The following is a 57,671-nucleotide window of genomic DNA, read 5'->3' as shown; positions in this document are numbered from 1 at the left end:
GCGGACGTGCGCGACGCCCATCTTCCTCAGCACGCGCTTGGTCGTGTAGGGGCGTGGCGCCCGCGCGTAGAGATACTGCAGCCACCGCGGCAGATGCCGGTTGAGCGCCGCCGAGCACGGCACTTCGAGCACGGCGCTCGTGCCCGGCTTGGTTGCGCTGTCGTAGGAGAGAAAATATGGGCGCAGCGGCGCCTCGACGAAGTCGGGCCCCTGTTTGTGCGCCTCGTAGAAGAGCGGCGCCACGCTCGATTCGACCAGGTAGCCGAGACGTTCGAGCGCGGCTACGTGCGGGGCCGAGAACCCGAACCGACCCGACCGATATGACACCGGCCGGCGTCCGACGGCCTGCTCGATGGCCTCGGTCAACCGCAGCAGCTGCTGCTCGAACTGCGGCAGCGGCAGGCTGGCCGCGTAGGGATGGCGCCGCACGTCGTCTTCACTGCAGGGAGGTGTTTCCCAGGCGTGATGGTGCGCGCCGATCTCGCAATCGCCCAGCGCCTGCAGCGCGCGCAGCGTCTCCGCCGAGCGGGGATCGACCGCGACCGGGTAGGTGACGACGTAGGTGGGGCGCACCCCGTGACGCGCGAACAGCGCGTGCAGCCGCGGCAGCGCATAGATGTTCTCGAACCGCTGGGCCGCCCGCGCCGCGGCGTCCCACTGGTTGTCGCCTTCCGTGTCGATCCCCACGAGCAGCTGCATGTTCCTTCGCGTCTTCGTGTCCCTTCGCTGTCTTCGTGTTCCTTCGCGCCTTCGTGTTTCGCTTCCTTCCCTACCGGTCCTGATCCGAGTCGCCGAGCGTGACGTGCCAGCGATCCGTGCTGCCATAGAACGACTCGGGCACCTCGAGGCCGTTGATCTTCGCGACGAATTCCATGGTCGACTTCACCTGGAAGTAGCCGGCGCGCTTGAGCGCCTTGCGGTAGGCGGCGTGGAGCGCGAAGGCGCGGATCTTATCGGAATCCGCCTGGCGCGCCTCGCGATCGATCCAGTGCAGCAGCGTCGCAATGCCCTGCTCGTCTTCGGGATCGGCGAGCAGATCGACGAGCAGCGTGACGCGGCCGCGCGGTTCGTAGACGTGCCGGTAGATGGCGTAGCCCGCCGTCGCGTCCTCCCGCACCAGCGCCGCGATCATGTAACGGACGTGCGGCGCTCCCGTGTACTTCCAGTTCAAATAGGCCGCGTCGCGGCGGACCGCAAAATCGAAGTTCGGCGCGACGCGCTCCCAGAGCTGCGTGAAGCTCTCGTCGAACCGCTGCACGAGGCGCACTTCGGCCCGCAATGGCCGAGTCCTGGCGACGATCATCACGAACGGCCAGGTCAGCGCCGACACCAGACGGTTGATCGGCATGGGCCAGCGCGGGTTGCGGAAGGCGCGGCGCGACAGTGGCTTGACGAAGCATGGGATGGGCCCCAGGTCGGGCCAGTGCAGCTTCTGAAAGAGGCGGTAGGACGAGCCGGAGAGACCGAGGCCGAGCGACGCACCGACGTTCCGGTCCCAGGTCGTGAACAGCACTTCGCCCATGCCCTGCCGCTGGCGCTCAGGCGCGACCATTACGTCCATTCCCCACGAGCCGGTGACTTCGCGTCCGAGGATCGACAGCCGCACCGGCATCGTCGCGTACTGCCCGATGATGGCGGGCCCCTCGCGGGCCACCCAGATCTCCGGTTCGCCACGAGGGTTGTTCGGGTTGCGGCGGTACTGCCACTCCCAGCGCAGCCGGCTCGACTCGGCCGCGTCGCTGCCGAACACCCGGCGGTAGAGCGCCTCGACGCCGCGGCGATCCTCCGGACGATAGCGATCGACGTCCGGCTTAGGCATGGCCGTCCGCCCCGGCGGGCCGGCTCCCGGTCGTGCCACGCTGCGACGGCGTCGCGGGATTCGGGACGCGTGAAGGATCGCCGGCGCGCGCGAGCACGTACTCCATGTTGCTGATGAAGATGTCGCGCAAGATGCCGTCTTCGCGTACGGCCTGGGCGAGCAGCCGTGGCAGCCGGCGGATCGTCGCGGTGACGTGCAGCTCTTCGCGGACGATCGCCAAGCCGGCGGCGGAAATCTGCTGCCGGAGCCGCGACACGGTCACCTTTTCCAGCAGGTCGTCGTGCTTGATCTGGCCGAGCCGCGCCAGCTTGATGAACGAATTCTCGTTGGCGGGCTCGCGCAGCAGCCACGGCGCGTGCCGCGCCAGGCGCACGAACGCGCGAAAGGCCAGACGCCGGCCGACGATCAGGTGCAGCGGCACCGGCAGCTTCAGCCGCGGCAGGTGCGCGCCCGCAAACGACAGATACGGCGAAGTCGAGAGATACACGCGCCCACCCGGCGCCAGGACACGCGCGCATTCGCGCAGGTAGCGCGGCGCGTCGGCGACGTGCTCGATGACCGCGTGCGACAGCACCAGATCGAAGACGCCGGTCGCAAACGGCAGCGCCATGCCGTCGGCCAGCGCGAACCGCAGGTTGCCGCGCTCCCGCTCGCGCGCCAGGCGGACCCCGGCATCGCCGAAACGGTTGATCGGATCTATCCCGACGACCTGACGCGCCTCTTCGGCGAGGGACAGCGGCATGCCGCCGCCGCCGCAGCCCGCGTCGAGGACGCGGCCGGCGATCCTGACACCCGAGCGATCGAGAAAGGCGATCACTTTCGCGCTGCGGTAGTACTCGAACAGCGCGTAGTCGTACTCGGAACGGAATCGCTGGTCGGCGTGCGCCTTGATGGCGCGCTCGTCAATCGCGCGCACGCTTGTCGATCAGAACAGCCGTGTCGTGGCCCGAGCTCGATTCCGCGACGTCGAACTTCATGATGATCCGCCAGCCCGGCGAGGCGTCAAGGACGTCCACGATCTGAGAGCCTTCGTAGCCGAGCCAGGGGCTGGTGTAGGTCAAAATATATCGCACATCCGCGCGCTGCGTCCGATCGACGTAGTTGCCGAACCCATGGCCGATGAAGATCGGGCGGATGCGGTTCTCGAGCGCCAGGCCGTTGGCCAGTTTCCCCTGAATCGGCGTCTCCGGCGGGACGGAGGTCCTGAGCGCCAGCATCGCCGCATAGTTCTTGTAGGTTCGCCCATGCGCCCAGCCGGCGAACTGGAACAAGTCCCAGCCGAGCAGGAGGACGAACAGCGCCGCCGCTCCCCACCGGCGCATGAAGAGCGACGCGGCACCCTGTTTCCGCAGCACGAACATCGTCAGCGAACCAGCCAGCAGCGCGCCGACTGCCGAGATTCGGACGGTTTCTCGCAGTCGATGATCGTGCACGGCGCCGAGGAACAGCAGGCGCACCAGCGGAGCCGTGACGACGTAGCACGAGTAAAAGACGAGTGGCTGGGCCAGCCACCCGACCAGCGTCGACGGCCGGTGGAACTCGAAGGCGCGCGCCGCCAGGGCGATGCCGGTGAATGCCGCCAAGGCCGGCAGGAGGAACACGAAGCGGCGCTCGTTGCCGACGTCGTGCACCAGCATCTCGAGCGATCCCATCGCCACCCACAGCAGCAGCAGCCGTTCGGCATCGCGCGCGCCGCGCCACCGCGACGCGATCTGCCAGGCGCCCAGGAGCGCGAGCAGCAGTTCCGGCCACGATCGGCTGAAGGTGTCGTGCAGCACCGGAAACCACGTGACCCGTTGCAGCAGTGACGCCATGTCGTAGCTCGGCTTGCGGGTCACCGAGACCTGCCAGTTGTAGAACTGATAGTCGGCCCAGTGCGGGAGCACGAAGAGCGCGGCGGCGAGCCCGAACGACACGACGAGGCCGGCCAGCGCCCACGCCGCGGCGGCGCGATGGTTCGAGTCGGGCTCGCCGCGGTCGCCGTCTCTTGGCTGGCTCGCGACGAGCGCCAGGATCGACACGAGACCAAGGGACGCCACGTAGAACGCCGCGGCGGCCTTGGTGAAGAACGCGAGTGCGGCCATCACGGCGGCCGCGGCTCCCCAGATCGGCCGGCGTTCGGCGCGGGTCGAGCAGAACCACGAGCCTACGATGCACGCCGCCATCAGCCCTTCCATGATGGCGGCGCGGTCGTACATGACATACACGTAGTTCGTGGCCGCCAGGGCTCCTGCATAGAGGCCGGCGGCGTTTCCGGCGATCCGCCGCACGCCCAGCGCGAGCAGGACCACGGACAGGACGCCGAAGACCTCCGAGACGAGCCGTGCCTGCCGCAGGCCGACGCCAAACGCGTCGAACGACAGATATTCGAGGCCGGTGAACACGGGCGCGATGTAGACCGGATTCCACGCGTCCTGGACCCAGTGCCCGTAGAGCGCCTTGTTTCGGGCGTTGTGGGTCCACGCGCCCTCGTCGTGCCACACGACCCCGACCGTGGACCGCCAGGGAGGATCGGCCGTTGGAAACAGTCCGCGCAGGGCGGCGGCCAGGACGACGACCGCGGCGAGCCAGGTCCAGTAGGACCGATTGGTCATCGTCCGTCGCGCTCCCACGCCGAGAAGCCATCCATGAAGGGGTGCAGCTCATGGTAATGCGCGCGCAGCCAGCCGGCGAGCGACGGCTGTGACAGGAAGAATGGCGCCGAGTCCTGCACGTCCGGCGACCAGTCGTGCTGCTGCAGGATCACGTAGGCCGGCCGGCTTCGCTCGAGATCGGCGCGCAGGCCGGCGACGCCGTAGCGCGGATCGCTGCCGTCGAAATCGAGGATCACCGGGCGGCTCCAGAAGAAGCGCGAGGCGCTGCGGCGGCTCGCATAAGCGTAGGACCCTGGAGAGAATCCGAACACGTAGACCGCCTCGTCGGGCTGCGTATGCGCGGCAAGGAACCCGCCGATGTCGACGTTGTCGAGCGCCGAGTACTTGTCGGTGTCGCGCGCGCCGCCGAAGCGCGCCAGGTGCGTCCGGCGATCGATGCGGCCGAAGAGATAGCGCGTATCGTGCCAGACGCTGGCGGCGATCTTCTTCGGAAACGGATCGGAGCCGACCCGCCAGCAGCCGTAGGCGACGGCCAGGACGACGATCCAGCGGGCCGGGGCGGGCGCCGGCGTGAGCGCCGCCACCAGCCCGACGCCGGCGGCGAGCGCCAGAGCCGGCGCCGCCTGCACGAAGTACTGCGGCAGTTCGCGGCTGCCGTTGATGGCGATCGACACACAGGCGGCGCCGACCCAGACGAGCGGGATCCACAGCCGGCGCTGCCGCAGGCCCAGGACGGCCAGCGCCAGCGATCCGAGCCCGCCGGTGAACCACAAGGGATTGAGCCGCGCGTGCCGGATCGGGAACGTCACGAGATACCAGAGCACGCCAAGCCGCGACCCGTACGTCTCGCTCGAATAGCGCAGGTTGTAGACGATCGTCGCCTGATAGAGATCGCCGAGCGCGCCGCCCCGCCAGAACACCGACAGGGCGAGCAGCGGTATGACCACCGCACCGGCGCAGGCGGCGGCCGCTCCGGCGGCGGTGATGCCGCCGTTCAACGCGGCCGCGGCGAGCAGCGCGATCAGATAGATGGCGGCGTTGTATTTCAGCGTGAAGGCGGCGCCGACCGCGAGGCCCGCGGCGAACAGGCGCGCCAGCTTCCAGCGGCCGTCGGCGATCGCCGTGACAAAGGCGACGGCGATCGCCAGCGCGATAAACGTCTCCGCCTGTGCTCGGACGCGCACGCCGCCATAGCGATCCATGCTCGGGTCCGACAGCAGCAGGAACAGCAGCGCCGCGATCCAGCCAGCGGCCGGCCCCGCGAGCCGGCCGCCGATCAGGCCGACCAGCCCCGCGACGAGGAGCGCAACCGCGAGTTCGGCCGACGCGACCGCGACGTCGCTCCGCGAGATGGCGCGCAGCCCGGCGTACACGTAGTGGATGCCCGGCGGCTTCTGATCCCACGCGTCGCGGTAGGCCAGCTCGCCGTGCAGGATGCGGTCGCCGACATAGGCGTACAGCCCCTGATCCGGACCCATGGGCTGGGTCAGCGACGGCACGCGGATCAGGACGAGGCATGCGGCGATCGCCAGCAACAGGCGTCTGGGCATCAGGAGACTAGCAATATAATTCAAGGCTTCTTGCCGCACCGCATCGCTGCCGCCCCGACGCTCTCCCTCGTCGTCCCGACGTACAACGAGCGCGATCGCCTGCCCGACCTGGTGACGGCGATCTTCGACGCCTACCAGCGGGGCGGCGTCGAGGGGGATCTCGTCATCGTCGACGACAACTCTCCCGACGGGACGGGCCGGGTTGCCGACGATCTGGCGACGCGGTATCCGATCCGCGTGGTCCATCGGGCGGGCAAGCTTGGCCTCGGGACGGCCGTGGTCCAGGGCTTCGAGGTGAGCGAGGCGCAGATCGTCGGGGTGATCGACGCCGATCTGAGCCATCCCCCCGCGCTGGTCCCGCGGATGGTGCGGACGCAACTCGACACCGGGGCGGACTTCGTCATCGGCAGCCGGTACATTCCAGGCGGCGGCACCGGGGACTGGTCGTTTTCACGCGAGCTGATGTCGCGCTTCGCCTGCCGGCTGGCGCGCGGCCTGACGCCGGTTCGCGACGTGACGTCGGGGTTCTTCCTGGTGCGGCGCGAGCTGGCGCGCGGAGTCACGATTTCTGCCGGGGGATTCAAGATCTGTCTGGAATTGCTCATCCGCAGCGCGCCGGCGCTGGTCGTCGAAGTGCCCTACGTGTTCCAGACCCGCACCGCGGGCGAGAGCAAGATGAATCTCAAGGAAGCCGCCGGCTACCTGCGGCAGCTTCGCGACCTGCGCGCCTATCAACGTGCGCACGCGGTGCCCCGTCCGGAGCACCGCATACTGCCGCCCTCGGCACTCAGCGGAATTTGAACCAGTTCAAATCCGCAGCCGTCCCGCCCGACCCGTTCGCATCCACGATCACTTTCAGCACGTGCGTGCCGGCCGGCAGCGACACGCCGGTCTTGGTGACGGTCTGCCAGGTATCCCAGCTGCCGGTGTTGGGGAGGGCGATCGCACCAGTGACGTTCGTCCCGTCGAGCGTGAAGTGCACCGTGCCGCCCGTGCCGCTCGAGGCGACGCGCAGATCGAGCGAGTAGGTGCCCGCGGCGCCGATGGTGACGGTGTAGGCCAGCCACTCGCCGGCGCGGACGGATTTGACGTTGTAGCTGCCGCTGCTGTCGCTCGTGGCCTTGATGTCGACGTTGTCGGATCGATACGCGCCGGTGCTGTTGCCCGCGGTGGTGTCGTAGTACGAGACGCCCGAACCGCCCATGTCGTAGTTCTCGAACTGGATCGTTCCAGGCAGCGCCGCCGGCGTCCCGCCCCAGGGCTTGGTCGTCAGGCCGGCGGCTGTCACGTCGATCCAGTTGATGTCGGCCGCCGTGCCGGCGCTGCCGTTGGCGTCGATGACGAGCGTCAGCACGTGCTGACCGGCGGGGAGCGTGACGCCGGCAACGGTCGCGGTCTTCCACACATCCCAGCCACCGGTGTCGGGCAGGGCAATCGCGCCGGTGACCGCGGCGCCGTCGATGGCGACGTGCACGGTGCCGCCCGTGCCGCTCGACGCGACCCGGAAGCCGAGCGTGTAGCTGCCGGCGGCGGCGACGTTGACGGTATAGGCCAGCCACTCGCCGGCGCGGACGCTCTTGACGTTGTAGCCGCCGCTGCTGTCGCTCGTGGCCTTGATGTCGACGTTGTCCGTGCGGTAGGCGCCGCTGCTGTTGCCCGCGGTCGTGTCGTGATAGGCCACGCCGTCGCCGCCGTTATCGTAGTTCTCGGCCTCGATCCGTCCCGGGAGAGCGATCGGCGTGCCGGTGAACGGCGTCGGATCCGGCGCGGGCGGCGGCGGGGGGGCCGACGAGCTGCCGGCGAGCGCGGCGTCGAGCGCCGGGAACGCGACGCCGATGTCGGTGCCGTCGAGCGCGGTGCCGCGCGAGGCGCTCGCCGACGTCAGATGGTAGTCGCCGCCGGCGCGGTTGACGAAGTCGGCGGACCATTGGGTCAGCGATGGGAAGAGGTTGCCGCCCGGGTACAGCGCCGCGGTTGCGCCGCCGATGGCGTTGCCGCCCACGTAGGCGCCCGGCGCATACAGCGCGAGCGACTTGAGGCCCTCCTGCGAGTTGCCCCCGAAGATGCCGTAGGCATTGTCGCGGAAGAGATTGTTGGTGATCTCGAGGCCGGTGATCACCGCGCCGGCGGCGGTCGTTCCCGAATAGAAGCAGAACGTGTCATCGCCGTCGCTGTCGATCGTGTTGTGATCGAACACCACGCCGCGCGGGCCGTTGCCGATCACCGCGAACCAGCCGTTGGCCGGGTTGCCGCTGGTGGCGTAGGCGCTGCTGACGTCGTAGACCAGGTTGTTGGCGATCTGCACGTTGGCCGTCTGGCGCGACGGATTCAGGTCGTCGTAGCCGGCGATGTTGAAGACCGCCGCCACGTGGCGGATGACGTTGTTGCGGATCGTGACGTTCTGCACCACCGTCGTGGGAGCGGTGCCGTTCTGGTTGCGCGGCGTCAGCAGAATCGAATAGCCCTGCTGGCCCGCCGCCCAGTTGTTCTCGATGGTGTTGCCCTCGATCGTCACGGTGTCGGCGTTCTTCAATTCGATCAGGTTCTTGAGCGTGTACCCGGACGTCGCCCACGCGGCGGGCTTACTGACCAGGTTGCGGCGGATCGTGATGTTGGACGGCACCAGCCCCGGGATATCCGGATCGTCGCCGCCGAACAGCAGGTTCTCCGCTCCGGCCTCGAGATAGTTGTTCTCGATCAAGTACGGCCCGGGGCCATTCCAGCCGGCGATCGCCTGCGTGTCGACGTTGGTGCCCCTGATCCCCGAGATGTAGGAGTTGGAGATGAGGGTGTCACCGCTGTTGAGCGCGATGCCGCGGCGCTGATCCCAGGAGGCGCCGTGAATGTAGCAGCGATCGATGATCAGGTGCTGCGGGACTGAGGCGATCGTCGACTGGGTCGCATCGGCGTGTCCGAGCTCGATGAGATTGGCGCTGGCGGTCGATTCGCTCGGCAGAATCTCCAGGAACTGCAGCCGCCAGAAGGTGGCGCCGGCCGCGGTCTGAAATGCGGCGCCATTGTGGTCGGAGCGGACCTTCGGCAGAAGCGCCGCGTACGAAGGATCGATGCGCACGCCGGCGGCCGGCAGCGACGCATCAGCGGCCGCGGACCGGATGGTGATGAAGGCGCTGCCGCCCTTGACTGGCAGCACGAAGTTGCCGGTGAAGACCGCGCCCGCAGGGAGGAGGATCGTGTCGCCGGGGGCGGCGGCGTTGATCGCCGCCTGCAGGTTGCCGCCCGCCGCGACGGTGATCGTCGCGGCTCGCGAGGGGGCCGCCGACGTCAACACACACACCCAGAGCAAACAACCGAGGCGTTTGATTGACATGAGACCGGCCCCGACCGCAAGGAAGACGCCAGCGACCGGGCGCGGAAACGCGCCTGTTATTACTGATGGGCTGTCGCGTTCGATGACAGTGCCGCGGAATTTTTTACGCGGGCGGGAGCGGGCGTCCTGACGCCGAAGATCGTCCGGCTGGCGATCTGTCTGAAGATCTGCGGCTTGGTGGCGGCGAGCTTCAGCACGTCGCCGAACTTGCGCGCGATGTACTTCGGACGCATGAAGAACCGGCGCTTGGCCCGGTTGATCGCGTCCATGACCACCTTCTCGTCGAGGCCGTTGCCGCGCAGCAGATAGTACGAATACTCCATCCGCGACCAGTCTTCGGCGGCGAGCAGCCCGTCGCGAACCACCTTGTTGTAGAGCTCTGTTCCGGGGTAGGGGACGGCGGGATAGAAGTTGGCGAAGTCGGGATCGAGTTCGACCGAATACTGGATGGTCTGGTTGATCGTCTTGATGGTCTCGCCCGGATATCCGAAGATGAAGAAGGCGAACGAGCGGATGCCGGCGTCGCGCATGTTCCTGATCGCAAGCTGGATCTTCTCGCGATCGAGCCGCTTGACCATGTCCTTGCGGATGTCTTCCGACTCGGTCTCGATCCCCATCGCCAGCATCCAGCAGCCGGCCTTGCGCAGCCGGTGGACGAAGGCCGGGTCGGTCAGGTTGTCGGCGCGCGCATTGCTGAGCCACTGCACCGGCAGCTTGCGTGCGATCAGTTCGTCGCAGAACGCTGTGAACGTCTTCACGTTCAGTGTGACCGTGTCGCCCCACAGGTAGAAAAAGTCCAGCCCGAACTCGCGATAGCCGCGCTCGATTTCGTCGACGATCGCTTTGGCACTGCGCTCGCGGAACTTGTGTCCCTGATGGATCGGCGCGACGCAGAAGTCGCACGCGTACGGACAGCCGCGGCTGGTCTCGACGATCGCGTACGGCCGGTTGACGAGCGGCAGACTGTACGAGCCCAGCGGCACCAGGTCCCAGGCCGGATACGGCAGCGTCAGGAAACCCTCGTAGGAGCCCTGCGCCCGATGCGGCACGATTTCCCCGTGGCGCCGCCAGGTCAGGCTCGGGACGGCGCCGAGATCGGCGAGCGACTCGAGCTGCGCGAGCTGCAGCGCACCGTCCTCCGGTTCGCCGACGAACAGACCGTCGACCTCAGGGGCGCGCTGCATCGAGGCCAGCGGGACGGTGGAGGCGTGCGGACCGAACGAGAACAGCGGCGCGCCGTAGCGGGCCTTCAGTCTGGCCATCTCGTGCGTGTCGGCCTCGAGCGTCGGCGTCGTGCTCGGATAGAGGATCAGCGTCGGCTGGAACCCCTGGCGATCGAGATCCGCGATCAAATCGTCGACCGTGCGGCCGGTCGCCGTGAGATCGACGAGGCGCACGTCGAACGCCGCCTCGCGCAGCATCGCGGCGAGCAGGGCCAGCGTGTAGGGCGGCTTCGTCGTGCCCAGCACTTCCTCGCGCTCCTGGCAGCGGCCCTGGCGCGTGAACGCGACGCCGTTGACGAGCGGCGGGTTGACGAGCAGCGTGCGGTGTCCGAGGCGCGTCATCAGTTGTGGACCACCGTCAGCGGAATCGCGCGGCGTTTTCGCAGGTCGGCCGTCGCGACGACCGGCTCCGGGGCGAGCTCGACCTTGCAGCAGCGGCGGCACACCGGAAAGATCCCGTGCTCGAGGAGCGTGCGCCGCAGCGCGACGTACTTCTCGCCGTTCCACACCTCTTCGAGCGAGGACGTGGTCAGGTCGCCCACCTCGATGCGGATGAACGGGCAGAAGTAGACCTTGCCCGAGAACGACACGCGCGCGTGCAGGAACGGATACAGGCAGCGGCCGTCGAGCCGAGTGCCGGGCGTGTAGTAGCTGTCCAGCAGCGGCTCGTGCACCTTCGGCCGGAAATCGAAGAGCACGTTCTTCTCGCGGCACTTCGCGGCGAGCGCGCCGACCTTGGCGCGCACCTGCGCGACGTCGAGTCCGGGATCGGGCGTGACGTAGGTGGCAATCACCGACGCGTCAGGCGCGCCGAGGATCTTCACCGTCTCCGCGACTTCTTCCGGCGTGCTGTACATCAGGTGATTGAGCCCGATCGCATCCACCCCGAGCTCCTCGGCCACGTCCACCATGCGATCGAGCGCCTCGAGGCTCTCGTGGGTCACCGTCGTATTGATGCCGACGCGCAGCGGCGCTCCCTTGCGGCGCGCCGACTCCTGCAGGCGCTTGAGGCCGGCGGTCGTCCGCTCGAACGTCCCGGTGAGTCCGCGCGCGATGTCGTGCAGCTCGCGCGGGCCGTCGACCGACACGCTGATGTGCTTCAGAAAGCCGGCCGCCGCGAGATCGGCGAGCGCGTCGGCGCGCTCCTCGGTGATGATCGTGCCGTTGGTCGTGAGGTAGCCGCAGGCGTAGCCCTTGCTGCGGAAGAGATCCAGCACCTCCAGGATGTCCTTCCGCATGAAGATCTCGCCGCCGGTGAGATTGATCTGGAGGCCGTTCTGCTCAGGGAACGCGCGCGCCAGCGCCTCGATCGGCAGCTCTTCGCGCCACTCCCCCTCGAGGTTCAGCAGATCGCCGACGTAGCAGAACTCGCAGTGCAGGTTGCACCGCATCGTCGCTTCGTAGACGGCGCCCATCGGCAAACGGTCGGAGCGGCCGCTGCCCTCGTCGATGAAGCGCTGGACGCGATCGCGATACCGACGCTTTCTGTAGCGGGCCCACGCGTGGCGCGCGACGGGAAGCGCACGGGCGCGTGACGCGAGCCGATGGCGCAGTTTTTTAACCAGGGTCATTGAGCTGACGGCCGAAGCCGTTAGTGTACCACGAGTTAGGCGGATCTAGCCCGGCGGTTCGATGTCGGTGGCGACGATTTCCCCAGCCCGTTCGGTACTGTCCGGCGCCCGCTGCGCCGGCAACGGCGGACTGCCGCGGCGCAGGGCCCGCAGCCGCTCGAGCTCCTCCGCGTGGAAAAACCCGGTCACGAAGAGCAGTCCACCGAACACGACGACCACGACGGCGCCGCGCAGCAGCGCGTCGGGAACCGGCGCCAGCGACGACCGCGGATCGAGGGCCACGTCGAGTCGGGGCAGGAGGATCGCGATCAGATAGCCCGTGAACGCCGCGGCGCAGACACGGGCGAGGCGGCCCCACTCGTAGGAGATGGGGTAGTACCGCTGCGACAGACGGTATCCGAGGACCGCCTGGACGCCGTACGAGATCCCGTTCGCCCAGGCGGCCCCGACGATGCCGTAGCGCGGGATCAGGAGGAAGTTGAGCCCGACGTTGACCGCCGCGGCGCTGATCGTGGCGACGGGGTAGAAGCGCGTCTGCTTGGTGATGTTGAGGCCGATCGACGTCAGCAGGTAGACGCCCTGGAAAAAGACGCCGACTGCGGTCCAGGCGATGACGCTCGACACGGCGCTCCACCGCGGATCCGCGGGAGCGATCAGACGCCCGTGGGTCATCGCCCGCAGCGCGTCGGTGCCGGCAGCGGACAGTCCGGCGGTGAGCAGCGCCAGGATGGCGACGCCGTAGGTGGTGACGAGGCGGAAGACGCGCGGCGCGTCAGGCTCCTTCACGGACGCGTAGTAGAACGGCGCCCAAGCCGACTCGAACGCGCTGAGGAACAGCTTCTGGGTCAGTCCGACCGACACCGCCGTCGAATAGACGCCGATGTTCTCCATTGTGGTGAACAGGCGCAGGATCAGCTTGTCGCCGACCGCGCTGACCTGCTGGGCCGCCGCGTGCGGCACCCGCGGCAAGCCGAACGCCAGCGTCTCGGTCAGCAACTGGCGCGAGAAGATCGGCCGCAGCATCGGCACGAACCACCGCACCAGGACGGCCATGATGATCGAGGTGACGATCACGTCTGCGAGATAGAGGCCGGTGACGCCCATGCCGAGCCGGATCACGAGCGCCAGCCGGATGACGATGGTCAGGACCGAGCGGGCCAGCGTCAGCAGGCTGAACGTGACCGTCCTCTGTTCCACCCGCAGCACGTGGAACGGAATGAAGGTGAAGCCGATCGCGAACGTGTTGAAGAGCATCAGCCGCAGCGCCGCGGTGTAGACGCGATCGCCGATGAGCGCGTGCGCGATCCACGGCGCCGCCGCGAGCATCACGGCGACGATGGCCCCGTTGAGCACCAGCAGGAACAGGAAAATGGTGCTCGCCAGCCGCTGCCGCTCGCGGCCGTCGCGGCAGTCGTAGTAGAACCGCATGAACGACCCGTCGAGGCCGAAGCGGAACACGATCTTGGCGACCACCTCCATCACGCCGAGCAGCGCGATCGCGCCATAGTCGGCGGCGCTGAAGTAGACGACATAGACCGGCAGCAGGAGGACGTTGATCACGGACACGGCGACGTCGCCGAGCCCGTAGACCGTGATGTTCCTGGAGAGCTCCCGGATTTTCGCGAACAATGCTCGTGCCCCGCTCGAACCGGCTCGCGCTCAGCTCTTGCGGAAGGTGAGCAGGTTGAGGAAGCACCAGCCCGGCACCGGCAGCAGCCGGGTGAGGGCCCGGTGCAGCGGCGCCAGCCGGCGCGGATGCTTCCGGATGAAATGCGTGACGATCGGCACCGTCGGGAAGATGCCGCGGCGGTGGACGAGCGCGAAGCCGGCCCGCCTGGCAAGCCGCAGGTACTCGAAGACCGGGCGATCGCCGGGGTGCTTGAACTCGGATGCGGTGCGGATCAGGCGGCCGCGCAGCAGGAACTGGACGCGCGACTGCAGGTGCGCCAGGTTGGGCACCGACACCAGCAGTTCTCCGTCCGGCGCGAGCACGCGGTGCAGCTCGGCCAGCGCGCGCGGTTGGTCTTCGTAGGCAAGATGCTCGAGCACGTCGAGACAGAGCGCGCGATCGAACGAGCCGTCGGGGAACGGCAAGGCGGTGACCGAGCCGTGCGTGACACGCTCGGACGCGTAGTTCATGTCGACGCCACGCATCGCCAGGCGATCGGCGTACTCCTCGACGAGCACGCCTTCGCCGCAGCCCGCGTCGAGGACGCGCGAACCTCGCGGCAATGCGTCGAGATACTGCCGAAGCGCGGTCAGCTTGGCGAGGTAGGTGGGATAGAACTCCCAGTTCGGATCCAGCGTGCGGTGGTAATCGCCGCGAGCCGCGTATTCGCCGCGGCGAACCAGTTCCGCCACGCGGTTCCTAGAAGTCGGTGCCGCCCGGACCGCCGCCACCCGGACGGATGCCGGGCTGATAGGGATTCCCGGGCTGCGGCTGCGGCTGCGGCAGGGCGCCAGGACGCGGCGAGGTGAGCGGCGCGTTCATCGGCGCCGGCAGCTGCTGCTGCGCCGGCATCTGCTGGACGCCCTGTGGGAACGTGCCGGGCGCGGCCGGCATCGGCTGGATGCCGGGGGCGACCACCATCGGGCCGTTCGGCGTCATCGCCGGCGGCATCTGCACGCTGATCGGATCGTCGCCATCGTCGGGCTGCGGCGGCCGCTGGAACGTCGGCGGCGGCGCGGCGCTCGCGACGGCCGGCGGCACCCGCGTCGTCGACATGAAAATGGTGAGCCGATCGTAGAGCGCGGCGTTGGCCAGCGGTGCCGTGCGGGGCGCGGCGATATACCCCGTCGCCGACCTCAGGATGATGTCGAGCGCATCGCGCTCAGGCGTGTCGATCAGCTGCAGCGTCAGGTTCGAGCCGCTGAGCTTCTCTGCATTGACGATGGTGGTCTGGCCGACCCGCGCCCATTCCAGGAGCACCTGCCGGACCGGGACGTTGTCGGCGATGAGCGTCACGCGGCCGTTCTGCATGGCGAGCTTGAGCTCACCCGCCGAAGCCGGTATGGAGATGGCTGCCGCGACGGCCGCCAGAGACAGGCAGCGCTGGAATTTCAAAGGCATGGGTGAGGCTCGCGTTCGAGTATACGCCGGTTAGGACGTCGAATCGAGCCGGGCAGTCTCGACCCCGACTGTCTCGACCTCGTCTACACGAGCTTGCGGATCCAGAGCGGCGAATCCTTGCGCGGCAGGTCACAGGCCCGGCAGATGTCCGGGCCGCCGCTCTCCAGATGCTCGCGCCGTACAGCGCGGTAGGCGTCGGAATTCCAAATCTCGCGGATGGACTCCCGGTTGAGGTCGCCGAGTACCGTCCGCCCGTCGAAGTCCGCGCAGCAGAGCGACACCCGGCCGTCCCACAGCACCGTGAAGGTGAGCCACGGCCGGTAGCAGGGATAGGTGACGTCCGACTCGTGGTTGAGCGTGCCGGCCCAGTTGTGCAGCTCGGTGATGTGGATCTTGTCGGCGATTCCGCGCCAGTGCTGGATGAACGCCTGCTCGTCGGCTGAGTTGTGCTGCCGCACGAAGGAGAGAATCAGCTTGGGGTGGACGCGGCCGAGCTCGCTGCGGATGCGGACGAGCCGTTCGACGTTGGCGATGACCTTCTCATAGTTGAGGCCGATCCTGGTGGCGTCGAACACCTCCTTGCCGCCGGCGTCGACGCTGATGTTGATCGCGTCGAGCCCCGCTTCGATCACCGCGCGCGCGACCTTCTCCGTGATCAGCGAGCCGTTGCTGATCATGCCGACTTCCTTGATCCCCTTGTCCTTGGCGTAGCGGACCTTTTCGGCGAGGTGGCGATCGAGGAACGCCTCGCCGTAGTTGTGCATGCGCACGTGGGTGATGCCGAGCGCCGCGCACTCGTCGACGACTTTGCGGAACAGCTCGCGGCTCATCACCCCCTGCGCGCGGTGCATCTCGTCGCGCGGGCAGAACACGCACTTGGCGTTGCAGATGTTGGTGCTCTCGATCTGGACGATCTCGGGCAGTCCGGGCGAACGATCGCGCCCGGCGGCGAGCAGGAGGCGCCGCACCGGCTTCGCGTTGCGGCGAAGCAGGGTTTCTGCGGCGCGTCTGGCGGCGGCTCTGGCGCGCATCAGGCAGTACGGACCGAACCGATGACCCTGGTGAGGATTTCGTCGAGGCCGACCGTCGGCTCGTAGCCGATCAGCGCCCGGATTTTCGAGATGTCGGGCACTCGCCGCGGCATGTCCTCGAAGCCAGCCTCGTAGGCCTGCTCGTAGGGGATCGTCACGATCGGGGAGGCGCTGCCGGTCATCTCCTTGATCCGCAGCGCCAGCCCGCTGATCGAGATCTCCTCGCCGTTGCCGATGTTGAAGACCTCGCCGATGGCGCGCGGTTCGTTGATCAGCGCGGCGATCGCGGTGACGACGTCGCCGACATAGGTGAAGCTGCGCGACTGCGTGCCGTCGCCGAACACGGTGATCGGCTGACCGCTGAGTGCCTGCCGCACGAAGTTGGGTACGACCATGCCGTACTGCCCGGTCTGCCGCGGTCCGACGGTGTTGAACAGCCGGACGATGATCACCGGCAGCTTACGCTCCTTCCAGTAGGCCAGCGCCAGAAACTCGTCGATCATCTTGCTGCAGGCGTAGGCCCAGCGGTGCTTGACGGTTGGCCCGAGCACGAGATCGGCATCCTCCCTGAACGGCACCACAGCGCTCTTGCCGTAGACCTCGGACGTCGAGGCGATCAGCACCAGCTTCTTCTTCTTGTTGGCGTGCTTGAGCACCACCTCGGTGCCGTGGACGTTGGTCTCGATGGTCCGCACCGGCTGTTCGACGATCAGCTTGACCCCGACCGCGGCGGCCAGGTGGACGACGGTGTCGCAGGCGTCGAGCATCTCCGCCAGCAGCGGCTCGTTCGCGATGGTGTCGATGGTGTAGCGGAACCTCGGATGCGGCTTGAGGTGGGTGATGTTGTCGATCGAGCCGGTGGACAGATCGTCGAGGACCGACACCTCGTCGCCGCGCTCGAGCAGCGTCTCAGCGAGGTGCGATCCGACGAATCCGGCGCCGCCGGTGATGAGAACGCGCATGGACGTGTTCAGCTCCTTGATTGTTCCCCGCGCCGCAGCGCCAGGATTGCCGCGGCCGACCGAGCCGCCGCCTCGCCCCCGCGAGCGACGCGTCCGGCCCCGACACTGCTGCGAAACCTCTGATCATACAGGAGTGTGCGCAGCCCCTCGCGGATTTGCGGCTCGGTGCCGGCCCCGAGCATCAGCCCGTCGCGCACGAACGGCGTCAGGTTGTTGGGCAGCCCGATGACCAGCGACGGCACCCCCAGGGTGAGCGCGTCGATTGCGACCGTGGAGTTCTTGGTCACCAGGCCGGCCGCCGCGCCGAGCAGCGGCGGCAACGGCGTCGAGACCCGCAGGACGCGGACGTTGGCGGCCCCGGCGGTGACCCCCGCGTAGACCTCGGCCGTTTCGGCCGGATGCGGCTTGATCGCGAGCTGCACGGCAGGCATCGCGCACACCGCCGCGACGAGCGCCGGCAGCGCGCCGCGCGCCTCCCGCTCCTTGCCCGCGAACACGACCAGCATCTGCGCCTCCGACGCTCCGGCCTCCTGCCGCGCCCGCCCGACATCGTCCGGCGTCAGCGCGCGCACCGCCGCGATCAGCTCGTCGAGCCGGGCGCTGCCGGTCACGTCGAACGTGCCTGGCGGGAAGCGGCCGGCGTCGCGCAGGTGCGCCGCCGCATGCTCGTCGAAGAGCAGCGTCTTGGCCGGACGAGGAAACCCCGCGTCCTCCGCGTTGACACGATCGGGCTCCATCTCGTCCGGCTCGTGGCGATAGTTGAGCCAGTGGCGATAGATGAACCCGTGCTGCAGGCCGACGAGCGGCACGCCGGTGCGCCGTGCTTCGAGCGCCAGCGCGCGTCCCCAGCCGCCCGCCTCGGCATAGGTCACCGCGACGTCCGGCTGCAGCGACCGCAGCGCCGCCGCCGCTTCGTCCATGGCGCGCACCGACCACGGGAACTGCAGCAGCGCGATGCCGGCCAGCTGCTCGCGCACGATCGACCAACAGTCGACGCCGCGGATCACCGCGTGCGCGCGGAGGTCGGCGCTGTCCAGCAGGTGGCGCAGGATCTCGCGGCGCTGCCGGTACACTCCGCGTGACGCCTGCATCGCGGCGGCCGGCGCGTAGCGCTCGATGGCGACGCTGCCGTGTCCGTCGTAGCCGGTCAGCGGATCCCACCACCGCCGTGCCTGGAAATTGCTGCGCGGCCCAACGCCGACGTAGCGCACGGCGCCCGCCCCACCCCGGACCTCGAGTTCGCGCAGGACCGGCCCGATGTACGATTCCGCGCTGCCGTCGGCCCCGCCAGCCCGCCAGAACGCGCGATGCACGAACGCCGCGACCGGCGCGGTGTCGCGCGGCGGGCCCGCGACTCGCAGTCGCGACAGCCTCGCCGCCGCCGACAGCCGCATGGCACGCGCGTCGAGACGCAGCATCGTCGAACGGCCTTCGGCCTGGCGTGGACCCTCGCAGGCGATGCCGCGCGCCCCGGCCGCCTGCGCGATCACCCCCGCGTGCCGTCCCGGCAGGACGCGGATCGCGCCAGGCCGGTCGCGCGCGATCAGCGCGTCGATCGCGCGGATCACCCGCATCGCCAGCAGCATCGCCTGGGTCTTGTGGAGATACAGCTCGGCGAACCACCAGAGCGAATCGCCGCGAACGCTGAAACGGCTCCGGAAAGGCTCGCCGTCGACAGCCAGGTGCCGCACCGCCTTGATCCAGGCATACGCGTCGTCGTGCGCGCGTTCTTCCTCCTCGGCGTCGAGATACGCCAATAGGTCGACGTGGCGCCAGCCGCCGGCGGTCTGCACCTCGAGCGGCGTCATCGCGCGTGCCTCTCCAGGCACGCGTCGATGGCGCTCATCACCGCGTCAGTCGAGATGCCGGCGAGGCAGTCGGGCGTACCGCCGGTGCACCGGGCCGGCGGCCGCCGGATCCGGTTGCACGGACTGCAGGGCAGATCGACGCGCACAACATGATCCCGCAGGCCGCGCGGCGCGTACCGAATCGGGTCCGACGGTCCGAACACCGCGACGATCGGCGTACCGACCGCGTGCGCCAGATGCATGGGGCCGGTGTCGCCGGTGACGAACAGATCCAGCTGCTGCTGCACGGCGGCGACTGTCAGCAGGCTGGCGCCCGAGATCTCGATCACACGATCCGGCGGCAACGCGGCGCGCACCTGGTCGATCTGGGCGCGCTCGCCTGGCGTGCCGGTCAGGACGATGGCGGCGCCGCGTTCGTGCACGAGGCGCACGGCGAGCTCGCGGAACCGCGCTTCGGGCCACTGCTTGATGGCGCGGCCGCCGCCGACGTGCAGGCCGATGCGGGGGGCAGGCGCGAGGCCGTCGAGCAGCCGTGACGCCGCTTCGCGGGCGGCGTCTGGAATGGCCAGCGCAGCGCTCGGCAGTGGCGCGTCGTCCAGGCCGAGGGTTCGCCTCACCAGGCGCACGGCGTTGTCCGCCGTGTGCGCCGCGGGATCGTGATCGAGCGCCAGGTCGAGCCAGGCACCGCCGCCGCCGCTCGCAAAACCTGCGGTCCACTCGGCGCCGCTCGCTCCCAGGACGAAGTTGCTGCGGATGTCGGGCTCGAAGTTGATCGCCAGATCGTAGCGACGCGGTTTCCATGCCGCGGCGCGCGCGCGCAGGGAGAGCACACCGTCGCCGCGAGGTCCTGAGTCTGCGGGCCCGCGCGCCAGCCAGGCGGCGTCGAGCGTCTCGACCTGCGTCAGACCGGGGATGGCCTCGGCCACCTCACGGTTCCAGCTGCCGACGACGAGGTCGATCCGCGCCGCCGGCAGCGCGTCGCGGAGCACAGCGAGCGCCGGCAGCGTCATGAGGAGATCGCCGATCCGCTCGAGCCGGAAACACAGGACGCGCGAGGGCTGCGCCGGCGGCCTGCGGCCGATCCGCCGCGTCCAGGCGATCGGCGCCAGCACGGCGTCGGCCGCGGCGACGAGCGCCCGCTCGCGGGGATCGTAAATGCGAAGCGCGGGCATTGTTCTCCGAAGCTCGGCGCCTCATCGCGCCCGGCTCCGCTTCGTTATCTTACCGCTAGGCGATCGACCATCACGCCGAGCTCGCGATCGTCCGGCGTGCCGAGCGTCCGCCGCGGGTTCCATGTTGCCGTGCGCAACGTGATCCGCACCGGTTCGGACGTGGCGGCGGCCGCCGCGGCGACCTCGGCGGGAATCGGCACGTCGTATTCCCTGAAGCCCCCCGCGACCGTGACCGCGCCGAGCGTCCGGTCGCCGGCCAGGATCTGCACGACCGCCGGTGGGGCGGCCGGCGGACGTCCGCCGTCGCTCATCCAGAGCGCCAGCGTCCGATCCTCGGCGCGGAGGTGATCGAGGACGACGAACGACTGACGCTGCGACCACCGCATGGTCCGCCCGTCGGCGGTCTCCTTGGCGTGGAACCGGACCACGTTGAGGTCGTCGTCGACGCCGACGTCGAGCGATGCCGGCCCGTCGTCGCGATGCGGCGCACCGAATACGTAGAGGCTGTACTCGAATTCCTTGCGACGAACGCCGCGCGGATAGGCGTTCCACGCCGACTCGTACTCGGGCACTTGGAAGCGCTCGCTCGCGATCGGCGTGACCGACCACCGCGACGACAGCAGATCGGAGCCGCCTCCGCCGAGGAAGAGGACGCGGCGGTAGCGCGCGCCGGCGTCCTGCAGGAACGCGGCGAATGTCGCCTTGTCTGGGGCGGCGCTCGAGAGCAGCAGCACGTTGCGCGCGTAGACGTAGGCGAGCGGCAGTCCGAGCACGTGCACGTCCGAGCCGGCGTCGCGCGACTCGACCACCACCAGATCGTCGTCGCCGACGCGGCTGGCGAGCTGCTGCAGATGTCCAATCATGCCCTCGTACTCGACGTGCCTGCCGATCGGGGCGGCGGCGCGGACGTACTGGGACGCGAGGACTGCGACCAGGACGATCCCGATCAGCAGGCGGACGGCGCGCGTCAGGCCGCCGCTGCCGCGGACCCCGGTCAGTGTCGCGCCGGACGCCAGCAGCAGCGCGCCCGGGAGCAGGATCGGGATGAACCGCCGGGCCGCCCAGAAGTGTTCCGGCACGATGCGGATTTTGTAGAAGAAGAACAGCGCGAAGGCGGTCAACGTCAGCACGAACGCTGGATCGCGCCAGAAGAGCGGCCGCACGACCATGGCGTAGCCGATGAGCGCGGCGACGAGCGCCGGCACCGTCAGGTAGAACGCGGCGAACGTCCGCAACGCGTAGGCGTCGTAGTCGGTGAGCTTGCCGCCGGGATGTCGCAGGGCCAGCGCGTAGACCGCCAGCGCGAGGACCGCGATCGTGACGATCGGCGGCGCCGCGCGGAGGACTGCCGCTGAGAGCCGCGCCGATCGACGGCCGACGGCGAAGGTCGCCGCGAGGAGGGCGGCGGCGGCCGCCATCGCTGCGTACTGCCAGGACGGCAGATGCGCCAGGAAGTAACGCGGCAGGTCCATGTAGGTGCGCATCGGCCCGGTCAGATACCAGACGCACAACCCACCCGCGACCGAGAGGCTCGCGAAGAACGTCCAGCGCAGACGCAGCCCGGCGACGTGCCCCAGCGCGAGCGCCGCGACGATCGCCGCGACCGCGATCACCGCGTCGAATCGCAGGAAGAGCTGCAGTCCCAGCAGTGCCCCGGCGACCGGCGGAAAGAATGGATCGTCGTCGACCTGTCCACGGGCGCACGCCAGCAGCGTGGCGAAGAGCAGCGCCTGCATCACCATGTCGGCGTTGGGGTAGCGCGCGAACCAGATCTGTACGGTGTTCACGCTCAGCAGGCCGGCCGCCGCCAGCGCCGCTGGCCGGCCGAGGAGCCTGGCCCCGAGAAAATAGACCGCGAGCACGCCGAGCACCGCCCAGAACGTGCACGCGAGGCGCGCGCCGGAGAGCCCGTCGAGCCCATAGCCGATCGCGATCGACGCGGGATAGAGCTGGGGAAACTGGCTGACGACCGCGCCGCTGTCGGGATCGAGCACGTAGAAGCCCATGAACCGCGGCGCCAGGAACTGATCGCGCGGCCGGTCGCTCGGCATGAACAGGATACGCGCCGCCGCCGGTACCGCGGCCACGACCGGATCGTGGTACACGAGCGTCCCACGCTGCGCGATCTGCACCCCGGCGTTCATGTACACGCCCGGGTCCTTGCCGCCGATGATGTATTCCGAGGGCGGCAGGAAGTGCCAGGTGCTCCACGCGGCGAGCGCCAAGGGAAGCAGAGCCGCGGCACCCGCCCTGCGGGCCGCTGCGCCGAGCCGCAAATCGCCACGTGCCACCGCCGCGAGAGCGAGGGCCACCGCCAGGTCGGCGATGACCAGGCGCTGAAAGCTGTAGCGGTGGGCCGCCGCGAGCGCCATCAGGATCGACAGTGATGCCGCTACGCTCAGGATGATCGCCCAGAACAGCCGTTCCTCGGCGGCCAGGTCGGCGCGCCGCTGGCGTGACAGCACCGGCAGCCGGAACAGCACTGCGCCGGGCAGCCAGCCGACCACGAGCGACAGCAGGAGGGCCGTCATCAGAACTGAAAATAGATGAAATCAGCGCCGCCGAAATTGCCGAACAGGAAGATCAAATAAAGAGTCGCAGCGTAAATGGTGTAGCGCAACGGAGTCCAGAGCCGCGGCACCACGAGCAGATCGTCGGCGCGCGCTTCGATCGCGTGGATGGCGAGCAGCGGCGCCGTGAAGAGCAGGAGCGGCACGAGCAGGCCGCCGACGTCGACCGCGCGCGGATGGAACGTCGCAACGACGCTGCGGGTCAGCGCAATCGCCGCCCGCAGGGACGTCGCGCGGAAGATCAGCCAGCCGAAGCAGGTCAGGTGGAACATCACGAACCACGCGCCAAATCGCGCCAGGCGGTTGTCGAGCGCCGCGAACGCCGCCTCGAATGGGCGGTAGAGGATGAGCAGCAGCCCCTGATAGAGCCCCCACAGGGCGAAGGTCCATGCGGCGCCGTGCCACAGCCCGCCCAGCAGCATCGTCAGCAGCAGATTGCGGCGCGTGCGCGCCGGACCGCGGCGGTTTCCCCCGAGCGGAATATAGAGGTAGTCGCGCAGCCACGTTGACAGGCTGATGTGCCAGTTGCGCCAGAACCCCGAGGGGGTCAGGACCAGGTACGGGAAGCGGAAGTTCTCGATGAGCTCGATGCCCATCCATTTCGAGATGCCGCGCGCGATGTTCGAATAGCCGGCAAAATCGCCGTAGATCTGAAACGCGAAGGCGTAGACCGCCAGCAGCACGTTGATCCCCGCCTGCGGCGTGGTCGATCCAAACACGTGAGACGCGAGCGGCGCGAGGTTGTCGGCGACGAAGACCTTCTGGAAAAAGCCCCAGGCGACGAGCCACGCGCCCTCGCGCATCTGTGCGGCGGTGATCTGGCGCGGGCGCGCGATCTGCGGCAGGAGCGCCGTCGCGCGCAGGATCGGTCCGGCCACCAGATGCGGAAAATAGGCCACGAACACCGCGAAGTCGACGAGGTTGCGCGACGGTTCGATCTCGCGGCGGTAGACGTCGATCACGTAGCTCATCGTGACGAACGTATAGAACGAGATGCCGATCGGCAGGAGCACGCGGACCGTCACGAAGTCGAGGTGCCAGCCGACTGCCGTGAACAGCAGCTCCAGGTTGGCGGCGAAGAAGTTGAAGTACTTGAAGAAGCCGAGCAGCGTCAGGTTGAAGGTGATGCTGGCGACGAGAATCGAACGGCGGGCGCCGGCGCGCTCGACGCGGCCGAGCGCGCGGCCGCAGGCGTAGTCGACCGCTGTCGAGGCGAGCAGCAGCGCCAGGAACCGGTAGTCCCACGCCGCATAGAAGTAATAGCTCGCCACCAGCAGCAGCCAGTTCTGGCCGCGGTGCGGCAGCACGCGGTAGAGCGCGTAGACGATCGCGAAGAACCAGACGAACGACAGCGAATTGAAGACCACGGCTTAGAGCAGGCCCTGGCCGCGGAGGAACCGTTCGAGCGCGACGGCGACGATCTCGTGGCCGCGCGGCGTGAGGTGAACCGTCTGCTGGAAGAACACGTCGGGTCCTGGCAGGGAAGCGCGGAGCGCCGGCAGCGCGTCGAACTCCGGCAGCCCGAGCGGCCGCAGCGCGTCGGCGAACCGTGCCGTCGCCGCGTCGCGTAGCAGACTGCCGCCGGCACCCGCGACGATGTCCTTCAGCCGGCCGTAGTCGGCGTCGTCCACCTGGAAGCGCGCCGGCATCAGCATTACCATCGTCCGCGCACCCGAGGCGGCGGCGTCGTTGGCGATCTGCCTGACACAGTCGACGGAGAGGCGCAGGCCCTCGCCGATCCGCGCCGCCGGCCGCTCCGCGTAGGTCTGGAGCGGCGGCTCCGGCGGCGACCGCCAGTTCGACATGCGGTCGGTGACCGACACGACGCGAAGCCGGAGTACCTGCAGCACCAGGCTGCGGCGGACGGTGCGGCGCAGCCGCGCGACGATCGAGTCCGACACCGCGTCGCTGGTGGCGCGCGACGTGCCTGCGAGTCGGCCCTGCGAACCGAACGCGTCTTCGGCGTCGTTGCCGACGAAGATCGTCTCGATGACCAGATCCGGCTCGAAGGCGCGCACGATCTCGCGGAAGAAGAGCAGCTCCTCGATCGGGCCGTAGCCCTGCACGCCGGCGTTGATGACGCGATACCGCGTCGCGCCGCCGCCGGCGTTCAGGCGCGCTTCGAGCAGGCGGCAGAAGGTCTGGCGCGCGTCGACCTGGACTGAGAGGACCAGCGAGTCGCCGAGCACCACGATCCGCCGTTCGTTCGCCGGCTTCGGGCCGATCGGCTGATCGTCGCGGACGCCCTGCGGGTTGATGACAATCTGGGTGTCGAACTCGGCCGTGACGTAGCGCGTGCGGGCGTTCGGCCGCAGCCGGTAACCAATCGCGCGGTCCGGTACGAACAGCGTCTCGAATGAGGGGGCCGCTTCCGAGTGTCCCCAGACGCGTAGCGCCACTTCGAACACCGCGAACTGCAGCGCCGCGATCACCAGGAACAGCAGGGCCCGGCGCACGCGCATCAGGTCTGCGCCGGACAGGCGTGCAGAGCGTCGGCGACGAGCGCCACGGCGTCGGCCGGCAGACCGGGATGGAGCGGCAGCGAGAACACCTCGGCGCAGACGCGATCGGCGACCGGGCACTCGGCGGGGTGGGCGGCGGCCAGCGCCGGCTGACGCGTAATCGGAACGGGATAGTGAACGAGCGTCTCGATGCCGTGCCGCCTCAGGTGCGCCTGGACGCCGGTTCGATCGGCGCTCCGCACCGGGAAGAGGTGATAGGCGTGGCCGGGATCGCACTCGGGCGGCACCACGACCGGCGCGCCGGGCAGGCGGCGCCGGTAGTCCGCCGCGAGGGCGCGCCGTTCAGCCGTCCAGCGCGGCAGCCACGCCAGGCGAGCCGAGAGCACGGCGGCCTGGAGCTCGTCCAGCCGCGAATTCACGCCAAACTCGGCGTGCTCGTAGCGGCTCGACTGGCCGCCGTTGCGCAAACGCCGCAGGCGGCCGGCCAGCGCATCGTCGTTGACGGTGATCGCGCCGCCGTCGCCGAGCGCCCCGAGGTTCTTCGTCGGATAGAAGCTGTACGCGGCCGCGACGCCGAACGAACCGACCGGCCGCCCGCCGCAGGTCGCCAGGTGCGCCTGACAGCAGTCTTCGACGACGGCCAGGCCGTACTGCTCGGCGACCGCCACGATCGCCGCCATGTCGGCGGCCTGGCCGTAAAGATGAACCGGCATGATCGCGCGGGTGCGCGGCGTGATCGCGGCGGCCGCGGCGCGCGCATCGAGCGTCAGGCGATCGGCGTCGATGTCGGCGAAGACCGGCCGCGCTCCCGTCATGAGCACGGCGAGCGCCGAGAACGCCGCCGACAGCGGGGCCGTGATCACCTCGTCGCCGGGCCCGATCCCGATCGCGCGCAGCGCCAGCGCGATCGCATCGGTGCCGGTGCCGACGCCGACGGCATGCCTGGCGCCGACGGCGCGCGCGAACCCCTGCTCGAACCCCTCCAGCTCGGGGCCCAGCACGAACCAGCCGCGGCCGAGCACCCGTGCGATCGCGGCTTCGACGTCGGCGCGATCCTCGTGCGGACGCAGGTCGAGGAACGGAACGCGGCCGGCGTTGTCAGCGCTCATGGAGGTGCTCGCGGCGGATGACCAGCGCGTACCACAGGTTGAAGACGTCGATCGCCGTCCGGAACAGGCGCTTGAAGTTGAAGAACTGCGACTTGCCGTAGGCGCGGTGATAGTGGTGCACCGGCACTTCCGCGATCCGGAATCCGGCGTCGGTGATCTTCTTCATCATCTCGAGGCAGATGACGCCGCTGTTCTTCTCGAGATGCACCGTGTCGAAGATCGCGCGGCGCATCATCCGGAAGTCGCAGTCGACGTCGCGCACGGTGAGTCCGAAGAGGAGCTTCACGGTATGGTGGTAGATGCGCCCGATGACGATCCGGTGCAGCGGATCGGAGCGGCTGATTTTGTAGCCGTTCACCATGTCGACCGAGTCGTCGAAACGGCCCCACAGCAGCGCCATCTCCGCCGGATCGTACTGCGCGTCGCCGTCGGTGTAGAAGATCCGCTCGCGGGTCGCCGTTGCGAAGCCGCTGCGCAACGCCCCGCCGTAGCCGCGGTTGGTCAGGTGATGCACGATCCGCACCTGCGGATAGATGCTCGCGAGCTCGGCCAGGATCTCGGCGGTCCCGTCCTTGCTGCCGTCGTTGACCACGATCACTTCGTAGTCGGGGGTCAGCGTGCGCGCCGTTCGAAGGGCCGTGATCACCAGGCTCGCGATCGTCCCGCTGTCGTTGTAGGCGGGAAAGAAAATGCTCAGACCCGTCGCGGGCCCCTCGGTCTTCATCGAATCGCGAGAATGTTATGTGGTCGCTGAGTTGAAGGCAAGGGCGCGATCGTAGGCTGACTCGAAGCGCTCCGCTGCAGCGGACCACCCGAACCGCGCCGTGACGCGGACCCGTGCCTGCGCCCCGAGCCGCACGCCGCCGACGCGGTCGGCGAGCAGCCCGGTAATCGCGCGCGCCAGTGACGCCGGGTCGCGCTCCGGCACCACCACGCCGGTGTCGCCGTCTTCGACAACGCTGCCGATCCCGCCGGCGGACGTCGCCACCACCGGCGTGGCCGACGCGAGCGCCTCGAGCACCGTGTTGGGCAGGCCATCGACGTTGCCGCTGTCGTCGCGCACCGATGGCACCACCGCGACGTCGGCGGCGGCGAACCAGTCCGCGACCTCGTCCTGCGTCACGTCGCCGAGGAAGCGCACGCGGCTGGCGACGCCCGCCGCGGTCGCCCTCTCCCGCAGCTCGGCATCGAGATCGCCGCCGCCGGCGATCACCAGCCGGACGGACGCGGCCATCAACGGCAGCGCCGCAATCAGGTACTCGAACCCCTTCTTGCGGACGAGCCTGCCGGCGGTGACGACCACGGGTTCGGCCGCATCGATGCCGGCCGACGCGCGCAGCCGCGCCCGCACTTCGGCCGACGGACGGAACCGGACGCTGTCGACGCCGTAGGGGACGACCTCCAGGCGATCGGTCGCCGCGCCGAGGCCGGCCGCCCGCGCCGCCAGATCGGCGCTGCAGGCCGTGACGAACCCGGCACGGTGGAACACGCCGCGAGCCGCCTGCCGCACCAGGCGCGACCGTTCGGCGACGAACACGTCAGAGCCGTGCAGGCTGACGACGAGCGGCCGCGACAGGCCAGCCGCGGCCGCGATCAGTCCGCCCGGCACCACCCAGTGTCCGTGCAGGACCGTGGCGCGCCGCTTCTGTGCGACGCGCATCGCCTTGAACCAGCCGCTGGCGAGCGCCAGCGGTGCCGCCATCCAGGCCGCTTTGCGCACGCGCACATCCGCCTGCAGTCCCGCGGCGTAGCCGAAGACGTTCAACGCCGCGACCGGTGCGTACTTGAAGAAGTGGAAGAAGACACCGTCCTCGACCCGGCCGCGCGTGATGCGAGGATGCCAGGGCGCGACGACGTGCACTTCGTGGCCGCGCGCCGCCACGCTCTTCGCGATCGGTTCCATGAACGTGCCGACCGAGTCCCCGGGAAAGCGGGGATACGACGTCGTCACCATCACGACGACGTGGCGCATGTTCAGATCTGTCCGGAAGGCTTCGCCCCGCCGGGCTCGGCTGCCGGACGTACGGCGGGGCGCAGACCTCGCAGCACGAGCCGCCACGGCATCAACAGCGATTCCATCAGGACGCTCTTCGACAGCTTCGACTGGCCGAGCCGGCGTTCGACGAAGATGATCGGCACCTCGCCGATACGGAAACGCCGCTGCTTGGCTTCGTAGAGCATCTCGACGAGAAACGAGTAGCCGTCAGACACCATCGCGCCGATCGGCAGCTGCGCCAGCGCCTCGCGCCGCCAGCAGCGGTAGCCGCTCGTGCAGTCGCTGGCCGAGAGTTTCGTGATGAGCCGGATGTAGCGGTTGCCGAAGGCGCTGAGCAGGATGCGGCTGATCGGCCAGTTCACCACGCTGACGCCGCCGTTCATGTAGCGCGAGCCGATCACCAGGTCGTGCGATGCGGCGGCGGCGACGAGCGACGGCAGGTACGAGGGATCGTGCGACAGGTCGCAGTCCATCTGACAGATGTAGTCGGCGGTGCCCTGCTGCAGGGCGTGCAGCAACCCGTCGACGTAGGAGCGGCCGAGCCCGCGCGGTCCGGTGCGGTGCATCACCTCGATCCGGCCCGGGTGCCGCTGCGCCAGCCCGTCGGCGATCGCGCCGGTGCCGTCGGGCGACCCGTCGTCGACCACCAGCAGGCGGATGCCGTCGTGCGCGAGCACGCCGTCGACGAGCAGCGGCAGGTTGTCCCGTTCGTTATAGGTCGGCGTGACGACGAGCACGTTCATGCGTATCGGTCCAGAGCAAGGCGGCAGTCACGATGAGCGCCGGATCGACGATCGGCAGCCGGAACCGCTCCTGCGGAAAAAAGACGAGTCCCGAGAGGATCGTCGCGGCGGCCATCAGCCACAGCGCGACGGGCGCCGAGCTCGACTGGAGCCGTCCCCGCGCGCGCCAGCGCCGCACGCCCCCGACAGCGGCGAGCGCGACGATGGTGTAGGACACGGCGGACGCCGCCACGTACTTCGATGAGTGTACCAAATACGATGGTCCGGCCGGAACCACTGTGAAGAAGGCCTTGCGCGATTCGAGCGCGAGCCATCCGCCCGGGTTGGCGCGGATCCACGCGAACGCGTCGCGATAGTAGAGCGGCTCGAGCTGCTCGGGCGTCAACTCGGGGTGCGCGGCACGGAAGGCGAGGTCGGCGCGCTTGAGGTCGGGATTGGCCGCGAGGTCGCCGTCCCCCTTCGCCAGCGGATGGTTGCCCGTCCAAAATGTCACGCCGCCTTCGGAGGCGACGGCGATCCAGCGCCCGTAGACGCGGTGGTTGCGAAGTGTCCAGGGCAGTACGACGAGAACGGCGGTGACGACCAGCACTGCCGCCGCGACATACGCACGTCTGGCCACCATCCACGCGACCGCCAGCGGCAGAAAGAACACCATGGCGGGGCGAATCAGGATGGCGGCGCCCGTTCCAAGCCCAGCCGCCGCTGCCGCCGTCTTGGGAATTCCATCCCGGCGCGGCTGCAGGATGACGGCGACGCCCAGCGCAACGGTCGAGAACAACGTCTCGGTGAGTGCGTAGGACGGCGTCCAGACGAGAGGAGGGTAGACGGCAGCGATCGCCGCCGCCGCGACGCCGGCGCGGCGGCCGCCGGCGCGGAATGCCAGGAGCGCGATCAGCCACACGCCGGCCGCGCCGAGCGCGCTCTGGACGACCTGCACCCGTCGCGGCACGTGCTCGACCGGCACCGGCGCGACGAACGTCGACAGGAAGGCCGGATAGCCCGGGGCACGGCCGAACTGCTGGCCGGTGCCGGCATCCGCCGAGTCCGGCGGATAGGCGTACCCGGCGCCGCGCGCCAGGCTGCGCGCCAGCGCCAGGTACTCCTGTTCGTCGTGGGTCAGCGGCTTGCCGCTCCAGTAGACCAGCGCGAAGACGCTCCGCAGCGCGAATCCGACGATGACGCACGCGCCAATCCACCGACGCGCGGTCACCGCCGTCCTTCGAAGCGGAGCGCCGAAATCTGCTCCGACACGAGGCCGACGAGGAACACGACCACCGCGAACAGGATCAGCAGCACCGACCCGTTCGGGATCCGCGCGTGCACGACGACGTTCCAGATTCCGTAGGCCGAGCCGAGCAGCAGTGCGGCGGCGCTGATCGGCGCAAAAATCCGCATCGGGCTGAACAACGTCACGATCTTGAAGATGATCATCAGGAACTTGGCGCCGTCCCGCGCCAGCCGGATCTTCGACTGGCCGCTGCGCTGCCGCGCCTGGATCGGCTCGAACGCGACCGCGTAGCCTCCCTTGATGAACGCCAGCGTCGTGGTGGTCGGCGTCGAGAAGCCGTTGGGCAGCAGGTGCAGATACTCGCGCAGCCCGGACGTCCGCGCGCCGCGGAAGCCCGATGTGAGATCTGGGATCGGCCGCCCGGTCAGGTACCCGGCGAGGCGGTTGAGTGCGTCGTTGCCGGCCCGGCGCGTCGCGGTCGCCTGAGTCTCGGCCGTGCGCGCCCCGACGACCAGGTCGTACTCGCCGAGACGTCCAGCCAGCCGCAGCGCGTCTTCGGGCGGGTGCTGGCCGTCGGCGTCGACGATCAGCACGTAGTCGCCGCTGGCGCGGCGGATGCCGTTCTTGACCGCGGCGCCGTTGCCGATGTTGTAGGGATGCCGCACGACCGTAGCCCCCGCCGCCGCGGCGCGCGGGCCCGTCTCATCGGTCGATCCGTCGTCGACGACGATGATCTCGCGCCACGGCGCGGCCGCGCGCAGCACCTCGACCACCGAGGCGATGGAGTCGGCCTCGTTGAACGCCGGAATGACGATCGAGACCATCGACGGATCCGCCAAGACTTACGTCTCCAGGACGCGGCGGCGCCGCCGCGAAGATGCGCATTCGATGTTCGTCATGCGTGAATGTGCCGTCGTCATCTGCGGCAGTCAGTGTTCCCAGCGGTCGGTGCGTTCACCGACCTTCGGGTACGGCGGCCGGTGGTCCTCGAGGGGGCGCGGCGGCGACTCAAGGGTGCGGACGCGATAGACGAGATCCTCGAGCAGCTTGCGGTTGCCCGAGATGACGTCGGCGAGCAGGCCGATGACCAGCACGATGAAGCCGAGCGTCACGACGATTCCTGAGACGACGAGCGACGAGAAGTGCCGGAACGCCTGTCCCTGCAGGAAGTAGTAGAAGAACCGCGCCAGGCCGGCGCCGCCCACCACCAGGATGAACAGCCCGAGGTAGGTGAACACCTTGAGCGGCTCGTACATCGCGTAGATCCGGACGATCGTGGCGCCCGACTGCTTGATGTAGGAGAAGACGCTGGCGAACAGACGCGACTCGCGGGTGCGCGGGTTGACGGCGACCGGCACGTGCGCGATCGCCATGCGCTTCTTGCCCGCCTGGATGATCGACTCGAGCGTGTAGGAGAACTCCGAGACGATCGTCATGCGCAGCGCGGCGTCGCGGGTGTAGGCGCGGAAGCCGCTCGTCGTATCGGGCACGGTGGTGCCCGACACCTGCCGGACCACCCAGCTGCCGAGCGCCTGCAGCCGCCGCTTGCGCCACGACATGTGCCGCAGTCCGGCGATGTTGCGATCGCCGATGCAGATGTCGGCCTCGCCGCGCAGCAGCGGCGCCAGCAGCTTGGCGATGTCGCCGCCCGCGTACTGGTTGTCGGCGTCGGTGTTGACGATGAAATCGGCCCCCGCCTTCAGGCAGGCGTCGATGCCCGCCGCGAAGGCCGCCGCCAGGCCCTTGTTGCGGCGCAGCCGTACGATGTAGTCGACCCCGCAGGCGCGCGCCACGTCGGCGGTGCCGTCGCGCGACCCGTCGTCGATTACCAGCACTTCGACTGTGTCGACGCCCGGGATGGACTTCGGCAGATCGGCGAGCGTCGCCGGCAGTGTCTGCGCCTCGTTGAGGCACGGGATCTGGATGATGAGCTTCTTCAATTCACTAGCTTCTCGATCACACCGTCCCACGTGATCGTCCGGGCGCGATCGTATCCCGCGTCACCCATGGCCTTCGCGCGCTGCCGGTCGCGCGCGAGCGCGTTGATCGCGGCCGCGATCGGCTCCGGTTCGGGCGCCACCGAAAAGCCGTTGACGCCATCGACGACGAATTCGTTCGGGCCGCCCGCGTCGGTGGCGGTGACGACCGGCCTCCGCGCCAGGAACGCTTCCAGCGTGACGTAGCCGAAGTCCTCGTCGTAGGGCGGATACACGACCGCGAGCGCGTCGCGGTAAAGCGCAATCAGCTGCTCGTCGTCGACGGCGCCGAGGAAATCGACGCGGTCGGCGACCCCCGCCGCGTGCGCCGCCCCTTCCACGTTGGCGCGCTGGGTGCCCTCGCCGGCGACGACCAGCCTGATCGGCGCATCGACCAGGGCCATGGCCGACACCACCAGATCGACCCGTTTCACCGATTCGATCCGTCCGACCGAGAGCACATACCCTCCATAGGCGCCGGCCTCCAGGCGGGCGGCGAGGCGCGGCGGATGGTAGAGCGCTTCCGCCGCGATCCCGTTGTATCGGGTAACCCGGTTGGCCGTGTTCTGCGCGTTGGCGAACACGCGTCGGCACTCGCCCAGCATTTCGGTATCCAGTCGAAGCAGCGTCTCGCGCAGTCCCAGGTCGGCTTCATTGTGCCCGAAGTCGCTGTAGACGGTACCGCAGAGCTCGTAGGCGGCGCGGTACTGGTGAATCAGCCACGCCACCTTATTGGGATGCCGAGCGAAGTAGGTCGGGAACTTCGAGGCGATCACCAGATCGATGGGGCGTCCGTTGCTCTCGCTGAGATCGAGTAAACGCCACGCCGCCGCGTGCGGCAGGATCTCGCTCTTCGGATACCACTTGAATGGCACGCTCACGAGCTCCGCGTCGAAGCCGCGCCCCCTCAGCTCGCGCAGCAGCTCGCGCACGTGGATCTCGGCGCCGCCGTGCACGAACGGCACCTGCGCCTCGCAGACGACGACCGTTCTGACTGGCATCAGCCCTGGGATTATCCCGCAGTTCGAGGGGCAAAGCCCCCGGACAGCTACGTAGCGTGTCTGAAGTTGATGACGTCGCCGTCGAGGACGACGTACTCCTTGCCCTCGAGGCGCAGCTCTGCGTGGTCGCGGCAGCCGGCGATGGACCCGCGCTTCAGCAAATCCTCATAGCGGCACACCTCGGCGCGGATGAAGCCCCGCTGGATGTCGCTGTGGATCTCGCCGGCCGCGTTCTGTGCGTTGATGCCGCGCGGAATTGACCAGGCGCGATTCTCGTCCTCGCCCACCGTGAAGAAGGAGATGTAGCCGAGCAGATCGTAGCTGGCGCGGATGACGCGATCGAGCCCGGATTCCTTCAGGCCGAGATCGGCCATGAACGCCCTGGCGTCGTCCGCCTCGAGCTGGGAAATCTCGAGCTCGATCTTGGCGCAGATGGGTACGGCGCGGGTGTTCCTGCCGGTGACGAGGTCCTGGATGCCGGCGAGCTCCACGGCGCGGTCCGCCTGCGACAGGTCGGCCTCGTCGAGGTTCAACACGATGAGCAGCGACTTCGACGACAGGAACTGAAAGCCACGCAGCCGGCGCAGCTCGTCGGGGGGCAGCTCGAGGTCGCGCAGCGGTCGGCCGGCCTCGAGCGCGGCGCGGCACTGCTGCAGGATCTCCTGCTCCTTTTTCAGCTCCGGGTTCGGCTGCTTCTTGATGTCCTTCTCGAGACGCTCGAGCCGTCGCTCGACGACGCCGAGGTCGGCGAGGATCAGCTCGTCTTCCATCGTCCGCACGTCCCGAGCGGGATCGAGCGAGCCGGCGGCGTGCGGGATCGACGGATCGCGGAAGAGACGGACGACGTGCAGCAGCGCGTCGGCGTTACGGAAGGCGGCGACGTCGAGCAGCGCGGCGGCGCCCGCTTTGCCGCTCGCGGCGCCCCCCATGTCGGCGAACTCCACGGTCGCGGGCACGTGCTTTCTGGGCTTGAACAGCTCGGTCAGGCGATCGAGCCGCTCGTCGGGCACCCGGGAGACCCCGACGTTGGCTTCCTGCTTGCCGGACGGGCGAGGGGCCTCCCGGGCTGAGGTGAGGAGCTGGAAGAGCGTGGTCTTACCCGAGGACGGGAATCCTATGAGTCCTGCTCTGAGCATGACGGATCTGCACATCCTAGCACGCGACCGAGGGCGAACAAAAGGCGTAAGCCCAATTGACCCAACATTTTGGCGTTGACAGAACCAGGCCCCCCCTCTACTATCGCGGTGGATTTTTGTGGAGCAAAGTGGAGTAGACGACCGTGCTCCGGGGCAATCACACCGCCAGAATTGATGACAAGGGAAGGCTCAAGGTCCCGAACGCCTTCCGTGCGCTCATCGACAAGACGCACGGGAGCGAGCTGTTCGTGACGAGCCTGACGGGGGAGTCTGTCCGGATCTACCCCATGCCGGTCTGGCTGGCGCTCGAGGAGCGCCTGGCGCGTGCCCCTTCCACGCACCCGGCCCGCAACCGCTTTCTGGATCGCGTGAACTACTTCGGCCAGTCGGCGGAGATCGATGCGCAGGGTCGCGTGGTGATTCACCAGCGGCTGCGCGATACGGCCGGGATGAGCGGCGAGGTCGACGTCCTCGGCGCCGTCGATCACCTGGACGTCTGGAACCACGAACGGCTGGTCGCGAGGCTGCAGAACGACCCGTTCACCGACGAGGACGCGCGCGCGCTCTCGGACCTCGGCGTCTAGGCGGAAACGAATGTCGACACATGAGCCGGTGATGGTCTCCGAGGTGGTCGAGCTGCTCGACGCGAGCCGCGGCGGCCTGTTTCTCGACTGCACCGTCGGACTTGGCGGCCACAGCCGCGCACTGCTCGAGGCGGGCGCGTCACAGGTGATCGGCCTCGACCGCGACGAGTCGGCGCTGGCGATCGCGCGCGAGCGGCTGGCGGACTACGGAAATCGCGTCGCATTGGCCCACGCCGACTTCCGTGAATTCGATCGCGTGCTCGACGCGCGGGGCGTCGAGGGCGTCGCCGGCGCGCTGGCGGATCTCGGCGTGTCGTCGCTGCAGCTCGACGCGGAGGGGCGTGGTTTCAGCTTCCGGCGCGACGAGCCGCTGGACATGCGGATGGATCGGAGCCAGGGACCGAGCGTCGCCGATCTGCTGCGCGACGCCGAGGAGACCACGCTCGCAGACGTCATCTTCCGCTTCGGCGAGGAGCGCCATTCGCGACGGGTGGCGCGCGCCATCGTCGCGGCGCGCCGCGAGGCGGCCATCGACACCACCGGCCGGCTGGCGGCGGTCGTCCGCCGCGCCGTGCCGCATCGCGGCTATCAGCGGATCGATCCGGCGACGCGCACCTTCCAGGCGCTGCGCATCTGGGTCAACCGCGAGCTCGACGGGCTGGACGCCTTTCTCGAGACGGCGGCACGCCGGCTGCTGGCCAACGCGCGGCTGGCGGTGATCACCTTCCACTCGCTCGAAGACCGCATCGTCAAGCACACCTTCCGGGCGATGGAGAAGGCGGATGCGGGCCTGCGCATCCTGACCAAGCGGCCGATGGTGCCCTCCGACGGCGAAGTGGCGCGCAATGGCCGCTCGCGCAGCGCCAAGCTGCGCGCGATTGAGAGGCTGGCATGAGCGGACTGGACTTCGAGTACGCGATCAAGAAGGACATTCGCAACAACCCGATCGTGCGCGAGGTGGACGAGGCGCGCCAGCGGCAGCTCTGGCAGACCACCGGGATCGGGCTGTTCCTCGTCGTCGTGCTGCTCTTTTCGGCGTGGCAGCATTTCGAGCTGCTGCGCCACGGCTACCAGATCGAGCGGATGCAGCAGGAGCGCGCCGCCGAGGAAGACATCAACCGGCATCTGCGGCTGGAAATCGAGACGCTCCGCGCGCCGCGGCGCATCGAAAAGATCGCCATCGAGCAGCTTCACCTCGTCCCCCCGTCCCGCGGCCAGGCCATCGTCATCGAACGGGTGACGCAGGCCGCGCCGCCCGAGAAGTCGATCGTCGCCTCGCGATAGCACGGCATGGCTCTGTCGCGCGCTTCGTTGCAGTCCCGTCTCGGGTCGCTCCTGCGCCCGGGCGGCGTTGCGCCGTGGCGCTGGGGTCGAAGCCGGGCGGCCGCCGCCGCACCCGTGTCGGATCGGCACGACGCGGCCTCGCGGCCGCCGAGCCCCTGGCGGCAGACCGTTCGCTCCCGGCTGCTGGTCAGCGCCGGCTTCCTTGCGTGCTGGACGGCCGGCATCGAAGCGCGGCTCGTCTACCTCCAGGTGATCGATCACACCGAGCTGCTGGCGCGCGCCGACAAGCAGCAGATGCGCACGCTCAATCCGGCCGCGAAGCGCGGCGAGATCTTCGATCGCCACGGCCGGGTGCTGGCCTACAGCGTCGACGCCGACTCGATCGCCGCCGATCCGTCCGATATCGACGACGCCGACGCGGTGGGCGCCGAGCTGTGCCACGCGCTCGACGACTGCACGGCGGATCGGCGGGCGCAGATCGTCCGCAGCCTCTCGACCAGGAAATCGTTCGTCTACATCGCACGTCAGGTCTCGCCGGAGGAGGCACGGCGGGTGAAGGGGCTGGCGCTGCCCGGCATCACCCTCTTCAAGGAGAGCCGCCGCTATTACCCCAACAGCGACCTGGCGGCGCACGTGATCGGCTACGTCGGGCTCGACAACGTCGGACTCGGCGGCATCGAATCCGCCTACGACGCGCAGATTCGCGGCAACAGCGGCAAGGTGCTGATCCAGACCGACAACAAGCGCCGCGCGCTGTTCAGCCGGGTCGAGCGTCCGGCGACGGCCGGCGCCGGCATCGAGCTGACGCTGGACGAGTACCTGCAGCACGTGGCGGAACGGGAGCTGCGCGCCGGCGTCGAGCAAAACCACGCGCAGGGCGGCAGCGCGATCGTCATGGATCCGCACACCGGCGAGATCCTGGCGCTCGCCAACTGGCCGACCTTCAACCCGAACACGTTCAATCGGGCCGACGACGACGAGAAGCGCAACCGCGCCATCCAGACGCTCTACGAGCCGGGGTCGACGTTCAAGATCGTGACCGCGTCGGCGGCGCTCGAGCAGCACGTCATCACCCCCGACACGCTCATCGACACCAACCCGGGGTCGATCACCTTCCCAGGCCGCAAGCCGATCTATGACACGCACAAGTACGGCGTGATCGATTTCACCGACGTGATCGTCAAGTCGAGCAACGTCGGGGCGATCAAGGTCGGCCTGAAGGTCGGGCCGCAGGCGCTGACCGACTACGTCAGCCGCTTCGGTTTTGGACAGACGCTCGGCCCGGACTTCAAGGGGGAGACCGCCGGGATCGTCTGGAGCGCCGATCGTCTCGATCAGAGCGCGCTCGCCTCCGTGTCGATGGGCTACCAGGTCGGCGTCACCGCGCTCCAGATGGTGACGGCGGTCAGCTCGATCGCCAACGGCGGCCACCTGATCCAGCCGCGCGTCGTGCGCGCGTTCATCAAGGACGGTCGCCGCGTCGAGGTACCTCACCGCGAGATGCGGAAGACGATCGAGCCGGATACGGCGGCGACGCTGACGACGATCATGGAGCAGGTCGTCGAACGCGGTACCGCACGCGCGGCGCAGATCGAGGGCTACACCATCGCCGGCAAGACCGGCACCGCCGCCAAGCTGGTCAAGGGTCACTATCAGAAATCCGACTACAACGCGTCGTTCGTCGGATTCATTCCGTCGCGCAATCCGGCGGTGACGATCCTGGTCGTGATCGACTCGCCGCATGGCAACGGCTACACCGGCGGCGCGGTGTCGGCACCGGTCTTCAAGCGGATTGCGGAAGCGGCCCTGACCTATCTTGGCGTCGGCCCGAACCTCAACGCGCCGCCGCCGGTGCTGGTGGCGCGCCGCGACCTGCGCGAAGCCGATCCCGAAGCGGAACCGCAGCCGGCTGTAGCGATGACCGCGACCGGCCTGCCCGCCGCGATCCCGGCCGTGCAGCCCGGCCTGATGCCGGATCTGCGCGGGCAGAGCGCGCGCGAAGCACTGCGCGCGCTGTCGCGCATCGGACTGGCAGCGCGGATGTCAGGCGACGGCTTGGTGGTCGATCAGCGGCCGGCGGCCGGCGCCGTGCTCGTCGCCGGCGAGGCCTGCACGTTGACCCTCGGGCGGCGCGCGCCCGCCCCCGGAGTGCGGCCGTGACGCTGCGAGAACTGTTCGCCGCGATGACGTTCAACCCGGACGCCGGCGCTCGAGGGCTGGACGACCGCGTCTCGGCGATTGCCTACGATTCGAGGCAGGCGACCCCCGGTTCAGTGTTCTTCGCGTTGCGCGGCGTCAACGCCGACGGGGCGAGGTTCGTCCCGCAGGCGCTCGCCAACGGCGCCGTCGCGGTCATTGCCGAAACCGCGCCGCCGGCCGGCATCGCGGTTCCCTGGGTGCAGGTCGCGAACGCGCGCGCCGCGATGGCGGAAGCGGCGGCGGCCTTCCAGCGTCATCCGAGCGACGAGCTCGCCCTCGTCGGGATCACCGGCACCAACGGCAAGACGACCACCTCGTACGTGCTCGCGTCGATCTTCGAGGCGGCCGGCGTGCGCTGCGGCCGCGTCGGGACGATCGGCTATACCGTTGGCGGCCGCGACGTCGACGCTTCGCGCACCACTCCCGAGTCTCCCGACCTGCAGCGGATGCTGCGCGACATGGTCGACCAGGGCATCGGCGCCTGTGCCATGGAAGTGTCGTCGCACGCGCTGGCGCTGCGCCGCGTCGACAGCCTGCGGTTCGCGGCCGGTGTCTTCACCAACCTGACCCGCGACCATCTCGACTTCCACGGCGACATGGAGTCGTACTTCGTCGCCAAGCGGCGGCTCTTCGAGATCCTGCCCGACGGCGCGGTCGGCATCATCAACGCCGACGACCGGCGCGGCGCCGAACTGGTCGCCGCGGCGCGGCGGCCGGTCACCTACGCCATCGACGCCGCCGCCGACGTCCGGCCTGGGCCGCTGTCGTTTTCGCTCGAGGGGCTCGCGTTCGAGGTGCGCACGCCGCGCGGCACGTTCCACGTGAAGTCGGCGCTGGTCGGCCGTCCCAATGCTTACAACGTCCTCGCCGCCGCGGCCGCCGCGATGGCGCTGGATCTGCCGTTTTCGGCGATCGAGTCCGGCATCACGCGCCTCGAGCACGTGCCCGGACGCTTTCAGGTCGTCTCGGGTCAGGGCGACGACGTCCGCGTCATCGTCGACTACGCGCACACCGACGACGCGCTGAAGAACCTGCTGGAAACGGCGCGGCCGCTCGCCACCGGACGGCTCGTCACGGTATTCGGCTGCGGCGGCGATCGCGATCGGACCAAGCGTCCGCTGATGGGGGCGGTCGCCGCGCGGCTGAGCGACCTCGTGGTCGTCACCTCCGACAACCCCCGCGGCGAAGATCCGGCGCGCATCATCGAGGAGATCCAGCGCGGCATCGTCACACCGGCGGATCGCACCGGCGTCAAGGGACCGAAGGGCACCCCGTCAATCGCCATCGTCGATCGCCGCGAGGCGGTCGAGCGGGCCATCAAGGACGCCCGCGCCGGCGATCTGGTGCTGATTGCCGGCAAGGGACACGAGAAATACCAGGTGATCGGCGACAAGACGCTGTCGTTCGACGACGTAGAAGTCGCGCGGGCCGCGCTCACTCGCCGCCGCAGCGGCTCGAGGGTGTCGTAACGGGTGGCCGGCCTCGTCCTCACCGCCGCGCAGATTGCGTCCGTCTCGGGCGGACAGGTGATCGCGGGCGATCCGCAGGCGCGGATTGCGGGATGGTCGATCGATTCGCGGGCGCTGTCAGCGGGCGACGTGTTCGTGGCAATCCGGGGCGATCGCTTCGATGGCCATGACTTTGTCGCCGCCGCGCTGGCGGCCGGCGCCGCCGGCGTCGTCGTGGCGCGGCCGCCGCAGGCGCCGCCCGGCGGACAGCGACCGGGCGCGGCGCCGTTCGTCATCCAGGTGGATGACACGACGCGTGCGCTGCAGGACGCGGCCCGCGAGGTGCGCCGGCGTTCGGGAACGACAGTGGTGGCGATCACCGGCAGCGCCGGCAAGACGACGACGAAGGAGCTCACCGCGGAATGCCTCGCGGCGCGCTTCACGGTGTTTCGCAACAGGGGCAATTTGAACAATCACATCGGGCTGCCGCTGTCGCTGCTGGAGCTGGCGGCGCGGCCCGAGATGGCGGTGGTCGAGCTGGGCATGAATCACGCGGGAGAAATCCGAACGCTGGTCGGCATCGCCGAGCCCGACGTCCGCGTGTGGACCAACGTCGGAGACGCGCATCTCGGGTTCTTTGCCTCGGCCGACGCGATCGCCGACGCCAAGGCGGAGATCCTCGAGCAGGCGCGCCGCACCGACCTGCTGGTGGCCGGTGCCGACGATGCACGGATTCGCGCGCGCGCCGGCGGGTTTTCGGGCAGGACTGTGACCTTCGGTTTATCGGACCAAGCCGACGTCCACGCCAGCCTCGTCGATCACCGCGGTCTCGACGGCATGGCCGCGACGGTGACCACGCCGCGCGGCCGCGCCCGGATGGAGACGCCGCTGCTCGGAACGGCCAATCTGCTCAATCTGCTCGCCGCGACCGCCGTCGCGACCGAGCTCGGCGTCCCGATCGAGGCGGTGGCGCAGCGGGCGGCGCGGCTGCGGCCGGCCGCGCACCGTGGCGAGCTGATTCGACTGCCCGGCGGCGTCACGCTCATCGACGACTCCTACAACTCGAGTCCGGCGGCGCTCAAGCGCGCCCTGGAGACGGTCCGCAACGCGACCGGCAGCGCGCGCAAGGTGGCGATCCTCGGGGAGATGCTCGAGCTCGGCGACCACGCGATCCGCCTGCACGAAGAGTGCGGCTGGGCGGCGGCGGAATCGGGCCTCGATCTGCTGATCGCCGTCGGCGGCGCGCCCGCGCAGCGCCTGGCCGACGCGGCCCGTACCGGCGGCTTGCCCCCATCGGCGGTCCTGCACGCGCCGACCAGCGACGAGGCGGCGGAGCTGGCGCAGCGGAAGGTCCGGCCCGGCGATCTGGTGCTCGTCAAGGGCTCGCGCGGAATCCGCACCGACGTCATCGTCGAGCGCCTGAAGGTGGAGTTCGCCTGATGCTCTACCACCTGCTCTATCCGCTGCACGGCGCCGCTCCCGTGCTGAACGTGTTCCGCTACATCACGTTCCGCACGGCCGGCGCCAGCGTGACGGCGCTGCTGCTCAGCATCGTCCTGGGTCCGATCGTGATCCGTCGACTGCGCGATTTTCAGATCGGCCAGGTGATCCGCCAGGACGGTCCGCAGACGCACCGCGCCAAGGCGGGGACGCCGACCATGGGCGGCCTGTTGATCCTTGCCTCGGCGCTCATTCCGACGCTGCTCTGGGCCAACCTGACCAACCCCAACATCTGGATCGCCGTGATCGCGACGAGCGCCTTCGGCGGCGTGGGGTTCGCCGACGATTACCTGAAGATCGTGCGCCGCTCGCATCACGGCCTGTGGCCCCGCTACAAGATGCTGTGGCAGGTGGTGATCGGCCTCGGCGTCGGGCTGGCACTGCTCGCGATGACCCGGTTCGATCTCTACAACACACACCTGGTTTTTCCGTTCTTCAAGCGCTGGATTCCGGATCTCGGCTGGATCTACGTCCTTTTCGCGATGTTCGTGTGCGTGAGCTGGACGAACGCGGTGAACCTGACCGACGGGCTCGACGGCCTGGCGATCAGCGTGTTCGGCGTGGCCGCGGCGGCGCTGACCGCGCTCGCCTACGTCAGCGGACACCGCGTCTTCGCCGAGTACCTGCAGCTGCCGACGGTGTCGCCGCTCATCGGCGAGCTGACGATCTTCTGCGGCGCGCTGGTCGGCGCGAGCCTTGGCTTCCTCTGGTACAACTCGTACCCGGCCGACATCTTCATGGGAGACGTCGGATCGCTGGCGCTCGGCGGCGCGCTCGGCACCGTGGCGCTGCTCATCAAGCAGGAATTCGTGCTGGTGATCGTCGGCGGCATCTTCGTGGTCGAAGCGGCCTCGGTCGTGATCCAGGTCTCGTCGTTCAAGCTCACCGGCAAGCGCGTCTTCCGCATGGCGCCCCTGCATCATCATTTTGAACTGATTGGCTGGAGCGAGCCGAAGGTCATCGCGCGCTTCGTGATCGCGGCGATCGTCTTCGCGCTGTTCAGCCTGACGACCCTGAAACTGCGATGACCAGGCCAGCCTTTTCCGTCGCGGGCAAGAACGTCGTCGTGATCGGCGCGGCGCGGAGCGGTATCGCGGCGGCAGTCCTGCTGGCGCGGCGCGGCGCCGTGGTCACGCTGACCGACGTTCGTCCCGAGATCGATGCCGAGCCCGAGCTGCGCGCGGCCGGGGTCACGCTCGAGCTCGGCGGCCACCGCCGCGACACGCTGCTCGCCGCCGATTTGATCGTGCTCAGCCCAGGAGTGCCGCCTGCGCAGCCGGCGATTGCCGAAGCCCGCGCCGCCGGCGTCGCGGTGATGGGTGAACTCGAACTCGCCTCGCGCTGGCTGCGCGGACGGATCATCGCGATCACCGGCACGAAAGGGAAGTCGACGACCACGACGCTCGCCGGGCGGATGCTCGAGGCCGGCGGCCACCGCGTGCTGGTCGGCGGCAACATCGGCCATGCGCTGAGCGCGCAGGTGGAGCAGTCGACCGAGGACACGATCCACGTCATCGAGGCGAGCAGCTTCCAGCTCGAGAGCGCCGACACGTTCCATCCCTGGATCGCGGTGCTCCTGAACTTCTCGCCCGATCACCTCGATCGCCACGCCGACATCGCGGAGTACGCCGCGGCGAAGGCGCGGGTCTTCGCCAACCAGACGGCCTCGGACTGGGCGGTGCTGAATTCCGACGACGAGGGGTCGCGGGCCCTGGCGCAGGACGCGCGGTCGCAGCCGCTGCTGTTCGCGGTCGAGCGCGCGCTCGCCGAGGGCGTGGTCGTCGCCAAGGACGCCATCGTCCGGCGCCGCCGCGGCGGCGCCGACCAGGTGCTGGTGCCGCTGTCGGCGGTGCGGCTGCTCGGCCGGCATCTGCTGGCCGACGTGCTCGCGGCCGCGGCGGTGGCGTCGATCGCCGGCGTCGACCCGCAAGCGATGACGCGCGCGGTCGAGGGCTTCACCGGGCTCGAGCACGCGCTCGAGCCGGTCCGCGAGATCGCCGGCGTGACGTTCGTCAACGATTCCAAGGCCACGAACATCGAGTCGGCGCTGCGCGCGATTCAGAGCTTCGGCAAAGGGCTGTTCGTGATCCTGGGCGGCCGATTCAAGGGCGGGGACTTCGCCGATCTGCGCGACGCGCTCATCGAGCGTCAGGCGGTCGTCCTGGCGATGGGAGAGGCCAAGCCGTTGATCCACGCGGCGCTGGCGTCGGCCCTGCGGATTCACAGCGTCGAGGACTTGTCCGACGCCGTGCGCACCGCCTTCGTCCTGGCGGCCCCGGGTGAGACGGTGCTCCTCGCCCCGGGGTGTTCCAGCTTCGACATGTTCAAGGACTACGCCGAACGCGGGCGGACGTTCAAACAGGAGGTCGGGAGGCTCGCCGGCGAATGGAGCCGGACGGCCAAGCAGTAGTCGGCGCGAACGCATGGAACGAGCGGGGCGAGGAGGCCCCGCGGGCGATAGACGAGCGTTGAGCAGTCATCAGACCGGTCGAGGCGGAGAAGAGCTGACCGCTGGGAACGCAGGCTGCCCCGGTCTGCGAGGTCGGTGTCTTCCCCCGACGGCCGGCTGATGACTGCTGAACGCTCGCCGGATAATTTCGGGCCCGAAGAGGCGCAACTTTAGATCCTATGGCGCGGAAACTCAAATCCGACAAGCTGCTGTTCACCGCGACCCTGGTGCTGGTCTGCGTCAGCCTGGTCATGGTCTACAGCGCCTCGGCCGTCATCGGGATGGAGCAGTACCACCAGCGCCCGGCCTATTTCCTGTTCAAGCAGATGACGTTTGCGCTGGTCGGCCTGGCGCTCATGCCGATCCTGATGCGGGTCGATTACCGGACCTACCGCCAGCCGGGCTTCATCTGGACGGCGCTCGGCATGCTCGTCCTCGGCCTGGTGGCGGTCGTCGCGCTGGGTCCGCGTATCAACGGCGCGCGGCGCTGGGTCGGGGTGGCCGGCATCGGCATCCAGCCGTCGGAATTCGCGAAGCTGGTCGTCATCTTCTTCGTCGCGGCGATCCTCGAACGGCGGATGGATCGGATCGACGACCTGAAATACTCGCTGCTCCCGGTCGGCCTCGCCGTCGGCGTGATCGTCGGCCTGATCATGCTCGAGCCCGACCTGGGCACCGCGCTCTCGATTCTCCTCATCGTCGCCGCGATGGTGTTCGCGGCCGGCATCCACTACCGCTACATCTTCGGCCTGGCGCTGCTGGCGCTGCCGGCCGCCTACGCCGTTCTGATGAGCGCCGACTATCGCCGCCGCCGGATGATGGTGTTCCTCAATCCCTGGGAGGACCCGCTCGGCGACGGCTTCCAGGTGATCCAGTCGCTCATCGCGGTCGGCACCGGCGGCGTGTTCGGCCGCGGGCTGATGAACGGCGTGCAGAAGCTGTTCTACCTGCCGTATCCGCACACCGATTTCATCTACTCGGTGATCGGGGAGGAGCTGGGGCTGACGGGGGCGACCGTGATCCTCGCCTGCTTCTGCGTCATCGCCTGGCGCGGCCTGCGGACGGCGATGCGCGCGCCCGATCGCTTCGGCGCGTTCGTCGCGCTCGGGGTCACCGCGATGATCACCGTGCAGGCGTTCTTCAACATCAGCGTGACGCTGGGGCTGCTGCCGACCAAGGGCATTCCGCTGCCCTTCGTCAGCTTCGGCGGCTCGTCGCTGCTGGTCAGCCTGATCGCGATGGGGATTCTGCTCAACGTGTCGCAGCATGCATCGGCATCGCACGTGGTCACGACGGTGCTGGAGCCGCTGCCCGGCATGCCGGCGACGGCGGATGCGTGATGGCGGGACGCCGTGTCGTGATTGCCGGCGGGGGAACCGGCGGCCATCTGTATCCGGGGATTGCGATCGCGCGCGAGCTGCTGGAGCGCGATCCGCAGGCGACGGTGAGCTTCGCCGGCACGGCGCGCGGCATCGAGTCGCGGGTGATTCCGCTCGAGGGGTTCGCGCTCGATCTGCTGCGCAGCGCCGGGCTGAAGGGAAACTCGGGGCTGGCGGTGCTGCGCGGGTTGGCGCTGCTGCCGCTCAGCGCGATGGACGCCTGGCGGATTCTGTCGCGGCGGCAGCCGCAGGTGGTGATCGGGGTCGGCGGCTACAGTTCCGGGCCGGTGGTGCTGCTTGCGGCGCTGCGCCGCATTCCGACCCTGCTGGCCGAGCAGAACGCGGTGCCGGGGCTGACCAACCGCCTGCTCTCCTGGGTGGTCAGCGCGGCGGCGGTGTCGTTCGAGTCGACGGTGTCCTACTTCGGAAGGAGGGGCTTTGTCGCAGGCAACCCGGTACGGCGCGAGTTCTTCGAACCTTCGGACGGCGAGCCACGCAGGTTGGAGCCAGGAAAGGCACGGGTCCTAGTCTTTGGCGGCTCCCAGGGCGCGCACGCGATCAACCTGGCCATGGTGGCGGCGGCGCCGCGGCTGGCAGCCGATGGCGGCGTGGAGGTCACGCATCAGACAGGAGAGCGCGATGTGGAGCTGGTCCGGAACGCCTATCGCGACGCGGGGCTTCCGGCCAGGGTGGAACCGTTCCTCTACGCCATGCACCGGGAAATGACGGAGGCCGACGTGATCGTCGCGCGCGCCGGCGCGACGACGATCGCAGAGCTGACGGCGGCCGGCCGCGCGGCGATTCTCGTGCCGCTGCCGACCGCGACCGACGATCACCAGAAGAAGAATGCCGAGGTGCTGGCGCGCGCCGGCGCCGCGGAGGTGATCGAGCAGCAGGATCTGACCGGTCCCGGATTGGCCGAGCGGCTGCTGGCGTTGACGCACGACCCGGAAGGGCGGGCCCGGATCGCCGCCGCGGCGCGCCGGTTCGCGCGCCCCGACGCCGCGCGCACGATCGTCGATCGGGCGCTGGCGCTGTGCCGCGGCTCCGGCGGCCGAAGCGAGGCGGACGCATGCTAGGCCGGACGCGCCGCATCCATTTCGTCGGGGTCGGCGGCATCGGCATGAGCGGGATCGCCGAGCTGCTGGCAAACCTCGGCTACGAGGTCAGCGGATCGGACGCAAAGAACTCCGAGATCACCGACCGCCTGGCGCATCTCGGCGTGCGCATCGCCAAGGGACACGCCGCCGCCAATGTCGGGCGCGCCGACGTGGTGGTGGTGTCGTCGGCGATCCAGCCGGGCAATCCCGAGGTCGAGGAGGCGTCGCGGCGGGGCATTCCAGTGATCCCCCGCGCCGAGATGCTCGCCGAGCTGATGCGCCTGCGCTACGGGATCGCCGTCGCCGGCGCGCATGGCAAGACGACGACCACCTCGATGGTGGCGGTGGTGCTCGAACGGGCGGGGCTGGACCCGACAGCGGTCATCGGCGGCCGCCTGAGCGCCTTCGGCAGCAATGCCCGCCTCGGCAAAGGGGAATACATGGTCGTCGAGGCGGACGAGAGCGACCGATCGTTCCTGAAGCTGACGCCGTCGATTGCGGTGATGACCAATATCGATCGCGAGCACATGGAGAGCTACGGCACGTGGGAGGCGCTGCAGCAGGCGTTCGTCGACTTCGCCAACCGGGTGCCGTTCTACGGATCGGTCGTCGCCTGCGTGGACGACGCGGCGGTCGCTGCGCTGCTGCCGCGGCTCGTGCGGCGCGTGATCACCTACGGGTTCGGCGGGAGCGGCGCCGCGATCCACGGCGACGAGATGGCGTTCGAGGCGTTCGGATCGCACTGCCGGGTCGTGAGCCGCACCGACGCCGGTGAAACCGTACTGGGCACACTGCGGCTGCGCGTACCCGGCCGGCACAACCTGCTCAACGCGCTCGCCGCGGTTGCGGTCGGGCTCGAGATCGGCATTACGTTTCCGCAGATCGCCGCCGGCCTCACCGCGTTCGGCGGCGCCGACCGGCGCTTCCAGCTGCGCGGCGAGGTGCGAGGCGTGATGGTGGTCGACGACTACGGCCACCATCCCACCGAGATTGCCGCGGTGATCGCAGCGGCGCGCGCCGGGCTCGACCGGCGCGTGGTGGTGGTGTTCCAGCCGCATCGTTATACGCGGACGCGCGACCTGCTGCAGGAGTTCGGGACTGCGCTCTCCGCCGCCGACGAGATCGTGCTGACCGATGTCTATCCCGCCGGGGAGACGCCGATCGCCGGCGCCACCGCCGAAGCGGTGGAAGCCGAGGTCCGTAAGAGCGGCCGGCCGGTGCGCCTGGTGAAATCGCTCGCCGACGTGCCTGCCGCGATCGCCCAGGTGGCGCGCCCCAACGACCTGGTGATCACGCTCGGCGCGGGTTCGATTGGCACTGCCCCCGATCGCATTCTGGAGGCGCTCGATGCCAGGGGTTAAGGCGGTACCCGAGAAGAACTTCCGTCGCGCCCGGGTGCGTCCCGGCAGCCGGCGTGCCGGCGGCTGGGGGGCGGCGGGGTGGCGCGCCGGCCGCTGGACGATCGCGATGCTGGCGGTCCTCTACGCGGCTTACCGGGGCGGCGCGCTCGTGCTGCAAGCCTCGGGTCTGCAGGTGCGCCGGATCAGCGTGCACGGCAACGTCCGGCTGTCGAGCGGGGAAGTCGCCGCGATTGTCGACGGGCTGCGCGGCACCAACATCCTGACCGCCGATCTGCCGGCCTTCCGGCGGCGGCTGCTGGAGTCGCCGTGGGTCGCCGACGTCGCGCTGCGCCGCGTGCTGCCGTCGACCGTCGAAGTGTTCGTGTCGGAGCGGCGGCCGATGGGGCTGTGCCGTCTCGGCAGCACGCTCTACCTCGTCGATCCGCGCGGCACGGTGATCGACGAGTTCGGGCCGCAGTACTCGGAATTCGATCTGCCGATCATCGACGGGCTCGTCGCGCCGCCGGGCAATGGCCAGCCGACGATCGACGACGGACGGGCCGATCTGGCGGCGCGCGTCATCGATGCCCTGGCGCCGCGCAAGGACCTGGCGCGGCGCGTCTCGCAGATCGACGTCCACGATGCGCACGACGCGGTCGTCCTGCTCGACCACGACACCGCGATGCTCCACCTGGGCGAGGACCGGTTTCTCGAGCGCCTGCAGTCGTACGTGGAGCTGGCGCCGGCCCTGCGGCAGCGCGTGCCCGACATCGATTACGTGGACATGCGGTTCGACGAACGGGTTTACGTCCGGCCCACGGATGAGAAGAAGCGGTAGGGTGGGCCTTCAGGCCCGCCGGGGAGACAAACGTGGCTCGTAAAGAACGCTACCTGGTCGGACTCGACGTCGGTACGTCGAAGATCGCCGCGATCGTCGGCGAGATGACCGACGACGGCGGCCTCGACATCATCGGGCTCGGGCTTGCCGACTCGAAGGGGATCCGGCGCGGCGTCGTGGTCAACCTCGAGGCGGCGGTGGAATCGATCAAGAAGGCCATCGACGAGGCCGAACTGACCGCCGGCGTCGAGATCGATTCCGTCCACCTCGGACTGTCCGGGGCGCACGTCAAGGCGTTCAACAGCCGGGGCGTCGTCGCGGTGGCTGGAAAGAACCGCGAGATCACCCGCGAGGACGTCCGCCGCGCGATCGACGCCGCCAAGGCGGTGGCGCTGCCGAGCGGCCGCGAGATCCTGCACGTGCTGCCGCAGGACTTCGTCGTCGACGAGCAGGACGGCATCGGCGCGCCGGTCGGCATGACCGGGACCCGGCTCGAGGTCAACGTGCACATCGTGACCGGCAGCGCCTCGTCGACGCAGAACATCGTGGCCTGCGTCAACCGCGCCGGCGTCGCGGTGCTGGACAGCGTGCTCGAGCAGCTCGCGGCGAGCGAGGCGGTGCTCACCGACGACGAGAAACAGCTCGGGGTCGCGGTGGTCGACGTCGGTGGCGGGACCACCGATTTCGCGATCTTCGAACGCGGCAGTATCTGGCACACCGGGGTGGTGGCGATCGGAGGCGATCACTTCACGAACGACATCGCGGTCGGACTGCGCACGCCGATCCCCGACGCCGAGCGAATCAAGCGGCGCTGCGGCTGCGCGCTGTCGGCGATGGTCGACGAGGACGAGACGATGGACGTGCCGAGCGTCGGCGGCCGCAAGCCGCGGGTGATGGCGCGGCGGATCCTCTCGGAGATCCTGCAGCCGCGCGCCGAAGAGATCTTCCACCTCTTGTGGGACGAGATCCGCAAGGCCGGCTTCGAGAAGTCGCTGAATTCCGGGATCGTGCTGACCGGCGGCGGGGCGATGCTCGACGGCATGGCGGAGATCGCCGAACAGATCTTCGACCTGCCGATCCGGCGCGGCGTGCCGGCCGGGGTCGGCGGCCTCGCCGATCACGTCAACAGCCCGGCCTTCGCGACCGCGGTCGGCCTGGTGATGTACGCACACAGGAATCACGTCGGTGAAGTCGCGCGTCCGGTCGGAGCCGGCGCATTCGGACGCGTGGCCGGACGGCTGCGCGGCTTGTTCAAGGAATTTTTCTGAGGGAGGACCTGATGGTCGACAAGGACGGGCTGCGGCTGAAGCTCGACGAGGAGGGACGCACGGGCGCCCGCATCAAAGTGGTCGGCGTGGGGGGCGGCGGCAGCAACGCCGTCAACCGCATGGTGCAGTCTGGGCTCGACGGCGTCGAGTTCATCATCGCCAACACCGACCTGCAGGCGCTCAAACTGAACAGCGCGCCGAACAAGATCCAGATCGGCGGCAAGCTGACCAAAGGACTCGGCGCCGGCGCCGATCCCAACGTCGGGCGCCAGGCGGCGCTCGAAGACACCGACAAGCTGATCGAGTCGCTCGACGGCGCCGACATGGTGTTCGTGACCACCGGCCTCGGCGGCGGCACCGGCACCGGCGCGGCGCCGGTGATCGCCAGCCTCGCCAGCGAGCTCGGCGCGTTGACGATCGCGGTCGTCACCAAGCCGTTCAAGTTCGAAGGCCGCAAGCGCCAGACGCAAGCCGAACGCGGGCTGGAGGAGCTGCGCGACTGCGTCGACACGGTCATCACCATCCCGAACGAGCGCCTGCTCGCGACGATCGCGCGGACGACATCGCTGACCGACGCGTTCACGACGGCCGACGACGTGCTGCGGCAGGCGATTCAGGGGATCTCCGATCTGATCCTGGTGCCGGGGCTGATCAACCTCGACTTCGCCGATGTCAAGACCATCATGGCGGGCATGGGCATCGCGATCATGGGCACCGGCACCGGCGAAGGAGAGGATCGGGCGCTGCACGCCGCCAACAACGCGATCTCGAGCCCGCTGCTCGAAGACGCCTCGGTCAAGGGGGCGCGTGGCGTGATCATCAACGTCACCGGCGGCTCGGACCTCTCGCTCGTCGAGGTCAGCGAGGCGTCGGCGATCATCCAGGAAGCGGCGCATGAAGACGCCAACATCATCTTCGGGGCCGTCGTCGATCCGAAGATGGAGGGCAGGGTGAAGATCACGGTGATCGCGACCGGTTTCGATCGCGCCGCGGTCGAGAAGCAGACGACGGCGGCGGCCGGGGTGACGCCGGTCGACCTCCAGCAGTACAGCGCCTGGCAGCAGACCGAAAAGGTGGCAGCGGTGGGCGGTGGTGGCGGGGCGCGGATCACGGTATCGCGGCGTCCGGTGCTGGAGATGCCCGTGATGGTGGCGTCGGCGGCCGCGGCCGATCCGTCGGTCGATACGTTCAGCCCGGGAGCCGAGTTCGAACCGGTGTCGCCGCTCGACGTGCCGGCGTTCCTGCGTCGCCAGAACGAATAGAAGGGCACGAAGGACGGCGAAGGGCACGAAGGACGGCGAAGGGCACGAAGAACGGCGAAGGGCACGAAGGAGCGGCGGGCGCCGGTTGCGGGTTTCGGACTGCGATGTGTCAACGGACGGGCGTCTCTGGTTGATCGTCCAACCCGGCTCGATCGACTGCGGCCTCGATGGACGGGCAGGGGGAGACATCCTCGAGTTCCGTCATGGCCTGGATCCCGCCGGACCCGTGATCGCTCGCTGCGACCGCTCGCGTCTCGACGCCGATGTGAGCGGGACCCCCTCCGGCCGCCTTGGGTCGACGCACGTGGTACACTAGGTAAATCCACGGCACGCGTGAGCGGCGCCGCCGCAGGGCTGTTTCTCGCACGACCGTTCGCATCATCGTTCACCGCGTTCACCTTTAGCCGCGTTCACCTGACGTTCACCCGCAGCTGATCCTTTATGCCGGCCCGCGCTCGAGCGGAGCGCCATCGCGACGTGCTCGCGCAGGAAGTCGGCTACGTCCGCAAGCCGCACGGCGGGCGGCTGCGCGTTGCGCTCGCGTTTCCCAACACCTACTTCGTCGGAATGTCCAACCTGGGCTTCCAGACGGTCTACCGGCTCTTCAACGAGCTGGACGACGTCGTTTGCGAACGCGTGTGCCTGCCGGGGCGCCAGGAACTGGCCGGCCAGCTCAATTCCGGTCAGCCGCTCCGCACGATCGAATCCGACACGCCGGTTCGTGATTTCGACGTCCTCGCCTTCTCGGTCTCCTTCGAGTGGGACTACACCAACGTCGTCTCGATGCTCCGCCTGGCCGGCATCCCGGTCCGCGCCGGGGCGCGCACCGCGCACGATCCGCTGGTCGTGATCGGCGGCGCGGTGACGTTCGTCAATCCCGAACCGCTCGCCCTCTTCGCCGACCTGATCGCCGCCGGTGAGGGTGAAGAGCTCATCCCGCCGCTGATCGCCGCGATCCGCGAAGCCTCCGATCGCGACGATCTCCTGCAGCGGCTCACGGCCGCGCGCGGCTTCTACGTCCCGTCGTTCTACGACGTCGACTACGGCGACGATGGGACGATCGCCGCGTTTCGCGCGAAACCCGGCACTGGTGCGCCGGCCGTGGTGAAGAAGGCGGCCGTGAAGAGCACCGATCGCCTCGACCCGCCGTCGACCCAGATCTTCACGCCCGACACCGAATTCGGCTCGCGTTTCCTGATCGAGGTCGTGCGCGGCTGCGCGAACCTGTGCCGGTTCTGCTGGGCCGGCTACAACTACCTGCCGGTGCGCGCCTTTCCGGCCGACCGCATCCTCGATCTCGCGCGTGCGGCGCGCGCGCACTCCAACCGCGCCGGCCTGGTGTCGATCGCCCTCTGCGACCATCCCGAGATCGAGCGCATCCTTCTGGGACTGATCGACATGGGCTACTCGATCTCCCCGGCGTCGCTCCGCCTCGACGACCTCACCCCGTCGATCGTCAGCCTGCTGCACCAGAGCGGCGAGCGGTCGATCACGATTGCGCCCGAGACCGGCTCGGATCGTCTGCGCCGCGTGATCAACAAGACGGTCACCAACGCGGAGATTGTCGAGAAAGCCGATCTCATCTTCGCCAACGGGATGGAGAACCTGAAGCTCTATTACATGATCGGCCTCCCGACGGAGAACGACGACGACCTCACCAGCATCCGCGATCTCACCGTGCAGCTGCGCGACGCGATGCTGCGCCACGCCCGCCCCAAAGGCCGACTTGGCCGGATCGTCGCCAGCGTGAACCCGCTGATTCCCAAGCCGGGGACGGCCTACCAGTGGCTGCCGATGGAAGATCCGGCACTGACCGATCGCAAGGGAAAGCGCCTGCGCTCGCTGGTCGCCGATCTCGACAACGTCTACTTCAACATCAAGTCAGAGCGGCACTCCTACTACCAGGCGCTGCTCTCGCTGGGCGATCGACGCGTGGCGCCGGCAATCGAAGCGGCGGAACGCAACGGCGGTAACTGGCGTGCTGCCGTCGCCGAGACCGGCGTCGACGCCGACTTCTTTATTTTTCGCGACCGCTCCGCCGATGCCGTCCTGCCGTGGGACATCATCGACGGCGGCATGAAGAGCCAGTTCTTCCGCGCCGAGTTCGACAAGGGCCTGCGCGAAGAGTGGACCCTGCCGCCGAAACGCTCCGCCGAGAACCGCAAGTTCCTGCCAGTCCTGCCGTGATCGTCACCGCGCCTTCGGGCGTCGGCCCACGCGACGGACAACGGGCAACGCCCTAGGCGACGGCCGTGCCGATCTGCTCCTCGTAGGCCGCGAGAATCGCGTCGCGCAGCTTCGTGTGGGCGGTGCTGTCGGCAATCGGGCGCAGCAGCGCGAACGAGCGGCGTTCGCCGTTGACCGAGAACGCGCGCGCCGGGAACGTGACGTTCCGCCCGTCTCCGCTTTTTCGTTCCCAGACGGCGAAGCCGACGAGCTTCAAGCCGTCGAGCAGGCCTTCGCTGAAGTGCACCTCGGCATCGGCCAGCTTGCCGGGAGGGTTGTTCCTGTCGTTGGCTACGAATTTCACGGTCATATTGCATCCAGTGGACTCTCGTCCACGGACCCCTTGCACGCCCGACGGCGGGAACCACGGCCCGCCCGGCTGACGCGACTCACTCGCCGGCGTCTGCCGCCAGGAGTTCGCCTGGACCGTGGCAAGCAGCGCACCGGCCGCGCCGTCGCGCGACGGTTCTCTCAAGCCGTTGACGCCCGGAGAGTTACTCGCCGGCGCGAAGGGCGTGCCGACCGGCGGCGGCGCCGCGCGTCATGAAGCGTTGCCGGTGGCGGGCTCGTCGTCAAACAGCAGCACCTGCGCCATGGCCAGGGCGTCGGAATGCGTGATGGTGAGCAGCGATCGACGTCCATGCATCGCTTCGAAGCGGCGCAGCGCGCCGCCACTCAGGCGCAGGCGTGGCGGGCCGCCAAAACGGAGGACCTCGATGTCTTTCCAGAGCACGCCGCGGGAGTGGCCGGTGCCGAGCGCCTTCATCGCGGCCTCTTTCGAGGCGAAACGGCCAGCCAGGCTGGGAACGGGATCGCGCTGCCGCATACAATAGGCAATCTCCGCCTCGGTGAAGAGGCGGCTGAGGAAGCGGTCGCCGTACCGCGTGAACACTTCCCGCACGCGCGGAATGTCGGTCGCGTCGAAGCCCAGTCCGATAATGGCCATCGATCCCCAGCCTACCGGCGCCTTCGAGTGGACGCAAGAACCCTGGGGTCGTGCCCTGCGCTGTCGGCGATTGCCCGCCAGGCATCTCTTCAGCTCGCGCGATCTGATGCTTCGAGACGACGCGCGGGAGTGGGCGGAGGTGGCAGCGTCGCTCGGCCTATCGGCCCGGCGGCTGCTGCTGATCACGCAAGTGCACGGCAGCACCGTGGCGATCGCCCGCCGAGGCAGTGTCGCCGATTGGAAGCGGCCCGAGGCCGACGCGATCGTCACCGACGACCCTGACGTCGGCATCGGCGTACGCACCGCGGACTGCACGCCGGTTCTCATCCACGACCCTTCGCGCCACGTCTGCGGAGCGGCGCACGCGGGCTGGCGCGGAACGGCGGCCAACGTCGTCGGCGCCACCGTCGAGGCCCTGCACCGTGAATTCGGTTCGGATCCGCGGCACCTCGTGGCCGCGATCGGCCCGTGTCTGGGGGCCTGCTGCGGCGAAGTCGGGCCGGACGTGGTGGCAGCGTTCCGGAGCGGGGGCGCCGAAGACGCGACGCTCGATGCGTGGTTCACGGCCGGAGAGGGCGATCGATCGTTTCTCGATCTCGAGCGCGCCAACCGCGACCAGCTGGCGCGCGCCGGTGTGCCGGCGGAGGCGATCTTCGCTTCCGGCCTGTGCACGAAGACGCATCACGCGCGCCTGCATTCCTACCGCGCGGCGCGCGAAACGGCCGGCCGGATGCTCGCCGCCATTCGGATCGCCGCGCCGTGACGCCCGGCAGGCCCGCCGATCGTCACAAGCGCTTGATCGCGGTCAACGCGGCGACGCGATACCCCATGCGCCGCTGATAGAAATCGCCGGCGCGCGTGTTCGCGGCGAGATATTCCAGCGAAGCGAAGGTCGCGCCGTTGCGGCGTCCCCAGTCTTCCGCGGCCTGCAGCAGCGTCGCGCCGACTCCCTGGCTCTGGCACGACGGGCTGATCGCGATCTCCACGACGTGGCAGTAGGTGATGTCGCGGTGCATGGGATCCGGCGATCGATCGAGACGAACGTCGACGAACCCGACGACGTGGTTGTCGATCACGGCCACCAGAGTCGTGGCTGTCACGCCCGGCAGGTGCTGCTGCCCCGCGCGGTAGCGTGCCGCGATCGTCGGGGCGTCGGGAATCGCGTAGCGTTCGGGATCCAGCCGGGCGTGATGATCGGCGCTCTCCAGGAACGTCCGGGCGATGGCGTCGGCGTCTTCCGGAACGGCCGGCCGGATCGTCATCGGCGGGCGGTCCTCAGGTCCGCGCTCGGCTTCGTCCATGCCGAGGTCCGACAGCCGGTCGTTCACGCTGTGGTTCCCGTTCATCTGTTTCGACGATCAGCAGCGAGTCGCGTGCAGTCGGTGCCGCTCGTTCGCGTTTACGACGCCTGGGAGGCCGCCGCGGGCACGAAGTAGAGGATCCGCTGACAGCTGTCGCACTGAATGATGCCGTCGTTACGGCGGACCTCGTTGAACATCTGCGGCCGCAGGCGGACGTGGCAGATGGTGCAGATGCCGTCCTTCGCTTCCGCGACGGAGATGCCCTGCCGCTTGGCGGAGGCGATGTCGTAGATGGCGAGCACGCGCCGGTCGATGGCGGCGACGATCGCCGCGCGCCCGGCGCCAAGCCCGTCGAGTGCCGCCTGCACCGCCGCGTGTTCCTCGTGCATCGTCTTGCGGTCGGCGGCGATGGTCTTCTGCTCGGCGGCGAGCTGGGCTTCGGAGGTCTTGATGGTCGCGGCGAGGTCGTCGGCTTCGACCATCCGCTCGAGCATGCTGTCTTCGTGTTTCTTGATCTCTCCCTGGGCGTGGGAGATTTCGTGCTGGATGGCGTGGTATTCCTGGTTGGTCTTCACCGCCATCGCCTGATCGCGGTATTTCGAGAGGCGTCCCTGGTGGACGGCGACCTCTTTGTCGATCGCGCGGCGGGCTTCCTGGTTCTCGGCGAGCCTGGCCTTGGCCTCGTCGATGCGTTGTCGTGCGGCCTCGAGGCGTTCGTCGAAGGCTTTTTCGCGGTCGGGGCCTTCCGCCAGTTTCTTCCGCGCCGCGCTGGCCTCGCTGTCGAGGCGTTGCAGCGCGATGACTCGTTCCAAATCCACGTGCATCGGTGTGTGCATTCTACATGCGGCGGGCAGAGAAGGTGGGCCCACCAGGATTCGAACCTGGAACAGGCCGGTTATGAGCCGGCGGCTCTAACCGTTGAGCTATGGGCCCAACCCATCGTACCGCAATTCCCTGTCCGCACGTCCCGTTTGACGCCTCGCGCGAGCAGGCCGTCTCCGTGTCAGGTTCCCACGCCGGGCGGCGTCTTCCAGGCGTGGAACACGGCACGGTCCTGGCGGAACGCCAGTCCCCACGCGTTCTTGCCGCGCGCGCGGTGCCAGGTCGCGCGCGCCGCCCGGTAGAGCGCCGATCGCCTCGGTGTGATCGTTTCGACGTGCGCGAACCCGACGCGCTTCAGCATCCCCACCATCGCCGCCTCGTTGGGGGCGAACCAGTTGGTCGGATCGCGATTGAGCTCGTCGTTTGGATAGAACGCCAGCGCCGGCCGGGAAATCCCGACCATGTCGACAACGGTCTCGAGAATGAGCTGTGATGCCGTGACCGCCGCGACGCGCTCGAGGGCGCCGAGCGGGTCGGGCACGTGATAGAGCACCCCGAGGAACAGCACGAGGTCAAACGTTCCGAGCGCTCCCGGCGACAGCTGCATGACATCGACGTCGGCGTCTTCGACCTTCGACGACAAGGCTTCCTTCGCCAGCCGGAATCCCGCTTTCCCGTCGCCGGTGCCCCACCCGACGCCGTGCCAGGAGTAGTAGTCGGCCGCGACGACACGGCTGGCGCCCCGGCGCTCGGCTTCGAACGAGAAGAATCCGTCCCACGCGCCGATGTCGAGCACGCTCTGTCCGGCAAGCGACGCCGGCAGCCCGATGCGCGCGAGCCGCACCGGTGTGTCGTCTGTGCCCGGCGTGATCACGCCGTTGCCGAGATCGATCGTGTGATACCAGCGGGTCCCTGCGACGCGAGCCCGAAGATCGAGCATGCGTTCCTTCGTCGCTCCTTCCTAGGTCCTTCCCTCCAGGAAGGCTTTCAGCTTGCGGCTGCGCGACGGGTGGCGCAGCTTGCGCAGCGCCTTGGCTTCGATCTGGCGGATGCGCTCGCGGGTGACGGCGAAGTTCTGGCCGACCTCCTCGAGCGTGTGCTCCGAGCCGTCGCCGACACCGAAGCGCATCTTGATGACCTTCTCTTCGCGCGGCGTCAGGGTCTTCAGCACCTGATCGGTCTGTTCTTTCAGGTTCAGGTTGATCACCGCATCCGACGGGGAGACGACCTGGCGGTCTTCGATGAAGTCGCCAAGATGCGAATCTTCCTCCTCGCCGATCGGCGTCTCGAGCGAGATCGGCTCCTGCGCGATCTTCAGGACCTTGCGGACCTTGCTGACCGGGATGTCCATCCGCTGCGCGATCTCTTCCGAGGTG

General features: G+C 69.0%; 50 protein-coding genes and 1 tRNA gene (1 of these 51 running past the window's edge). 17 read left to right on the top strand and 34 right to left on the bottom strand.

Annotation, left to right across the window (positions count from 1 at the left end; translation table 11 throughout):
* From VGI12_13640 to VGI12_13620, 5 genes are all read right to left on the bottom strand, one after another.
* Positions 1–699 carry the 5' portion of a polysaccharide deacetylase family protein gene (locus tag VGI12_13640; GenBank protein HEY2433712.1) on the bottom strand. It extends 267 nt beyond the left edge of the window, so the window shows 699 of its 966 coding nt (coding positions 1–699); the start codon lies at positions 697–699; the stop codon falls past the left edge of the window.
* A gap of 70 nt (positions 700–769) precedes the next feature.
* Entirely contained in the window at positions 770–1,819 is a 1,050-nt protein-coding gene (locus tag VGI12_13635) for a GNAT family N-acetyltransferase (protein ID HEY2433711.1), read from the bottom strand.
* Positions 1,812–2,735, bottom strand: coding sequence for a class I SAM-dependent methyltransferase (locus VGI12_13630; GenBank protein ID HEY2433710.1), 924 nt, complete (start codon positions 2,733–2,735; stop codon positions 1,812–1,814). The genes VGI12_13635 and VGI12_13630 overlap by 8 nt, the downstream gene beginning before the upstream one ends.
* A complete protein-coding gene (locus VGI12_13625) occupies positions 2,722–4,413 on the bottom strand; it encodes a glycosyltransferase family 39 protein (GenBank protein ID HEY2433709.1) in 1,692 nt (563 codons plus the stop codon). Before VGI12_13625 ends, VGI12_13630 begins: the two co-directional genes overlap by 14 nt.
* Complete coding sequence (locus VGI12_13620) at positions 4,410–5,963, bottom strand: hypothetical protein (protein HEY2433708.1); 1,554 nt, start codon at positions 5,961–5,963, stop codon at positions 4,410–4,412. The genes VGI12_13625 and VGI12_13620 overlap by 4 nt, the downstream gene beginning before the upstream one ends.
* A 30-nt stretch (positions 5,964–5,993) precedes the next feature.
* Here VGI12_13620 and VGI12_13615 point away from each other — a divergent pair, with 30 nt between their 5' ends.
* Positions 5,994–6,764, top strand: coding sequence for a polyprenol monophosphomannose synthase (locus VGI12_13615; GenBank protein HEY2433707.1), 771 nt, complete (start codon positions 5,994–5,996; stop codon positions 6,762–6,764).
* Here the strand turns inward: VGI12_13615 and VGI12_13610 are convergent.
* The 22 genes from VGI12_13610 to ychF form a co-directional block, all read right to left on the bottom strand.
* Complete coding sequence (locus VGI12_13610) at positions 6,751–9,291, bottom strand: carbohydrate-binding protein (GenBank protein ID HEY2433706.1); 2,541 nt, start codon at positions 9,289–9,291, stop codon at positions 6,751–6,753. The genes VGI12_13615 and VGI12_13610 overlap by 14 nt on opposite strands.
* A 59-nt stretch (positions 9,292–9,350) precedes the next feature.
* Positions 9,351–10,856 (bottom strand): radical SAM protein, encoded by a 1,506-nt coding sequence (locus VGI12_13605; GenBank protein HEY2433705.1) that lies wholly within the window; start codon positions 10,854–10,856, stop codon positions 9,351–9,353.
* Positions 10,856–12,085, bottom strand: coding sequence for a radical SAM protein (locus VGI12_13600; GenBank protein ID HEY2433704.1), 1,230 nt, complete (start codon positions 12,083–12,085; stop codon positions 10,856–10,858). The genes VGI12_13605 and VGI12_13600 overlap by 1 nt, the downstream gene beginning before the upstream one ends.
* A 45-nt stretch (positions 12,086–12,130) precedes the next feature.
* Positions 12,131–13,714: a lipopolysaccharide biosynthesis protein gene (locus tag VGI12_13595; GenBank protein ID HEY2433703.1), complete on the bottom strand. Its 1,584-nt coding sequence runs from the start codon at positions 13,712–13,714 to the stop codon at positions 12,131–12,133.
* Between the two features lie 30 nt (positions 13,715–13,744).
* Positions 13,745–14,446, bottom strand: coding sequence for a methyltransferase domain-containing protein (locus tag VGI12_13590; GenBank protein HEY2433702.1), 702 nt, complete (start codon positions 14,444–14,446; stop codon positions 13,745–13,747).
* Between the two features lie 7 nt (positions 14,447–14,453).
* Positions 14,454–15,155, bottom strand: a complete 702-nt coding sequence (locus VGI12_13585) for a hypothetical protein (protein ID HEY2433701.1) — start codon at positions 15,153–15,155, stop codon at positions 14,454–14,456.
* 83 nt (positions 15,156–15,238) lie between these two features.
* Complete coding sequence (locus tag VGI12_13580; GenBank protein ID HEY2433700.1) at positions 15,239–16,186, bottom strand: radical SAM/SPASM domain-containing protein; 948 nt, start codon at positions 16,184–16,186, stop codon at positions 15,239–15,241.
* Positions 16,186–17,148, bottom strand: a complete 963-nt coding sequence (locus VGI12_13575; GenBank protein ID HEY2433699.1) for a GDP-mannose 4,6-dehydratase — start codon at positions 17,146–17,148, stop codon at positions 16,186–16,188. Before VGI12_13575 ends, VGI12_13580 begins: the two co-directional genes overlap by 1 nt.
* An 8-nt stretch (positions 17,149–17,156) precedes the next feature.
* Positions 17,157–18,977 (bottom strand): hypothetical protein, encoded by a 1,821-nt coding sequence (locus VGI12_13570; protein ID HEY2433698.1) that lies wholly within the window; start codon positions 18,975–18,977, stop codon positions 17,157–17,159.
* Positions 18,953–20,128 (bottom strand): glycosyltransferase family 9 protein, encoded by a 1,176-nt coding sequence (locus VGI12_13565; GenBank protein ID HEY2433697.1) that lies wholly within the window; start codon positions 20,126–20,128, stop codon positions 18,953–18,955. Before VGI12_13565 ends, VGI12_13570 begins: the two co-directional genes overlap by 25 nt.
* A gap of 44 nt (positions 20,129–20,172) precedes the next feature.
* Positions 20,173–22,659 carry a glycosyltransferase family 39 protein gene (locus tag VGI12_13560; protein HEY2433696.1) on the bottom strand — a complete coding sequence of 829 codons (2,487 nt, stop codon included), beginning with the start codon at positions 22,657–22,659 and terminating at the stop codon, positions 20,173–20,175.
* A complete protein-coding gene (locus VGI12_13555) occupies positions 22,659–24,065 on the bottom strand; it encodes an MBOAT family O-acyltransferase (protein HEY2433695.1) in 1,407 nt (468 codons plus the stop codon). Before VGI12_13555 ends, VGI12_13560 begins: the two co-directional genes overlap by 1 nt.
* A gap of 3 nt (positions 24,066–24,068) precedes the next feature.
* A complete protein-coding gene (locus VGI12_13550; protein HEY2433694.1) occupies positions 24,069–25,160 on the bottom strand; it encodes an SGNH/GDSL hydrolase family protein in 1,092 nt (363 codons plus the stop codon).
* A complete protein-coding gene (locus VGI12_13545; GenBank protein ID HEY2433693.1) occupies positions 25,160–26,269 on the bottom strand; it encodes a DegT/DnrJ/EryC1/StrS family aminotransferase in 1,110 nt (369 codons plus the stop codon). The genes VGI12_13550 and VGI12_13545 overlap by 1 nt, the downstream gene beginning before the upstream one ends.
* On the bottom strand, positions 26,259–26,993 hold the full coding sequence (locus tag VGI12_13540; protein HEY2433692.1) for a glycosyltransferase family 2 protein: 735 nt from the start codon (positions 26,991–26,993) through the stop codon (positions 26,259–26,261). Before VGI12_13540 ends, VGI12_13545 begins: the two co-directional genes overlap by 11 nt.
* Positions 26,994–27,008: 15 nt before the next feature.
* Positions 27,009–28,241: a glycosyltransferase family 4 protein gene (locus VGI12_13535; GenBank protein ID HEY2433691.1), complete on the bottom strand. Its 1,233-nt coding sequence runs from the start codon at positions 28,239–28,241 to the stop codon at positions 27,009–27,011.
* 2 nt (positions 28,242–28,243) lie between these two features.
* Entirely contained in the window at positions 28,244–29,008 is a 765-nt protein-coding gene (locus VGI12_13530) for a polyprenol monophosphomannose synthase (protein HEY2433690.1), read from the bottom strand.
* Complete coding sequence (locus VGI12_13525) at positions 28,977–30,218, bottom strand: hypothetical protein (GenBank protein ID HEY2433689.1); 1,242 nt, start codon at positions 30,216–30,218, stop codon at positions 28,977–28,979. The genes VGI12_13530 and VGI12_13525 overlap by 32 nt, the downstream gene beginning before the upstream one ends.
* A complete protein-coding gene (locus VGI12_13520) occupies positions 30,215–31,075 on the bottom strand; it encodes a glycosyltransferase family 2 protein (protein HEY2433688.1) in 861 nt (286 codons plus the stop codon). The genes VGI12_13525 and VGI12_13520 overlap by 4 nt, the downstream gene beginning before the upstream one ends.
* A 90-nt stretch (positions 31,076–31,165) precedes the next feature.
* A complete protein-coding gene (locus VGI12_13515; protein HEY2433687.1) occupies positions 31,166–32,176 on the bottom strand; it encodes a glycosyltransferase family 2 protein in 1,011 nt (336 codons plus the stop codon).
* On the bottom strand, positions 32,173–33,213 hold the full coding sequence (locus VGI12_13510) for a glycosyltransferase family 4 protein (protein ID HEY2433686.1): 1,041 nt from the start codon (positions 33,211–33,213) through the stop codon (positions 32,173–32,175). Before VGI12_13510 ends, VGI12_13515 begins: the two co-directional genes overlap by 4 nt.
* 47 nt (positions 33,214–33,260) lie before the next feature.
* Positions 33,261–34,349 carry a redox-regulated ATPase YchF gene (gene ychF / locus VGI12_13505; GenBank protein HEY2433685.1) on the bottom strand — a complete coding sequence of 363 codons (1,089 nt, stop codon included), beginning with the start codon at positions 34,347–34,349 and terminating at the stop codon, positions 33,261–33,263.
* 143 nt (positions 34,350–34,492) lie between these two features.
* Between ychF and VGI12_13500 the strand changes: the two genes are divergently transcribed.
* The 15 genes from VGI12_13500 (at position 34,493) to VGI12_13430 (ending at position 53,187) form a co-directional block, all read left to right on the top strand.
* Positions 34,493–34,933, top strand: a complete 441-nt coding sequence (locus VGI12_13500) for a hypothetical protein (GenBank protein HEY2433684.1) — start codon at positions 34,493–34,495, stop codon at positions 34,931–34,933.
* A 10-nt stretch (positions 34,934–34,943) separates the two neighbouring features.
* Positions 34,944–35,828: a 16S rRNA (cytosine(1402)-N(4))-methyltransferase RsmH gene (rsmH, locus tag VGI12_13495; protein ID HEY2433683.1), complete on the top strand. Its 885-nt coding sequence runs from the start codon at positions 34,944–34,946 to the stop codon at positions 35,826–35,828.
* Entirely contained in the window at positions 35,825–36,217 is a 393-nt protein-coding gene (gene ftsL, locus VGI12_13490) for a cell division protein FtsL (protein HEY2433682.1), read from the top strand. The genes rsmH and ftsL overlap by 4 nt, the downstream gene beginning before the upstream one ends.
* Positions 36,218–36,223: 6 nt before the next feature.
* Positions 36,224–38,377: a penicillin-binding protein gene (locus tag VGI12_13485; GenBank protein ID HEY2433681.1), complete on the top strand. Its 2,154-nt coding sequence runs from the start codon at positions 36,224–36,226 to the stop codon at positions 38,375–38,377.
* Positions 38,374–39,885 carry a UDP-N-acetylmuramoyl-L-alanyl-D-glutamate--2,6-diaminopimelate ligase gene (locus VGI12_13480; protein HEY2433680.1) on the top strand — a complete coding sequence of 504 codons (1,512 nt, stop codon included), beginning with the start codon at positions 38,374–38,376 and terminating at the stop codon, positions 39,883–39,885. The genes VGI12_13485 and VGI12_13480 overlap by 4 nt, the downstream gene beginning before the upstream one ends.
* 3 nt (positions 39,886–39,888) lie before the next feature.
* Entirely contained in the window at positions 39,889–41,304 is a 1,416-nt protein-coding gene (murF, locus tag VGI12_13475) for a UDP-N-acetylmuramoyl-tripeptide--D-alanyl-D-alanine ligase (GenBank protein HEY2433679.1), read from the top strand.
* Positions 41,304–42,392, top strand: a complete 1,089-nt coding sequence (mraY, locus tag VGI12_13470) for a phospho-N-acetylmuramoyl-pentapeptide-transferase (protein HEY2433678.1) — start codon at positions 41,304–41,306, stop codon at positions 42,390–42,392. The genes murF and mraY overlap by 1 nt, the downstream gene beginning before the upstream one ends.
* Positions 42,389–43,774 carry a UDP-N-acetylmuramoyl-L-alanine--D-glutamate ligase gene (murD, locus tag VGI12_13465; protein HEY2433677.1) on the top strand — a complete coding sequence of 462 codons (1,386 nt, stop codon included), beginning with the start codon at positions 42,389–42,391 and terminating at the stop codon, positions 43,772–43,774. The genes mraY and murD overlap by 4 nt, the downstream gene beginning before the upstream one ends.
* Positions 43,775–43,992: 218 nt before the next feature.
* Complete coding sequence (ftsW, locus tag VGI12_13460; protein HEY2433676.1) at positions 43,993–45,153, top strand: putative lipid II flippase FtsW; 1,161 nt, start codon at positions 43,993–43,995, stop codon at positions 45,151–45,153.
* Positions 45,153–46,271, top strand: a complete 1,119-nt coding sequence (murG, locus tag VGI12_13455; protein ID HEY2433675.1) for an undecaprenyldiphospho-muramoylpentapeptide beta-N-acetylglucosaminyltransferase — start codon at positions 45,153–45,155, stop codon at positions 46,269–46,271. The genes ftsW and murG overlap by 1 nt, the downstream gene beginning before the upstream one ends.
* Entirely contained in the window at positions 46,265–47,653 is a 1,389-nt protein-coding gene (murC, locus tag VGI12_13450) for a UDP-N-acetylmuramate--L-alanine ligase (GenBank protein HEY2433674.1), read from the top strand. Before murG ends, murC begins: the two co-directional genes overlap by 7 nt.
* Positions 47,640–48,470 (top strand): FtsQ-type POTRA domain-containing protein, encoded by an 831-nt coding sequence (locus VGI12_13445; GenBank protein ID HEY2433673.1) that lies wholly within the window; start codon positions 47,640–47,642, stop codon positions 48,468–48,470. Before murC ends, VGI12_13445 begins: the two co-directional genes overlap by 14 nt.
* 32 nt (positions 48,471–48,502) lie before the next feature.
* Positions 48,503–49,738 (top strand): cell division protein FtsA, encoded by a 1,236-nt coding sequence (gene ftsA, locus VGI12_13440; protein HEY2433672.1) that lies wholly within the window; start codon positions 48,503–48,505, stop codon positions 49,736–49,738.
* 11 nt (positions 49,739–49,749) lie between these two features.
* Positions 49,750–51,000, top strand: coding sequence for a cell division protein FtsZ (ftsZ, locus tag VGI12_13435; protein HEY2433671.1), 1,251 nt, complete (start codon positions 49,750–49,752; stop codon positions 50,998–51,000).
* Positions 51,001–51,441: 441 nt separating this feature from the next.
* Complete coding sequence (locus VGI12_13430; GenBank protein HEY2433670.1) at positions 51,442–53,187, top strand: radical SAM protein; 1,746 nt, start codon at positions 51,442–51,444, stop codon at positions 53,185–53,187.
* Positions 53,188–53,239: 52 nt separating this feature from the next.
* Here VGI12_13430 and VGI12_13425 read toward each other — a convergent pair whose 3' ends face one another.
* Both VGI12_13425 and acpS read right to left on the bottom strand, forming a co-directional pair.
* Positions 53,240–53,530 carry a hypothetical protein gene (locus VGI12_13425; protein HEY2433669.1) on the bottom strand — a complete coding sequence of 97 codons (291 nt, stop codon included), beginning with the start codon at positions 53,528–53,530 and terminating at the stop codon, positions 53,240–53,242.
* Between the two features lie 237 nt (positions 53,531–53,767).
* Positions 53,768–54,172, bottom strand: coding sequence for a holo-ACP synthase (gene acpS / locus VGI12_13420; GenBank protein HEY2433668.1), 405 nt, complete (start codon positions 54,170–54,172; stop codon positions 53,768–53,770).
* Positions 54,173–54,278: 106 nt separating this feature from the next.
* On the opposite strand from acpS, the gene pgeF reads away from it, so the two are divergent.
* The gene (pgeF, locus tag VGI12_13415) at positions 54,279–54,935 is read left to right on the top strand and encodes a peptidoglycan editing factor PgeF (GenBank protein ID HEY2433667.1); all 657 of its coding nucleotides are present in this window, start codon (positions 54,279–54,281) and stop codon (positions 54,933–54,935) included.
* A 22-nt stretch (positions 54,936–54,957) separates the two neighbouring features.
* On the opposite strand, the gene VGI12_13410 is transcribed toward pgeF, so the two are convergent.
* From VGI12_13410 to VGI12_13390, 5 genes are all read right to left on the bottom strand, one after another.
* Entirely contained in the window at positions 54,958–55,518 is a 561-nt protein-coding gene (locus tag VGI12_13410; GenBank protein HEY2433666.1) for a GNAT family N-acetyltransferase, read from the bottom strand.
* A 53-nt stretch (positions 55,519–55,571) separates the two neighbouring features.
* Positions 55,572–56,297, bottom strand: coding sequence for a C4-type zinc ribbon domain-containing protein (locus VGI12_13405; GenBank protein ID HEY2433665.1), 726 nt, complete (start codon positions 56,295–56,297; stop codon positions 55,572–55,574).
* A gap of 36 nt (positions 56,298–56,333) precedes the next feature.
* A tRNA-Ile gene (locus VGI12_13400) sits at positions 56,334–56,406 on the bottom strand.
* A 70-nt stretch (positions 56,407–56,476) separates the two neighbouring features.
* Positions 56,477–57,235: a DUF1698 domain-containing protein gene (locus tag VGI12_13395; GenBank protein ID HEY2433664.1), complete on the bottom strand. Its 759-nt coding sequence runs from the start codon at positions 57,233–57,235 to the stop codon at positions 56,477–56,479.
* A 21-nt stretch (positions 57,236–57,256) separates the two neighbouring features.
* Positions 57,257–57,671 (bottom strand): sigma-70 family RNA polymerase sigma factor (locus VGI12_13390; protein ID HEY2433663.1); only part of this gene is annotated, 415 nt, incomplete at its 5' end.

Source organism: Vicinamibacterales bacterium (genome assembly GCA_036496585.1).
Lineage (GTDB): Bacteria > Acidobacteriota > Vicinamibacteria > Vicinamibacterales > 2-12-FULL-66-21 > JAICSD01.
Note: the sequence above shows the minus strand (reverse complement) of the source record. Positions and strands in the feature narration are given on the sequence as shown.

Excerpts from the sequence above, each read along its gene's own strand:
- VGI12_13430 (HEY2433670.1), top strand. The coding sequence starts at position 51,442 with ATGCCGGCCCGCGCTCGAGCGGAGCGCCATCGCGACGTGCTCGCGCAG.
- VGI12_13535 (HEY2433691.1), bottom strand. The coding sequence starts at position 28,241 with ATGCGCCACGTCGTCGTGATGGTGACGACGTCGTATCCCCGCTTTCCC.
- VGI12_13600 (HEY2433704.1), bottom strand. The coding sequence starts at position 12,085 with ATGACCCTGGTTAAAAAACTGCGCCATCGGCTCGCGTCACGCGCCCGT.
- ychF (HEY2433685.1), bottom strand. The coding sequence starts at position 34,349 with ATGCTCAGAGCAGGACTCATAGGATTCCCGTCCTCGGGTAAGACCACG.
- VGI12_13575 (HEY2433699.1), bottom strand. The coding sequence starts at position 17,148 with ATGCGCGTTCTCATCACCGGCGGCGCCGGATTCGTCGGATCGCACCTC.
- ftsW (HEY2433676.1), top strand. The coding sequence starts at position 43,993 with ATGGCGCGGAAACTCAAATCCGACAAGCTGCTGTTCACCGCGACCCTG.
- VGI12_13405 (HEY2433665.1), bottom strand. The coding sequence starts at position 56,297 with ATGCACGTGGATTTGGAACGAGTCATCGCGCTGCAACGCCTCGACAGC.
- VGI12_13565 (HEY2433697.1), bottom strand. The coding sequence starts at position 20,128 with ATGCCCGCGCTTCGCATTTACGATCCCCGCGAGCGGGCGCTCGTCGCC.
- murD (HEY2433677.1), top strand. The coding sequence starts at position 42,389 with ATGACCAGGCCAGCCTTTTCCGTCGCGGGCAAGAACGTCGTCGTGATC.
- VGI12_13620 (HEY2433708.1), bottom strand. The coding sequence starts at position 5,963 with ATGCCCAGACGCCTGTTGCTGGCGATCGCCGCATGCCTCGTCCTGATC.
- VGI12_13445 (HEY2433673.1), top strand. The coding sequence starts at position 47,640 with ATGCCAGGGGTTAAGGCGGTACCCGAGAAGAACTTCCGTCGCGCCCGG.
- ftsZ (HEY2433671.1), top strand. The coding sequence starts at position 49,750 with ATGGTCGACAAGGACGGGCTGCGGCTGAAGCTCGACGAGGAGGGACGC.
- VGI12_13550 (HEY2433694.1), bottom strand. The coding sequence starts at position 25,160 with ATGCGCGTGCGCCGGGCCCTGCTGTTCCTGGTGATCGCGGCGCTGCAG.
- rsmH (HEY2433683.1), top strand. The coding sequence starts at position 34,944 with ATGTCGACACATGAGCCGGTGATGGTCTCCGAGGTGGTCGAGCTGCTC.
- VGI12_13560 (HEY2433696.1), bottom strand. The coding sequence starts at position 22,659 with ATGACGGCCCTCCTGCTGTCGCTCGTGGTCGGCTGGCTGCCCGGCGCA.
- VGI12_13485 (HEY2433681.1), top strand. The coding sequence starts at position 36,224 with ATGGCTCTGTCGCGCGCTTCGTTGCAGTCCCGTCTCGGGTCGCTCCTG.
- mraY (HEY2433678.1), top strand. The coding sequence starts at position 41,304 with ATGCTCTACCACCTGCTCTATCCGCTGCACGGCGCCGCTCCCGTGCTG.
- VGI12_13610 (HEY2433706.1), bottom strand. The coding sequence starts at position 9,291 with ATGTCAATCAAACGCCTCGGTTGTTTGCTCTGGGTGTGTGTGTTGACG.
- VGI12_13510 (HEY2433686.1), bottom strand. The coding sequence starts at position 33,213 with ATGCCAGTCAGAACGGTCGTCGTCTGCGAGGCGCAGGTGCCGTTCGTG.
- VGI12_13585 (HEY2433701.1), bottom strand. The coding sequence starts at position 15,155 with ATGCCTTTGAAATTCCAGCGCTGCCTGTCTCTGGCGGCCGTCGCGGCA.
- VGI12_13635 (HEY2433711.1), bottom strand. The coding sequence starts at position 1,819 with ATGCCTAAGCCGGACGTCGATCGCTATCGTCCGGAGGATCGCCGCGGC.
- VGI12_13410 (HEY2433666.1), bottom strand. The coding sequence starts at position 55,518 with ATGAACGGGAACCACAGCGTGAACGACCGGCTGTCGGACCTCGGCATG.
- ftsL (HEY2433682.1), top strand. The coding sequence starts at position 35,825 with ATGAGCGGACTGGACTTCGAGTACGCGATCAAGAAGGACATTCGCAAC.
- VGI12_13605 (HEY2433705.1), bottom strand. The coding sequence starts at position 10,856 with ATGACGCGCCTCGGACACCGCACGCTGCTCGTCAACCCGCCGCTCGTC.
- VGI12_13395 (HEY2433664.1), bottom strand. The coding sequence starts at position 57,235 with ATGCTCGATCTTCGGGCTCGCGTCGCAGGGACCCGCTGGTATCACACG.
- VGI12_13545 (HEY2433693.1), bottom strand. The coding sequence starts at position 26,269 with ATGAGCGCTGACAACGCCGGCCGCGTTCCGTTCCTCGACCTGCGTCCG.
- acpS (HEY2433668.1), bottom strand. The coding sequence starts at position 54,172 with ATGGCCATTATCGGACTGGGCTTCGACGCGACCGACATTCCGCGCGTG.
- VGI12_13580 (HEY2433700.1), bottom strand. The coding sequence starts at position 16,186 with ATGCGCGCCAGAGCCGCCGCCAGACGCGCCGCAGAAACCCTGCTTCGC.
- murC (HEY2433674.1), top strand. The coding sequence starts at position 46,265 with ATGCTAGGCCGGACGCGCCGCATCCATTTCGTCGGGGTCGGCGGCATC.
- VGI12_13625 (HEY2433709.1), bottom strand. The coding sequence starts at position 4,413 with ATGACCAATCGGTCCTACTGGACCTGGCTCGCCGCGGTCGTCGTCCTG.
- pgeF (HEY2433667.1), top strand. The coding sequence starts at position 54,279 with ATGCTTCGAGACGACGCGCGGGAGTGGGCGGAGGTGGCAGCGTCGCTC.
- murG (HEY2433675.1), top strand. The coding sequence starts at position 45,153 with ATGGCGGGACGCCGTGTCGTGATTGCCGGCGGGGGAACCGGCGGCCAT.
- VGI12_13540 (HEY2433692.1), bottom strand. The coding sequence starts at position 26,993 with ATGAAGACCGAGGGGCCCGCGACGGGTCTGAGCATTTTCTTTCCCGCC.
- VGI12_13530 (HEY2433690.1), bottom strand. The coding sequence starts at position 29,008 with ATGAACGTGCTCGTCGTCACGCCGACCTATAACGAACGGGACAACCTG.